This window comes from Thioclava sp. F42-5, assembly GCF_002213195.1.
Classification (GTDB): Bacteria; Pseudomonadota; Alphaproteobacteria; order Rhodobacterales; family Rhodobacteraceae; genus Thioclava; species Thioclava nitratireducens.
Map to the genome: position 1 here is coordinate 1 of NZ_NBNZ01000001.1, position 57,261 is coordinate 57,261.

General features: G+C 62.6%; 50 protein-coding genes and 1 pseudogene (1 of these 51 only partly in view). 22 read left to right on the forward strand and 29 right to left on the reverse strand.

Translation table 11 applies throughout. From position 1 onward, the window contains the following. The first annotated feature begins 736 nt into the window (after positions 1-736). The 3 genes from B6V74_RS00010 (at position 737) to B6V74_RS00020 (ending at position 3,516) form a co-directional block, all read left to right on the forward strand. Positions 737-1,606, forward strand: coding sequence for a dioxygenase (locus B6V74_RS00010; protein WP_088721595.1), 870 nt, complete (start codon positions 737-739; stop codon positions 1,604-1,606). Between the two features lie 88 nt (positions 1,607-1,694). Continuing rightward, positions 1,695-2,876 (forward strand): muconate/chloromuconate family cycloisomerase, encoded by a 1,182-nt coding sequence (locus tag B6V74_RS00015; protein ID WP_088721596.1) that lies wholly within the window; start codon positions 1,695-1,697, stop codon positions 2,874-2,876. A 4-nt stretch (positions 2,877-2,880) separates the two neighbouring features. Then, positions 2,881-3,516, forward strand: coding sequence for a glutathione S-transferase family protein (locus tag B6V74_RS00020; RefSeq protein ID WP_088721597.1), 636 nt, complete (start codon positions 2,881-2,883; stop codon positions 3,514-3,516). Between the two features lie 27 nt (positions 3,517-3,543). Here the strand turns inward: B6V74_RS00020 and B6V74_RS00025 are convergent, their stop codons facing one another. Together B6V74_RS00025 and B6V74_RS00030 are read right to left on the reverse strand one after the other, a co-directional pair. Next, positions 3,544-4,431 (reverse strand): LysR family transcriptional regulator, encoded by an 888-nt coding sequence (locus tag B6V74_RS00025; RefSeq protein ID WP_088721598.1) that lies wholly within the window; start codon positions 4,429-4,431, stop codon positions 3,544-3,546. A gap of 172 nt (positions 4,432-4,603) precedes the next feature. Continuing rightward, positions 4,604-5,551, reverse strand: coding sequence for a LysR family transcriptional regulator (locus B6V74_RS00030; RefSeq protein ID WP_088721599.1), 948 nt, complete (start codon positions 5,549-5,551; stop codon positions 4,604-4,606). Between the two features lie 284 nt (positions 5,552-5,835). On the opposite strand from B6V74_RS00030, the gene B6V74_RS00035 reads away from it, so the two are divergent. From B6V74_RS00035 to B6V74_RS00055, 5 genes are read left to right on the forward strand one after another with little or no spacing between them, the layout of a single operon-like run. Beyond that, the gene (locus B6V74_RS00035; RefSeq protein WP_088721600.1) at positions 5,836-7,188 is read left to right on the forward strand and encodes a Rieske 2Fe-2S domain-containing protein; all 1,353 of its coding nucleotides are present in this window, start codon (positions 5,836-5,838) and stop codon (positions 7,186-7,188) included. Further along, positions 7,185-7,685 carry a benzoate 1,2-dioxygenase small subunit gene (gene benB / locus B6V74_RS00040; protein ID WP_088721601.1) on the forward strand — a complete coding sequence of 167 codons (501 nt, stop codon included), beginning with the start codon at positions 7,185-7,187 and terminating at the stop codon, positions 7,683-7,685. The genes B6V74_RS00035 and benB overlap by 4 nt, the downstream gene beginning before the upstream one ends. Positions 7,686-7,695: 10 nt before the next feature. Next, positions 7,696-8,727, forward strand: a complete 1,032-nt coding sequence (gene benC / locus B6V74_RS00045; RefSeq protein WP_088721602.1) for a benzoate 1,2-dioxygenase electron transfer component BenC — start codon at positions 7,696-7,698, stop codon at positions 8,725-8,727. After that, the gene (benD, locus tag B6V74_RS00050) at positions 8,724-9,512 is read left to right on the forward strand and encodes a benzoate diol dehydrogenase BenD (RefSeq protein ID WP_088721603.1); all 789 of its coding nucleotides are present in this window, start codon (positions 8,724-8,726) and stop codon (positions 9,510-9,512) included. The genes benC and benD overlap by 4 nt, the downstream gene beginning before the upstream one ends. Continuing rightward, positions 9,490-10,539, forward strand: a complete 1,050-nt coding sequence (locus tag B6V74_RS00055) for a LysR substrate-binding domain-containing protein (RefSeq protein ID WP_240497019.1) — start codon at positions 9,490-9,492, stop codon at positions 10,537-10,539. Before benD ends, B6V74_RS00055 begins: the two co-directional genes overlap by 23 nt. Here B6V74_RS00055 and B6V74_RS00060 read toward each other — a convergent pair whose 3' ends face one another. The 5 genes from B6V74_RS00060 to B6V74_RS00080 form a co-directional block, all read right to left on the reverse strand. Beyond that, positions 10,540-11,232: an ABC transporter ATP-binding protein gene (locus tag B6V74_RS00060; RefSeq protein ID WP_088721604.1), complete on the reverse strand. Its 693-nt coding sequence runs from the start codon at positions 11,230-11,232 to the stop codon at positions 10,540-10,542. Then, positions 11,225-11,968, reverse strand: a complete 744-nt coding sequence (locus tag B6V74_RS00065) for an ABC transporter ATP-binding protein (RefSeq protein WP_088721605.1) — start codon at positions 11,966-11,968, stop codon at positions 11,225-11,227. Before B6V74_RS00065 ends, B6V74_RS00060 begins: the two co-directional genes overlap by 8 nt. After that, the gene (locus B6V74_RS00070; protein WP_088721606.1) at positions 11,961-12,962 is read right to left on the reverse strand and encodes a branched-chain amino acid ABC transporter permease; all 1,002 of its coding nucleotides are present in this window, start codon (positions 12,960-12,962) and stop codon (positions 11,961-11,963) included. Before B6V74_RS00070 ends, B6V74_RS00065 begins: the two co-directional genes overlap by 8 nt. A 3-nt stretch (positions 12,963-12,965) precedes the next feature. Then, entirely contained in the window at positions 12,966-13,835 is an 870-nt protein-coding gene (locus tag B6V74_RS00075) for a branched-chain amino acid ABC transporter permease (RefSeq protein ID WP_088721607.1), read from the reverse strand. 74 nt (positions 13,836-13,909) lie between these two features. Further along, a complete protein-coding gene (locus B6V74_RS00080; protein ID WP_088721608.1) occupies positions 13,910-15,082 on the reverse strand; it encodes an ABC transporter substrate-binding protein in 1,173 nt (390 codons plus the stop codon). 409 nt (positions 15,083-15,491) lie between these two features. On the opposite strand from B6V74_RS00080, the gene B6V74_RS00085 reads away from it, so the two are divergent. Both B6V74_RS00085 and pcaD read left to right on the forward strand, forming a co-directional pair. Next, on the forward strand, positions 15,492-16,400 hold the full coding sequence (locus B6V74_RS00085; RefSeq protein WP_088721609.1) for a LysR family transcriptional regulator: 909 nt from the start codon (positions 15,492-15,494) through the stop codon (positions 16,398-16,400). Further along, on the forward strand, positions 16,397-17,176 hold the full coding sequence (gene pcaD, locus B6V74_RS00090; protein WP_088721610.1) for a 3-oxoadipate enol-lactonase: 780 nt from the start codon (positions 16,397-16,399) through the stop codon (positions 17,174-17,176). The genes B6V74_RS00085 and pcaD overlap by 4 nt, the downstream gene beginning before the upstream one ends. Before the next feature lie 77 nt (positions 17,177-17,253). Here pcaD and B6V74_RS00095 read toward each other — a convergent pair whose 3' ends face one another. Genes B6V74_RS00095 through B6V74_RS00110 form a run of 4 tightly spaced genes read right to left on the reverse strand, consistent with a single transcriptional unit; the run spans position 17,254 to position 19,891 of the window. Next, positions 17,254-17,973, reverse strand: a complete 720-nt coding sequence (locus B6V74_RS00095) for an SDR family oxidoreductase (RefSeq protein WP_088721611.1) — start codon at positions 17,971-17,973, stop codon at positions 17,254-17,256. After that, complete coding sequence (catC, locus tag B6V74_RS00100; RefSeq protein ID WP_088721612.1) at positions 17,970-18,260, reverse strand: muconolactone Delta-isomerase; 291 nt, start codon at positions 18,258-18,260, stop codon at positions 17,970-17,972. The genes B6V74_RS00095 and catC overlap by 4 nt, the downstream gene beginning before the upstream one ends. Continuing rightward, complete coding sequence (locus B6V74_RS00105) at positions 18,261-18,566, reverse strand: YciI family protein (RefSeq protein WP_088721613.1); 306 nt, start codon at positions 18,564-18,566, stop codon at positions 18,261-18,263. Beyond that, positions 18,566-19,891 (reverse strand): TIGR00366 family protein, encoded by a 1,326-nt coding sequence (locus B6V74_RS00110; RefSeq protein WP_088721614.1) that lies wholly within the window; start codon positions 19,889-19,891, stop codon positions 18,566-18,568. Before B6V74_RS00110 ends, B6V74_RS00105 begins: the two co-directional genes overlap by 1 nt. 103 nt (positions 19,892-19,994) lie before the next feature. Here B6V74_RS00110 and B6V74_RS00115 point away from each other — a divergent pair, with 103 nt between their 5' ends. Together B6V74_RS00115 and B6V74_RS00120 are read left to right on the forward strand one after the other, a co-directional pair. Beyond that, positions 19,995-20,891, forward strand: coding sequence for an FAD-dependent oxidoreductase (locus B6V74_RS00115; protein WP_088721615.1), 897 nt, complete (start codon positions 19,995-19,997; stop codon positions 20,889-20,891). After that, positions 20,892-21,905: a cyclase family protein gene (locus tag B6V74_RS00120; protein ID WP_088721616.1), complete on the forward strand. Its 1,014-nt coding sequence runs from the start codon at positions 20,892-20,894 to the stop codon at positions 21,903-21,905. Positions 21,906-22,124: 219 nt separating this feature from the next. On the opposite strand, the gene B6V74_RS00125 is transcribed toward B6V74_RS00120, so the two are convergent. The 7 genes from B6V74_RS00125 to B6V74_RS00155 all read right to left on the reverse strand — a co-directional run bounded on the left by B6V74_RS00125 (position 22,125) and on the right by B6V74_RS00155 (position 28,114). Continuing rightward, positions 22,125-22,802, reverse strand: coding sequence for a DUF4386 domain-containing protein (locus B6V74_RS00125; RefSeq protein ID WP_088721617.1), 678 nt, complete (start codon positions 22,800-22,802; stop codon positions 22,125-22,127). 25 nt (positions 22,803-22,827) lie between these two features. After that, the gene (locus B6V74_RS00130; protein WP_088721618.1) at positions 22,828-23,727 is read right to left on the reverse strand and encodes an EamA family transporter; all 900 of its coding nucleotides are present in this window, start codon (positions 23,725-23,727) and stop codon (positions 22,828-22,830) included. A gap of 73 nt (positions 23,728-23,800) precedes the next feature. Beyond that, complete coding sequence (locus B6V74_RS00135; RefSeq protein WP_088721619.1) at positions 23,801-24,298, reverse strand: ATP-binding protein; 498 nt, start codon at positions 24,296-24,298, stop codon at positions 23,801-23,803. A gap of 185 nt (positions 24,299-24,483) precedes the next feature. Then, the gene (locus B6V74_RS00140) at positions 24,484-25,122 is read right to left on the reverse strand and encodes a DsbA family protein (RefSeq protein WP_088721620.1); all 639 of its coding nucleotides are present in this window, start codon (positions 25,120-25,122) and stop codon (positions 24,484-24,486) included. Then, positions 25,122-25,745, reverse strand: coding sequence for an NAD(P)H:quinone oxidoreductase (wrbA, locus tag B6V74_RS00145; protein WP_088721621.1), 624 nt, complete (start codon positions 25,743-25,745; stop codon positions 25,122-25,124). The genes B6V74_RS00140 and wrbA overlap by 1 nt, the downstream gene beginning before the upstream one ends. Before the next feature lie 106 nt (positions 25,746-25,851). Continuing rightward, positions 25,852-26,739 carry a LysR family transcriptional regulator gene (locus B6V74_RS00150; RefSeq protein ID WP_088721622.1) on the reverse strand — a complete coding sequence of 296 codons (888 nt, stop codon included), beginning with the start codon at positions 26,737-26,739 and terminating at the stop codon, positions 25,852-25,854. A gap of 412 nt (positions 26,740-27,151) precedes the next feature. Beyond that, positions 27,152-28,114 carry a DNA-binding protein gene (locus tag B6V74_RS00155; protein ID WP_088721623.1) on the reverse strand — a complete coding sequence of 321 codons (963 nt, stop codon included), beginning with the start codon at positions 28,112-28,114 and terminating at the stop codon, positions 27,152-27,154. Positions 28,115-28,506: 392 nt separating this feature from the next. On the opposite strand from B6V74_RS00155, the gene B6V74_RS00160 reads away from it, so the two are divergent. Both B6V74_RS00160 and B6V74_RS00165 read left to right on the forward strand, forming a co-directional pair. Further along, complete coding sequence (locus B6V74_RS00160) at positions 28,507-28,755, forward strand: CBS domain-containing protein (RefSeq protein WP_240497020.1); 249 nt, start codon at positions 28,507-28,509, stop codon at positions 28,753-28,755. A gap of 404 nt (positions 28,756-29,159) precedes the next feature. After that, positions 29,160-29,954: a helix-turn-helix domain-containing protein gene (locus tag B6V74_RS00165; protein WP_168184157.1), complete on the forward strand. Its 795-nt coding sequence runs from the start codon at positions 29,160-29,162 to the stop codon at positions 29,952-29,954. Between the two features lie 71 nt (positions 29,955-30,025). Here B6V74_RS00165 and B6V74_RS00170 read toward each other — a convergent pair whose 3' ends face one another. The 4 genes from B6V74_RS00170 to B6V74_RS00185 all read right to left on the reverse strand — a co-directional run bounded on the left by B6V74_RS00170 (position 30,026) and on the right by B6V74_RS00185 (position 32,629). Continuing rightward, positions 30,026-30,307 carry a glycine zipper 2TM domain-containing protein gene (locus tag B6V74_RS00170; RefSeq protein ID WP_088721626.1) on the reverse strand — a complete coding sequence of 94 codons (282 nt, stop codon included), beginning with the start codon at positions 30,305-30,307 and terminating at the stop codon, positions 30,026-30,028. A gap of 72 nt (positions 30,308-30,379) precedes the next feature. After that, positions 30,380-30,928, reverse strand: coding sequence for a universal stress protein (locus B6V74_RS00175; RefSeq protein ID WP_088721627.1), 549 nt, complete (start codon positions 30,926-30,928; stop codon positions 30,380-30,382). A gap of 308 nt (positions 30,929-31,236) precedes the next feature. Next, positions 31,237-31,605: a hypothetical protein gene (locus B6V74_RS00180; protein ID WP_088721628.1), complete on the reverse strand. Its 369-nt coding sequence runs from the start codon at positions 31,603-31,605 to the stop codon at positions 31,237-31,239. Between the two features lie 184 nt (positions 31,606-31,789). Continuing rightward, positions 31,790-32,629 carry a universal stress protein gene (locus B6V74_RS00185; protein ID WP_088721629.1) on the reverse strand — a complete coding sequence of 280 codons (840 nt, stop codon included), beginning with the start codon at positions 32,627-32,629 and terminating at the stop codon, positions 31,790-31,792. Positions 32,630-32,910: 281 nt separating this feature from the next. Between B6V74_RS00185 and B6V74_RS00190 the strand changes: the two genes are divergently transcribed. The 3 genes from B6V74_RS00190 to B6V74_RS00200 all read left to right on the forward strand — a co-directional run bounded on the left by B6V74_RS00190 (position 32,911) and on the right by B6V74_RS00200 (position 35,055). Beyond that, positions 32,911-33,372 (forward strand): Hsp20/alpha crystallin family protein, encoded by a 462-nt coding sequence (locus B6V74_RS00190; RefSeq protein WP_168184158.1) that lies wholly within the window; start codon positions 32,911-32,913, stop codon positions 33,370-33,372. A gap of 544 nt (positions 33,373-33,916) precedes the next feature. Continuing rightward, the gene (locus B6V74_RS00195) at positions 33,917-34,561 is read left to right on the forward strand and encodes a BON domain-containing protein (RefSeq protein ID WP_088721631.1); all 645 of its coding nucleotides are present in this window, start codon (positions 33,917-33,919) and stop codon (positions 34,559-34,561) included. Between the two features lie 68 nt (positions 34,562-34,629). Continuing rightward, positions 34,630-35,055, forward strand: a complete 426-nt coding sequence (locus tag B6V74_RS00200; protein ID WP_088721632.1) for a DUF2267 domain-containing protein — start codon at positions 34,630-34,632, stop codon at positions 35,053-35,055. 598 nt (positions 35,056-35,653) lie between these two features. Here the strand turns inward: B6V74_RS00200 and B6V74_RS00205 are convergent. Next, positions 35,654-36,718, reverse strand: coding sequence for a hypothetical protein (locus B6V74_RS00205; protein WP_088721633.1), 1,065 nt, complete (start codon positions 36,716-36,718; stop codon positions 35,654-35,656). A gap of 100 nt (positions 36,719-36,818) precedes the next feature. Here B6V74_RS00205 and prs point away from each other — a divergent pair, with 100 nt between their 5' ends. The 3 genes from prs to B6V74_RS00220 all read left to right on the forward strand — a co-directional run bounded on the left by prs (position 36,819) and on the right by B6V74_RS00220 (position 38,945). Further along, positions 36,819-37,787 (forward strand): ribose-phosphate diphosphokinase, encoded by a 969-nt coding sequence (gene prs / locus B6V74_RS00210; protein WP_088721634.1) that lies wholly within the window; start codon positions 36,819-36,821, stop codon positions 37,785-37,787. A gap of 92 nt (positions 37,788-37,879) precedes the next feature. Beyond that, positions 37,880-38,233 carry a response regulator gene (locus tag B6V74_RS00215; protein WP_088721635.1) on the forward strand — a complete coding sequence of 118 codons (354 nt, stop codon included), beginning with the start codon at positions 37,880-37,882 and terminating at the stop codon, positions 38,231-38,233. 205 nt (positions 38,234-38,438) lie between these two features. Continuing rightward, positions 38,439-38,945 (forward strand): hypothetical protein, encoded by a 507-nt coding sequence (locus B6V74_RS00220; protein WP_088721636.1) that lies wholly within the window; start codon positions 38,439-38,441, stop codon positions 38,943-38,945. On the opposite strand, the gene mgtA is transcribed toward B6V74_RS00220, so the two are convergent. From mgtA to B6V74_RS00235, 3 genes are all read right to left on the reverse strand, one after another. After that, a complete protein-coding gene (mgtA, locus tag B6V74_RS00225) occupies positions 38,921-41,476 on the reverse strand; it encodes a magnesium-translocating P-type ATPase (protein ID WP_088721637.1) in 2,556 nt (851 codons plus the stop codon). The genes B6V74_RS00220 and mgtA overlap by 25 nt on opposite strands. A 1,263-nt stretch (positions 41,477-42,739) precedes the next feature. Next, positions 42,740-51,187, reverse strand: a complete 8,448-nt coding sequence (locus B6V74_RS00230) for a glucoamylase family protein (protein WP_240497021.1) — start codon at positions 51,185-51,187, stop codon at positions 42,740-42,742. Further along, complete coding sequence (locus tag B6V74_RS00235; protein ID WP_168184159.1) at positions 51,154-52,119, reverse strand: universal stress protein; 966 nt, start codon at positions 52,117-52,119, stop codon at positions 51,154-51,156. The genes B6V74_RS00230 and B6V74_RS00235 overlap by 34 nt, the downstream gene beginning before the upstream one ends. Before the next feature lie 653 nt (positions 52,120-52,772). Here B6V74_RS00235 and B6V74_RS00240 point away from each other — a divergent pair. Then, positions 52,773-53,207, forward strand: coding sequence for a hypothetical protein (locus B6V74_RS00240; RefSeq protein ID WP_088721639.1), 435 nt, complete (start codon positions 52,773-52,775; stop codon positions 53,205-53,207). A 298-nt stretch (positions 53,208-53,505) separates the two neighbouring features. Continuing rightward, a complete protein-coding gene (locus B6V74_RS00245; protein ID WP_146694503.1) occupies positions 53,506-54,252 on the forward strand; it encodes an SEL1-like repeat protein in 747 nt (248 codons plus the stop codon). A gap of 741 nt (positions 54,253-54,993) precedes the next feature. Here the strand turns inward: B6V74_RS00245 and B6V74_RS00250 are convergent. From B6V74_RS00250 to B6V74_RS00260, 3 genes and pseudogenes are all read right to left on the reverse strand, one after another. Next, positions 54,994-55,277 (reverse strand): annotated as a pseudogene (locus B6V74_RS00250) (transposase); the annotation flags it as partial. A gap of 87 nt (positions 55,278-55,364) precedes the next feature. Beyond that, the gene (locus B6V74_RS00255; protein ID WP_088721641.1) at positions 55,365-56,495 is read right to left on the reverse strand and encodes an ATP-binding protein; all 1,131 of its coding nucleotides are present in this window, start codon (positions 56,493-56,495) and stop codon (positions 55,365-55,367) included. Continuing rightward, on the reverse strand, positions 56,474-57,261 hold the 3' portion of the coding sequence (locus B6V74_RS00260) for an ATP-binding SpoIIE family protein phosphatase (protein ID WP_088721642.1). It continues 247 nt past the right edge of the window; only the last 788 of its 1,035 coding nucleotides appear in the window; its start codon lies beyond the right edge, outside the window; the stop codon is at positions 56,474-56,476. The genes B6V74_RS00255 and B6V74_RS00260 overlap by 22 nt, the downstream gene beginning before the upstream one ends.

Sequence of the window (57,261 nt, forward strand, 5' to 3'; positions counted from 1 at the left end):
GAATTGGATGCGGACCAACCCGAAGACGCTCCCCTCCCCATGGAATTGGCGCAACAGGACCCAAGAGAATGAACTCCCTTATTTTGGCGACTATTGGCCTTGCAGGCCTGGTGGTCGGCGGCGAACTCCTTGTGCGCGGCGCAGGACCGACCGCGCGCCCTGCCCGTGCGAGCGTGGTCCTGCACGGTCTCGGAGGTGATGCGTTCGCCTTACCGCGCGGCCGCCCATGAATTGCCCGTCGGCACCCTTCTAAATCGCATCACGGCCGAGAGCACTAAGGTCGTCCCAGTGGCGGGAAGGCTGTCTAACGGGAAACCTAATCCGCTCCGACACCACCCGCCTGCTGCTCAACGCGGCCGACGACTATGCGGCCGCGCAAGCACACTTACAAAGCCGGCGCGCGGGGCAGCCTCGGGGACCGCAGCACCCGGGGACGGCTTGACGATGGAAGAAGAAAGCACGGAGGCAACGCCACCAGTTTTTCCCACCTTCTAGCCGACGGGCATCTCGTCGATCCTGAGAGCGCACGCGATGTGGCGCGGTTCATACGGCCCGAGCGCGCGCTGCTGCGGCCGGGTGTTTTAGGTATGAAATTTTCACACACGGAACCTTTTAGGTATCACAGGATACCGTCCACCCGTCTGGTCGACACCGCATTCGCCATGCAAATCTCTTCCTATCGAATTGAAGGCGCCGCCCGGAGGAGGGCCGCCCACCGCATCCGAGGAGGAGAATTATGCGCAACGTAACCGTTGATAACGTGACCGACGTGGTCATCGACTCGCTGGGGCAGCACGCCACGCTCGCGCCGCGCCAGCGCCAGATCATGGAAAGCCTGATCAAGCATCTGCACGGCTTTTGCAAAGACGTGAGCCTGACCCATGAAGAATTCCTCTATGCCTGCGACTATCTGGGCCGCGCCGGCGCGCTGTGCTCGGACAAGCGTCAGGAATTCATCCTGCTGGGCGACATCCTCGGCGTGGAAGTGCTGGTCGACATGCTCTCGAACCCGATCTCGGGCAACGAGACGGTCTCGACCGTGCTTGGGCCGTTTTTCCGCGAGAACGCGCCGGTGATGCCGAAAGGTGCCTCGACCATTCAGAAGAACTTCGAGGGTCAGGAAACCGTCTATGTCGAGGGCTATATCCGCGACAACAAGGGTAACCCGGTCCCCGGTGCGATCATCGACGTCTGGGAAGACGCGCCGAATGGTCTTTACGAGAACCACGATCCCGATCAGCCCGAATACAACCTGCGCGGCCGCTTCGAGAGCGACGAGAACGGGCACTACGCCTTCGTCGCGATCCGCCCCGTGCCCTACCCGATCCCCGGCGACGAAACCGCGGGCGAGCTCATCCGCTACATGGGGCACCACTGCATGCGCCCGGGCCATATCCACATGATGGTCACGCGCGAGGGCTACCGTCCGCTGATCTCGCAGATCTACGACGCCGAGAGCGACTATCTCGACAATGACTCGGTCTTCGCCGTGAAAGAGGACCTGATCGGCAAATTCGAGAAGGCGCCGGCAGGCTCGGACACCGATCTGGTTCTACGCTTCGACTTCACGCTGGGCAATCAGGCTCAGGCGATGGCCGCGGAATGAACCCTGCGACCTGAAGATTTCCCGGTGCCGCACCTGCGGCGCCGGGGCATTCCAGAAGACCAATGACATATTTCGAAGGACAGAGCCGATGACCACGCCCGGCGTTGCGAAACTCGCAGATCATTTTCAGGGCGCGGGCGCCTATGCGGGTCGCCAGATCGCGAAGATCGAGACGATGATCGTCGATTGCCCGACGACCCGGCGTCACAAGCTGTCCAACACGGAAATCAACTTCCAGTCCTATGTGATCGTGCGCGCCGAGCTGGCCGATGGATCGGTCGGTTGGGGCGAGGCGTCGACGCTGGGCGGCCCTCGCTGGGCCGAGGAAAGCGTCGAGGCGGTGAAAGCCAATATCGACACTTACCTGGCCCCGGCGCTAGTGGGTGCGAATGCGCTCGATTTCGAGCTGAATGCCGCCAAGATGGCCAGGGCCGCGAGCCGCAACAATGCCGCGCGCGCCGCCGTCGACGCCGCGCTTCACGATGCCGCCGGGCACTCGCTCGACCTGCCGGTCGCGGTCCTGTTAGGCGGTGCCGTGCGCGACAGGATCGAAGTGATCTGGGCGCTGGCCTCGGGCGATGCCGATCAGGAGATAGAGGAAGCCATTCGCAAGTTCGACGCGCGCGAGCATCGCCGCTTCAAGATCAAGCTGGGCTTCAACACGCCCGATCAGGACATGATCCGCCTGTGCAAGATCGTCTCGGCGCTGGAGGGCAAAGCCACCGAGATCATCGTCGACGTCAATCAGGGCTGGACCGAGGCCGTGGCAATCCGCTACCTGCCGAAGCTGGCCGAGATGGGCGTGTCGCTGATCGAACAGCCGCTGCGCCCCGGACTGATCGCCGCGACCGCGCGCGTCGCCGCCCGCGCCGCGATCCCGGTCATGGTGGATGAGGCCGCCTTCACCGGACCCGAGATCGTCGCGAACGGTATCGCCGCGGCCGGCTCGGTCTATTCACTCAAGCTGGTGAAATCGGGCGGTCTGAACGAAATCAAGCGCGCCGCCGGGATCGCACAGGCCTGCGGGATGGAGCTGTATGGCGGCTGCCTGATAGAGAGCGGCATCGGGGCTGCAGCGCATCTGGCGGTGTTCTCGACCCTACCCCGGCTCGAATGGGGCTGCGAGCATTTCGGCCCGAAAATCCTGAAGACGGACCTGACCGGCGGCGAGATCCGCTTCGCCGACTTCCATGTCCATTGCCCGACCGGTCCCGGCCTCGGGATCACGGTGAACGAGGACGTGCTGGCCTCCGTCGCGCGGAAGGGCTGAACCGATGCTGATTCTGCACTGGTCCCCGCGCTCGCCTTACGTCCGCAAAGCGATGGTCGCACTGCATGAGAAAGGTCTCGCCGATAAGGTCGAGACCGTGCGCACCCATGCCGATCCGATGATCCCGCATGAGGGGCTGATGGCGATCAACCCGCTGTCCAAGATCCCTACTTTGGAGCTGGAGGACGGCCGCGTGCTGTTCGACAGCCATGTGGTCTGCGAATGGGCAGATCTGGAAAGCGCGGACGGCCCGCAGCTTTTCCCCGCCGATCCCGCCGCGCGGCTGGAGGCCGAGCGCGACGAGGCGCTGGGAACGGGCCTGTTGGATATCGCACTGCCGTGGCTGGTGGAGTTGAAGATGCGGCCCGAAGAACAGCGGTCAGAGCAGATGCTCGACGTCTATCGCACCAAGATGCACCGGGTTGCCGACTGGCTGGAAGACCACGCTCCCCGACTGACCGAGCGCCCCTTCGACATCGGTCATCTCAGCATCGGCGTCGCGCTGTGCTACCTCGATTTCCGCTTCGATGACGAGGGCTGGCGCGAGGGGTGCCCGGCGCTGGCGGACTGGCACGCGCGCTTTACCGAACGCCGGTCGGTGCAGGCCACCACCTTTCGCGACGATCCGCGCCCGACCTAATCAAACCCCTGAAATTCCAACCGCGACCTACTGTCTACGCGCGAATTTCCGGGTGACTTCCAGGAAGTGCATCACCTGCGGCGCGCGGTTGTCGAGCCGCGCATGGACCGTCAACCCGGTCCCCGGATTGAAGCCCTTGTAGGGCCGGAAGATTACGCCCGGGCGTTGTGTGCGCGACACCGATTCCGGCACCACCGCGATCCCGACGCCGACCGACACGAGGCTGATCGCGGACTGGAAGTCCTGCGCCAGATCAACTGCCTTCGGCTTGAACCCTTCGCGCGCACAGATATCGAGCACGACGTCGGCATAGCTGGGCCGGGGCTTGCGCGGATAGAGCACGAAGGTCTTATCGGCGAGGTCGGCGAACTGGATCTCGGCCCGGTTGCCGAGGTCGGAATTGTCGGGCAGCGCGAGGATCAACGGCTCGGTGCAGAGCGGCTCGTGCCGGAATTCCTCGTCGTCGAGCAACGGTCGCGCCACCGCAATGTCGATCTCGCGGCTCACAAGCGCGGTGTGCAGTTCGGCATTATTCATCGCCGAGAGCTGCAGCTCAACCTCCGGGAAGAAGGAGCGGTAGGATTTGATCAGCGTCGGCAGCACGCCGTGCGAGGCCGAGCCAACAAAGGCGATCCGCAGTCGCCCGCCTGAACCGGAGCCGACCATCTTCGTCTCACGATAGGCCGCATCCAGCCGTTCGAGCAATTGCCGCGCGTGATCCTGCAACACCTCACCCGCCTGCGTCAGCCGGATCTGGCTGCGCGAACGGTCGAATAGCCGCACCTCCAGCTCGGCCTCCAGCGCCGCGATCTGACGCGACAGCGGCGGCTGCGCGATATCGAGCCGGTTCGCCGCGCGTCCGAAATGCAATTCCTCGGCCACCGCGAGGAAATATTTGAGCCGTTTGAAGTCCATTCCGACGCTTTCTCCCGATTCATACCATATAGGGCATAACGGCGATCGACTCACTCTTGGAAAAGGTATTGGGTGATGCCACGGTTGAAGGGGGACTTAGCGCGCGAGCCTGTCCTCTCTGCGACGCGTCTTTGGAAGACCTATAGACGCGACATCGCCTGGAACTGCTCGCTTATCCCCTTCCATCAGCCTCATCCGCTGTCGAATCCCGCAATCCCTCGGGAACCGCGTAGCCCCATCTCGGATACATGTCGCAGATGACATCCTTCATTTCGCAGATCGGGCGGGACATGTCCCCTTGCCGAACGCTCATGAATATTGGCGACGTCGCGGTTTCCTCGATTGCGCGGTAACAGATCCCGTCCATACGCAGCCGTTCGAGAGATTTCGGGACGACAGCGATCCCTTCCTCGGCCGCGACGAGGCCCATGGCTATGTGCAATTCCCGCGCTTCGTGAGCGATGGAGGGGGTCAGACCGTGATCGTGAAATACGGTCAGAACCTGATCGGCATAGCTGGGACGCGGCTTGCTGGGATAAAGAATCTGGGGCTCCTCCGCGATGCGCGACAATGGTAACGGTTCGTCCGACCCTGCCATTGGATGGGCGATCGGCATCGCCACGATCATCCGCTCTTCGCGCAGCAGCACACGCCGGATCGCCGGATCGTCGAACCTCTGGGTCCCGAAACCCGCGTCGATCCGACCCTCTTTCAAAGCATTGATCTGCTCAAGACTGCTCATTTCCAATAGCTGCAATTCGACATCCAGCGCCCGTTTGCGAAAGGCACGGATCAAGGCCGGAAAGCGTCCATACATCGTCGAGGCGACGAACCCGAACACCACGCTGCGTTTGGACGAAGTGATCGCGCGCCGCATCATCGTCTTGGTCGCCTCCGCATGGTCGAGGATTTGCTCGGCCTGCTTGAGAAATAGACGGCCTGGCGATGTCAGCTTCAACGGGCGCACCGATCTGTCGATCAGTTCAGCCCCCATCTCGGCTTCCAGCATCTGGATTTGTCGGCTCAGCGGTGGCTGAGCCATATTCAACGCTTCCGCCGCGCGCGAGAAATTTCTCTCCCGCGCAACCGCTACGAAGTAACGCAGCTGTTTCATCTCCATACTATACCTCCCGTGTATAGAAGCAGACCAACTTAATCTTGGTCAAAGCGACATCTTTTTGTCACCTTAGCCCAAGCTTGATTGAGCCGGGTAGAGGAGGACGCTGCCGGCAGGGAGGTATCAGGCGATACCGAAATCGTATCGAGGTGACAGCAAGTCGCCTGCGCTCGGCGCTATGCCGGGAAACGATATCCTGCACCCTGTCGTCCGCAACATGATTGACCGGCCATCGAGTCCAGCCGTGATCCCGTCAGATCGGGATCCGCCAGACCGGAGGAAAGACCATGACCAACGACCTGAGAGCGCGCATCGCGAATGCCGTCATCGAAGACCCGCAGACCCATATTCACCGTTGCCGCCGCGACATCTTCACCGACGCGGAGATGTTCGAACTGGAGATGAAACACATCTTCGAAGGCAACTGGGTCTATCTTGCCCACGAAAGCCAGATCCCGAACGATAACGACTATTTCACCACCTGGATCGGGCGGGTGCCGATCATCATCACCCGGGACAAGGAAGGCGAATTGCACGCTGTGGTAAACGCCTGCGCCCATCGCGGCGCGACGCTCTGCCGACGCAAGCACGGCAACAAGGCAAGCTTCACCTGCCAGTTCCACGGATGGACCTTCAACAACGCCGGCAAGCTCCTCAAAGTGAAGGACGGCAAGACCGGCGCTTATCCCGAGGGCTTCAACAAGAACGGCTCGCACAATCTGAAGAAGGTCGCAAAATTCGGTAGCTACAAAGGGTTCATCTTCGGCTCCCTGAACGCGGATGTCCCGGAGCTCGAGGACTATCTCGGCGAGACCAAGGTCATCATCGACCAGATCGTCGATCAGGCGCCGAACGGGCTCGAGGTGCTGCGCGGCAATTCCAGCTATACTTTCGACGGCAACTGGAAACTTCAGATGGAAAACGGGGCGGACGGGTATCACGTCAGCTCGGTCCACTGGAACTATTCCGCCACGATGGGCCACCGCAAGGAAGAAGGCACCAAAGCGGTCGACGCGAATGGCTGGTCGAAATCCGTGGGTGGCGTCTATGGGTTCGAACATGGGCACATCCTGCTCTGGACCCAGACGCTGAACCCAGAGGTGCGACCCGTCTGGAACCACAAGGAAGAGATCGAGGCACGGCTCGGCAAGGAAAAGACTGGCTTTATCGTGGGCCAGACCCGCAATCTCGGCCTCTATCCGAATGTCTATCTGATGGACCAGTTTTCAACGCAGATTCGGGTGGTGCGCCCGGTCTCCGTCGACAAGACCGAGATCACGATCTTCTGCTTTGCGCCCGTCGGGGAACCCGCCGAGGAGCGCGCGCTGCGCCTGCGCCAATACGAGGATTTCTTCAACGTCTCCGGCATGGGCACGCCTGACGATCTGGAAGAGTTCCGCGCCTGCCAGGAAGCCTATGCCGCCGCTGATGGCGTCTGGAACGACCTGAGCCGCGGTGCGACCCGCTGGCTCGACGGGCCGGACGAGAACGCCAAGGCGATGGGCATGAACCCGCTCCTCAGCGCCGAGCGCGCCGAAGACGAAGGGCTGTTCGTCCGCCAGCATGAATTCTGGGCCGAGACCCTGCTCAGGGCGCTCGATGCCGAACAGGCCGACACCCGCGAGGAGGAACTGGCATGAACGCGCCCATCACATCCGATCTGACTGCAATCACCCAGTTCCTCTACCGCGAGGCGCGTCTTCTGGACGACCGCGAATGGGATGCGTGGCTGGAATGCTATGCCCCCGAAGCGAGCTTCTGGATGCCGACTTGGGACGATGACGACCAGCTTGTCGAAGACCCGCAAAGCCAGGTATCGCTGATCTACTACCCGGATCGCGCGGGGCTTGAAGACCGCGTTTTCCGGATCAAGACCGAACGCTCCGGGGCGACGATGCCCGAACCCCGCACGAACCACATGATCTCGAATGTCGAGATCCTCGCGCGGCGCGGATCAGAGGTCGACCTGCGGTTCAACTGGCACACTCTGAGCCATCGCTACAAGAAGACGACGACTTTCTTCGGCACCTCTTTCTATACCATCGACCTGTCCGGAGACGCGCCCCGGATCACCGCGAAAACGGTGATCCTGAAGGACGACTACATCCACCAAGTCATCGACGTTTACCACGTCTGAGGGAGGCATCATGAGTTATCGCGTAGCATTGAACTTCGAGGATGGCGTCACGCGCGTCATCCAGGTCAACCCGATGGAAACCGTGATGGACGCGGCCTACCGGCAGAAGGTGAACCTTCCGGTGGACTGCTCGGACGGGGTGTGCGGCACCTGCAAGTGCCACTGCGCGCAGGGTGCCTTCGACCTCGGCGACGATTACCTCGAAGAGGCGCTCTCCGAGGAAGAAGCGCAGGAGGGCTACGTGCTCTCCTGCCAGATGGTCCCGAGCGGCGACTGCGTGGTCACCGTCCCGGTGCCCTCCTCCACGTGCAAACTGACCCCGGCGGAATTTTTCGCCGAGGTCACGACGCTGGACCGGCTGTCGGACACGACCATCCGGCTCGGTCTGACGCTGCCCGATCCGGCGGCGCTCGATTTCTTGCCGGGCCAATACGTGAACCTCGGCCTGCCGGAAGGGGGAACGCGGTCCTATTCGTTCAGCTCGGCACCAGGCGCGGCGGAGGCAACCTTCCTCATCCGCAACGTGCCCGGCGGAGCGATGAGCCGCCACCTGACCGAGACCGTCGAGTTGGGCGAGACAATGCGCTTCACCGGTCCCTATGGGAGCTTCTTCCTGCGCGAGGTGAAACGCCCCGTGCTGCTGCTCGCTGGCGGCACGGGGTTGGCCCCGATCCTGTCGATGCTGGAGGTGCTCGTCGCGACCGGCCAGACCGCGCAACCGATGCATCTCGTCTACGGGGTGACGACCGATGAGGACCTTGTCGAGATGGACCGGCTCGATACACTGGCCGCGCAGCTGCCGAACCTGACGATGGCCTGCTGCGTCGCCGACGAGGGCAGCCAGCATCCGCTGAAAGGATACGTCACTCATCACCTGACAGACGCCCAGCTCAACGAGGGCGATATCGACGTCTATCTCTGCGGCCCGCCGCCGATGGTCGAGGCCGTGCGCGTCTTCTTCCGGGACAAGAACCTGACCCCGGCAAGCTTCCATTACGAAAAGTTCGCGCCAGCCGAGGCCCAGACCGAGGCGGCGGCATGATCTTTTCCGAACGCTTCAAGGGTCAGGTAATGGTGGTAACGGGCGCGGCCCAAGGCATCGGCCTTGGCGTCGCCGCCCGCGCCTGCGCCGAAGGGGCCGACGTGCTTCTGGCCGACCGCGCCGAATTCGCAACCGAGATGGCATCGGAGATCGATGCAAAGGGGCCCGGGCGCGCCCGCGCGGCGATTGCGGATCTCGAAACCTACGAGGGTGCGGAGGCTGTCATGGCCGCCGCGATAGAGGCCTTCGGCGGGATCGACATTCTCGTGACCGGCGTCGGCGGGGCGATCCGCATGCGCCCCTATGCGGAATTCGAACCCGATCAGATCGAGGCGGAAATACGACGCTCGCTGATGCCGACGCTCTGGTCCTGCCACGCGGCGATCCCGCACCTGCGCAAGCGGGGCGGCGGTGTGATCGTCAACGTGTCGTCCAACGCTACGCGCGGCATCCACCGGGTGCCCTATTCGGCCGCCAAAGGGGGCGTGAACGCGATGACGGCATCGCTCGCGATGGAGCTTGCGGGCGAGAATATCCGCGTGGTGGCCTCTGCCCCCGGCGGCACATCGGCGCCGCCTCGGCGCGTTCCGCGCAATGCGGAGGGTGACAGCGAGGCCGAAAAGACATGGATGGCCGAAGCGGTCGAGCAGGTCACCGCGTCCACGATGATGGGGCGCTATGGCACGCTCGATGAACAGGTCGCCCCAATCCTGTTTCTGGCTTCTCGGGAAGCCTCCTACATCACCGGCAGCACGCTGGTCGTTGCCGGCGGCGACACCGGGTGAAACCACCGGCTTCGCTTCCGATGGCACTGGGGCCGCGGATGAGGATCTGCGGCCCGTAAACGGACTTTTTGGCGAACCGCCAAACCGCTCCCTCTTTCTCGTGGAAAGGGCCAATTCGATGCGCCTCAAGCACCTGACCTATTTCATCGCCGTCGCTGAAGAACTGCATTTCGGCCGTGCCGCAGATCGCCTGAATATCGCGCAACCGCCGCTGAGCCGGCAGATCAAGGCGCTGGAAGACGAAATCGGTGCGCTGCTGTTCGACCGCAGCCGCAGCGCGACGCGCCTGACGCCCGCGGGCGAACGCCTGCTGGAGCATGCGCGCAGCATTCTCAGGCAACTCGACGACGCGCGAACCGAGGTCCGGCGGCTCGGTCAGGGCGCCCAGGGACGGCTGCGCATCGGCTTCGTCGGCTCGGCCACCTTCGGGATCGTCCCGGCGGTCGTCAAAACCTTCCGCGCGGAATTTCCTGCGGTCGATCTCAGCCTCTTTCCGATGAACAATGCGCAGCTGCATCAAGCACTTGTCGCGCGTGAACTCGACGCGGCATTTACCCGGCCCGCATTGGAGGATTCCGAGATCGCGACACGCAAGCTGCTGGAAGAGCCGCTGATCGCAGCCATCCCCGAAAGCTTCAGCGTCGGCGGCACCGGGATCGTCGACCTCACCGCGCTGCCCAATGCGACCCATGTGCTCTACCCGGAATTTCCCCGCCCAAGCTATGCCGACACGGTGCTCGACGCCTGCGCCGCACAGGGCATCGACACCAGCCGACAGGTCTGGACGATGGACACCCACACCGCACTGAGCCTTGTCGCAATCGGCGAGGGCATCTGCATCGTGCCCGCCTCCGTTGGCAGCCAGCCGCGCAACGGCGTGCGCTTCTGCGAGGTCCGCCCGGGGCTCGGCACCAGCACGCTGGCGCTGAACTTCCGGCTGGATGAACGCGGCGCGCCGGTGCAGAACCTGCTCCGGATCGCGCAGCAAACGGCACGCAGACAGGCGATCCATCTCAGCGCGGCCTGATCAGACGCCCAGCCAACGGTGCTGGGTGTCGCTGTCGGCACGGATCTCCGCGGCGCTGCCGTTCCACACGATCTGCCCCTTGCCGACGACCACCACATCGTCGGCCAGCGAGGTCGCGAAACCGAAATTCTGCTCGACGATGATCATCGACAGGCCCTCGGCCCTGAGTTCCTGCAGCTTGTCATGAATCAGCTGCACGATGATCGGCGCGAGCCCCTCGGTCGGCTCGTCAAGGATCAGCAGGCGGGGGTTCATCAGAAGCGCGCGCGCAATCGCCAGCATCTGCTGCTCGCCACCCGACAGCTGCATCCCGCCATTGGCCATCCGCTCGCCCAGCCGGGGGAACAGATCCAGGACCCGCTCCATCGTCCAGTCGCCGCCGCCAAAGCGTTTCGCCGTCAGTTCGAGGTTCTCGCGCACGGTGAGCGAGGCAAAAATATCCCGTGTTTCCGGCACATAGGCGATACCGCGCTTGGCGATCTCGTAGGGGTGGCGGTCGATGGGCTTGCCCTCGAACCGGATCTCCCCAGCGGTGCGGGACAGAAGCCCCATGATCGTCTTCAGCGTCGTCGACTTGCCCGCGCCATTGCGCCCGAGGATCGCGAGAACCCGTCCGGCGGCTGCGGTCAGGGTCATGCCATGCAGCACCTGCGTTTCGCCGTAGCCTGAATTCACCGCTGCCAGTTCAAGCATTTTCCCAGCTCCCCAGATAGATTTCCTTCAGCAGATCGGAACCGCGTGCGGCCTCCGGTGCACCGTCGAAGACCACTTCGCCGTAGTTCAGCACCGTGATGCTGTCTGCGACCTCGAAGGCGAGGTCCATGTCGTGTTCGATGATCAGGAGGGTCAGATCGCGCGGCAGGCCCGCCAGCAGGGCATGGAACGCCCCTGCCATTTCCGGGCCGACGCCGCTGGTCGGCTCGTCCATCAGCAACACACGCGGCCGGGTGGCGAGCGCGACGCCGACCTCGAGCTGGCGGCGGACGCCATAGCTGACCTCGGAGACGCGGGCGTTGAGGTAGGCCTGCAGGTTCACCTGCGCCGCGACCTCCTCGACGATCTCGCGCACTTCGGGGCGCGCAAGGCTGTCTCCCCAGAGACGGGTGCCGAAGCCGGTGTGGATGCTGGCGGCGAGCCCGAGATTTTCCGCCACCGACAGCCCGTCGAACAGCGTGTTCTTCTGATAGCTGCGCGAGAGGCCGCGCCGCGCCCGGCGGGCCACCGGCAGCGCCGCGACATCCTCTCCGGCCAGAACCACGGCACCGCTATCGGGCGCAAGTTCGCCGGCCAGCAGGTTGAAAAGCGTCGTCTTGCCAGCGCCGTTCGGTCCGAGGATCACGCGCCGTTCGCCTTTTTCCAGCTTGAACGACACGTCACGCGTGACGTGAACAGCGCCAAAGGATTTGTCGAGATTACGGGTCTCAAGCATCGCGGGGTTCCTCCGTGGTCGTTGGGCGCGTGACATCGTTGAGACGTTTGTCGAACCGCGCCCCGATCTGCGCTTCGATCCAGCCGAAGATGCCGTTGGCGCGGCTCATCACGACGCCGATCAGCAGCAGGCCGACGACCAGATGCCAGTAAGGTGTGACGGCGCTGAGTTCATGTTTCAGCACCACGAGAGCCACCGCGCCGATCATCGGCCCGACCAATGTGCCGAGGCCGCCGAGGATCACCACCACCAGCGCCTCGCCCGAGACGGTCCAATCCAGCAGGCCGGGAGAGATATACATGACGTTCATGGCAGAGAGCGCTCCGGCCAAGCCCGCGATCATCCCCGAAAGGCCAAAGACATCCGCCTTCACCCGCCAGACCGTAAGCCCCAACGCGCGCATCCGCTGTTCGCTGTGCATGACCCCGGTCAGTGACCGCCCCAGACCCGAACGCAGGATGCCGACGCAGGCGAGGTAGACGAGCCCCAGAACGGCGAGGCAGAACAGCGCGAAGCTCCGGCTGTCCGTCAGATCGATCCCGAAGGCCGACAGGTCCAGCCGCTCGATACCGCCCATGCCGTCATCACCGCCGAAGAACGGGGTCTGGAAGATGTAGGAATAGGCCATCTGTCCGAAGGCCAGCGTGGCCATGATGAAATATATGCCATGGCTGCGCGCACAGACCGCGCCGATGACCCAGGCGATGGCGCCGGTAAGGGCGATGGCGCCGACCAGCGACACCACCGGCGTAAGGCCAAGCACCCCGGCGGAGGTCGCGAAGGCATAGGCCCCCACCCCCATCAGCGCACCATGGCACAGCGACACCATGCCGCCAAAGCCCGCCACCATGTCCAGAGCCAGCACCAGCATGGCGAGAATGAGGATCTCGATCAGGACTTCGAGGCCGAAATAGCCCGCCGTGATCGCCTGGAACAGCGCGCCGGCCGCAAGCAGCGCCAGAACGGTATAGCGCAATGGCGTGTGTCGGAACATCTCTTATCCTTTCGCCGGGAACAGGCCCATCGGACGGATCACGAGGACCGCAGCCAGCAGGGCGTAGATGAGAACGGAGGCGAGTTGCGGCGCAAGCACCGCGCCGAAGGTCTGGACGAAGCCGTAGATCAGCGACCCCGCGATCGCGCCTCTCAGTGACCCGAGGCCTCCTATGACGATCACGATCAGCGTCGGGATCAGGATCTGCAGCCCCATATCCGGCGTCACGCTCAGCAATGGCGCGGCGACGACGCCCGCCAGCCCCGCCAGCGCGCATCCCACGCAGAAGACGGTGAAGAAAAGGCGCTCCACGTTGATCCCGAGGCAGGCCGCCATGGCGTCATTGTCGACGCCCGCACGGATCATCGCGCCCACCTGTGTCCGCGCCAGCACCCATGCGAGCCCGGCGAAGATCACGAACCCCAGCACGATCACGAACAGCCGATAGGTCGGGTATTCGATGCCCAGAAGCATCACCCGCCCGTCCAGAAACCCCGGCTTTTCGATGGCCATCGGCAAATCGCCCCAGACGATCCGCGTCAGATCCAGTAGCACGAAGATGAGGCCGAAGGTCACCAGAACCTGCGCCATCGGACCGGAGCGGCGCATCCGCTTGATCAGTCCGGAATAAAGCAGCACGCCCATCCCCGCCACGGCAACTGGCGCCACGAACAGGCCGATCCAGAAGCCCCCCACGGCCGCCGCAGCCGCGCCGACATAGGCACCGAGGGCATAGAGCGATCCATGGGCGAGGTTGACGAAATGCATCAGGCCGAAGATCACGGTCAGGCCGATAGAGAGCAGGAAAAGCAGCATGGAAAGTTGCAACGCGTTGAGTGCTTGCAGCATCCAGAAACCAAGGTCGGTTGTCATTGGGTGGCTCCTCAGATGCGCCTGCCCGAGCCGGGTCCGGCAGGCGCGACGGGTTCAGATCAACTCAGGACAAATCAGTTCGAGACCTGCGCCAGATCGCAGCCATTCGCGGGATCAGCGGATGCAGGAAGCTCTGCCAGAACGTTCTGGGTGAGCCCGTCAGGGCCTGCGACCGTCTGATACACGTAGATCGGCTGAACGAGGTTGTTCGTGGCGGGATCGATCGACAACATCCCCCGTGGCCCCTCAAAGCTGACCTTGCGCAGTGCCGCGCCCAGCGACGCCCGGTCGCTCGCGCCGGATTTCACCGCCTCGACCAATGCCCGCGCGGAATCGTAGCCCTGCACGGCGAATTCCGAAGGCAGGTGCCCGGTTTTCGCCTTGAAAGCCGAGGTGAAGGCCGCGTTGGCCTCGTTCTCGATGGTCGGCACGTAATGCAGCGCGGCTGTAACACCTTCCGCCGCCGGACCTTCGGCGTTGACGTAAAGCGGCGATGTCAGGAAGCCCGCGCCGTAAAGCGGCAGATCGGCTTTTAGACCGAAGCTGTCATATTGCTTGACGAAGGAAATCGCTTCGCCGCCAGCGTAGAACACATAGACCGCTTCCGCGCCGCTGGATTGCGCCTTCGCGAGGTAGGGGCCGAAATCCTGCGTCTTGCCGAACGGGGTGTATTGCTGGCCAACGATTTCGCCACCGGCCTCGGTGAAGCTCGCGGCGAAGGCGTCGATCATCTGGTGACCGGCGGCATAGTCCGGTGCCAGCGTGTAGACCTTTTTCACGCCCTGATCGTGCAGCCAGGTCCCCATCGGCCGGTTCACTTGCGCATTCGAGAAGGACAGACGGGTAATCCACGGGGAACAGGCTTCGCCGGTCGCTTCGTCATTGCCTGCATTGGCGACGATCAACGGCACTTTTGACCCGTCGATCAGGTCGCGCATGGCCCCCAGCACCCCCGAACTTACGATACCGGAGAGCACATCAACCTTGTCCTGCAGGATCAGCTTTTTCGCCTTTCCGAGCGCGACCGGCGGTTTGGCTTCAGTGTCTTCGGTCAAGACCTCGAAAGTCGCCCCGGACGCCCCGCCATAGGTTTCAAGCCCGAGACGGAAGCCCGCCTCGATCTCATTGCCGAGCGACGCGTAGGTGCCCGAATAGGGTAGCATGAGGCCGACCTTGATGTCCTCCGCGACAGCGGGCAAAGCGAAGCCTGTGGCGAGCCCTGCGGCCGCCATGACGATATGTTTCATAATGATCCTCCCTTTCGATCCGGCCTACATCTCGGCAGTCAGTCAGATCGCCAAGCCGTGCTGGGCGCCCTGTCTGCCACCGACCGCTGTTGCGGCTTCCTCCCGGCGGACCGTTCCACGTTTCCGTGAGGGTCAGATTGCCGGTTTCGCGACCGGCAAGCCATGACGCGCTTGGTAAGAGCTGATACTTGTTCTTGGAAGCGGGGCGCTGTGGAACGCGCATCAGATAGGCGAAATCACCGCAACCCTGCAGCATCAGACGCCCGCAAATCCGGGCATCGATGCGATTTTGCCATGTGAGGGCACGGGTCGACCGAAGCGGCCCGAGCACAGCTGCAGAAAATATCGCTAGCGTTGCAGCCTACGCCCACTTATAATAAATTTGGATCAAAGAGGCCCAGTAATACATATGTTAAATCTGCGACATTACGAGCTGCTCGTGGCCCTTGCCGATGAACTGCATTTCGGGCGCGCAGCAGAGCGCATGGGGATTTCGCAACCGCAACTCACCGTATTGCTCAAACAAATGGAAGACCAGATCGGAACGCTTCTGTTCGAGCGCAACCGCCGCAAGGTGTCGCTTGCGCCAGCAGGTGAACGGCTCCTGCCCGAAGCGCGCGCCGTCGTGCGCCATGCGCAGCGCGCTCAGGATGTGGCGCTGCGGGTCGGCAAGGGGATGATCGGGGAGCTCCGGCTGGGCTATATCGGGGCCGCAGCCTATAATGGCGTGCTGACGAAGCTGGTGCGCGGCTTTCGCAGCAACGCGCCCGAGACCCAGCTGCAACTTACGCTGATGGATCTCGACCGGCAGATCCCCGAAGTCTCGGCGGGCAATCTCGATGCCGGGATCATCCGCCTCCCCTTTCCCGAGATGCCCGACAATCTCGTGACGCGGACATTGTGCCACGAAAGGCTCTGGATCGCCCTGCCCACCGATCACAGGCTTGCCGAAAGCGACGCCGCGGTCGATCTGCGCGATCTGCGCGACGAGGCGTTCATCGCCACGCATCTGCGTCCGACGAGCGGCTTTTCGGCGGCTATGTATCGCGCCTGCGCCAAAGCGGGCATCAGCCCCAACATCGTGCAGCGCTCGCCTCAATTCGCCTCCATCGCGAGCCTCGTCGCCGCCCGGCTGGGCGTGGCGATCGTGCCCGAGGCGATCCGCAACGTGCATATTCCTGACGTGACCTACCGGCCGCTGGCCGATCAGGAGGTCACGGCGAATATCTCGCTGGTCCATCAGGCGGAGCGGGAGAACCCCGCACTCGACCTGCTGCTGGCCTGTCTGGATGATCTGAACTTCGAGGACCTATCATGACGCTTGAGACTTTTACCGCGATCCGGGGCATCTACCATGGATACCGCGCTCCCGCACCGGGCGCGCCGACGCTGGTTTTCGCCAACTCGCTCGGCACCGATCTGCGGGTCTGGGACCGGGTCGTGCAGCTGTTGCCGACCGAATGGGGCATCCTGCGGCAAGACAAGCGCGGCCACGGCCTCAGCATCGCGGCTGATACGCTCGACATCGAGACGATGGCTGGCGATGTCGAGACGCTTCTCGACCACTACGGCATCACCGCCTTCATTGGCATCGGGCTGTCGGTGGGCGGGCTGATCATGCAGCGCCTCGCGCTGCGCCACCCGCAAGCGATGCGCAAGCTCGTGCTCGCCGACACCGCCGCCAAGATCGGCACGCCGGACATATGGAACCCGCGGATCGACGCCGTGCACGCGAACGGCATCGCCTCGATCTCGGACGCGATCCTCGCGCGCTGGTTCGCGCCGGGCTACGAGACGACCGAAGATTTCGCGATGTGGCGCGCGATGCTCGAGCGCACGCCCGACGCGGGTTATGCGCAGGTCTGCGCCGCGATCCGCGACGCGGATTACACCGATGATCTCGCCCGGATCGCCCAGCCCACGCTGGTCATCGCCGGGGCGCAGGACGCCTCCACCCCGCCGGATCTGGTCCGCGCGACCGCCGAGAAAATCCCGGGGTCGCGTTTCGTCGAGATCGACGCCGCGGGGCACCTGCCCTGCGTCGAGCAACCCGCCCGTTTCGTCGAGCTGCTGCGCGCCCACATCGCCGCCTGATCCCGTCACCGTCCGATCCCTACGAAACGGGCCGCCCCATCGGAGCGGCCCGTTTCAATTCGAGGCGGGGCGCGGTTTCAGCCGACCGTGACGCCGCCACATACGAACAGCGTCTGCCCAGTGACGAAGCTCGCCTCTGGCGCCGCGAAGAACGAGACTGCATTGGCGACATCTTCGCCCGTGCCGACGCGGCGGACCGGGACATTATCGATGATCTCTTTGGTCGCCGGAGCGTCGGGCGGGTTGTTGCGCCAGAACGCCTCGGTGCCGATCGGACCGGGAGCCACGCAGTTCACCGTGATGCCGTGCTGACCCAGCTCGAGCGCCCAAGTCCGCGCCATCGCCTGCGCGGCGCCCTTGGTTGCAGAGTAAAGCGTGCGAAGCTCTTTGCCCTTCGTCACGCGGCTCGTGTTCATGACGATCCGTCCGCCGCCCTTCGCTTTCATGCCCGGAAGTAGGGATTGCGCGCAGATGAGCGAAGGCCGCAGGTTGAGGTGCATCATCCGGTCGAAATCGTCGAGCCCGACCTCTTCGAGCGGTGCGGGCATAACGATGCCCACATTGTTCACGAGGCAGGTAATCTCCTCCTCCCGCGCGAGGGTCGCGCAGATCGCGGACGTCTCTGCGGCATCCGTCAGATCCACTTCGTGGCTGCGGTCCGCGATTGTCGGATCAGCCGGCGCTTTATCCAGCACGATCGTGCGAAACCCGTCGGCCTTGAGCCGCGCGGTGATCGCGCGACCGATGCCGCCCGCCCCGCCGGTGATCAGCGCCGCGCGCCTGTCATAGCCGCTCATGTGTCGTCTCCGCGCACCGAGGAAGGGTGACGGCAGAGCGGCATGATCTCCATCTCCATCCACGTATAGAGCGGGAGCCCCATCAGCACCTCGTGCAGATGCGCATGATCGCGGCAATCGAAGATCGAGACATTCTCGTAGCGCCCCGCGATGCGCCAGATGTGACGCCAGATGCCCTGCTGCTGAAGATCCTGCGAATAGGCCTTTTCGCGGGCCTTGATCTCGGCGGCCTCCTGCGGGTTCATATCGGCGGGCAGGTTCACCGTCATCTTCACATGATAGAGCATTCAGTCCTCGTTGAGTGTATTGCGGCCATCGAGATAGGCCTTGCGCCAGCGCGTGATGAATACGCGCTCGAAGAGGTCGCCCTTGAAGAAGGGATCAGCCTCGATGAAGGCCTGTGCCTCGGCGCGGCTTTCGACATCGAGCAGGTAGAGGCCGCCGCTCGCGCCCTCCCCGTCGTCTCCGATCTTGGCCCCGCAGGCCAACAGCGTCTTGCTGTTGGCCTCGAGGTAGTCGAGATGCTCGGCCCGCATGCGCAGCCGAAGCGCGCCGTGGTCGGGCTTGTCATAGGTTTCGACCATCCAGGGCATCAGGCGCCCACCATGCCCCAGATCGTCACCGTCGCGAGGAAGACGATCCCGAGATAGAAGGTGATCACCACCATGTAGCCCATCAGGTCCTTCAGCTTCAGGCCCGAGATCGCCATCGCCGGCAGCAGCCAGAAGGGTTGCACCATGTTGGTCCACTGGTCGCCGATCTGCACCGCGAGCGCGGTGGCGGGCACCGAAGCGCCAAGCTGACGCGCGGCTTCCATCATTACCGGGCCCTGAATGACCCACTGGCCCCCGCCCGACGGCACGAAGAGGTTGATCAGTGCAGCCGACAGGAAGGACGAGATCGGCAGGGTGCCCGCACTCGAGATCGACACGAACCAGTTGGCCAGCGTCACGATCAGCCCCGATCCCGAGAGGATCGCGAGGATACCTGCGTAGAACGGATACTGGATGATGATGCCGCTCACGACCTTGATGCCGTCCTGCAGCGCCGCAAGGAAGCGGTTGGGAGTGACGAAAAGAGTGATGCCGAGGAACAGGAACAGCGAGTTCACGAAGTTCAGCGTCACGCTGCCGCCATTGATCAGATACATCGCCACGTAAAGCAGCCCGAAGAGGCCCATGCCCACGCCGAGGATGCGCGAATTGTTGAGCCGGTCCGCAACGGTGGGCTCGGACGTCTCGACCGTCGCGCGCGGCGCTTCGGGTTCGGGCGGTGCCTCGACCACGTCCTCGGGGCGCTTGGGATGCAGCATCGCGTTGAACAGCGGCAGCGTCACCAGCAGGATCAGGTTCATGATGATCAGGTAGGGCGAGAAGATCGTCTCACCGAGCGGCACCAGACCGATCACATCCTCCATGAAATGGCCGGGCGTGTTGATCAGAAGCGGCACCGAACCCGAAAGGCCGACCCCGTAGACAGCGAAGCCCGAATAGGCGGCCGCGATCACCAGCGGATAGTGCAGCCCCTTCACCTGACGGCCGAGCTTTTGCGCGATCAGCGTGCCCAGCACGAGACCGAAGCCCCAGTTCAACCAGCTGCCGACACCGCCGCACAGCGTGGCGACGATGATCGCGGCGCGCGGTGAATGGATGCCGCCCACGACCTTGTTCATCAATTTATCGACCAGCGGCGTGCGCGCGAGGATGTAGCCCGCCAGCAAGATGATCGTCATCTGCATCGTGAAGGACAACAAGTTCCAGAAGCCGTCGCCCCAGTATTGCGAGGCTTCCAAGAAGCCGGTGTCCTGCGCAATCATCGCGAAAATCACCGTCAGCGCCGTGAGAATGATTGCCACGACCAGCGGGTCGGGCATGTAGCGGTTCACGATCCGCGTGAAAAAGTTGGCTATCGAGTTCATATGCGTCTCCCTTGGCGGGCCCCTCCGCCCGCCTTCTGATATGATTTGCAAATCATCAGCATTTACTTATAACGTCAATATATAATTCACGACGAGGTGCGAGATGGAGAAGGTGATCGTGATCGGAGCAGGAATTATGGGAGCTGCGCTGGCCCGCCAATTCCTGAACGCCGGGCATCCGGTCGCGCTCATTGACCCGGCTGATGGCGCGCGCGCCGCTGCAACCGAGGCAATCGACGACGCGCCCGGCTTCGTCTCGAGCCCTTCCGTGGATGCCTTGGGACCGGACTGGCAGAGCTGCGGCTTCGTGATTGAGGCCGTGCCCGAACGGCTGGATCTCAAGCGCGACGTGCTGGGCGAATTGTCCCGGCATTTCGGGCCCGAAACCGCGATCGCCTCGAACACCTCGGGCCTGCGCGCGGCCGATCTCGCCCGTGACCTCGCGCATCCCGAACGCTTTGCCATCGCGCATTTCTTCAACCCGGCGGACATTGTGCCCGCAGTGGAGCTGGTCCCTGCCCCGCAGACCTCGCATGAGACGCTCGATCGCTGGCAGGCGCTTCTGGAGGGTTCGGGCAAGAAAGTCGCGCGGCTCGGTGCCGACATTCCGGGCTTCGTCGCGAACCGTTTGCAACACGCGATGGCGCGGGAATGTTTCCACCTGATCGAAGCCGGGGTCATCGACGCCGAAGGGCTCGACACGATCACCCGCTACGCGCTCGGCGTAAGGCTGGCGCTGAGCGGACCGCTCATGCAGCGCGATCTCAACGGGATCGATACCCATCACGCGATCGCATCCTATCTCTACCCCGATCTCGCGGCGGACCAGACGCCGCCGAAACTGCTCGACGACAAACTTGCAGCAGGAGAGCTTGGCCGGAAGAGTGGAAGAGGCTTTTACACGTGGGACGAGCGACAGGAGCGCAAAGCGAAGCGCATACAAGCGCTGCTGCCCGAGATCATCGCGCTGGCACGACGGATCGATATGGAGGAGGACTGAATGCCTGAATGGGTGAACCGGCCGGAAGGCTCGAACTGGGGCGATTTCGGCGCAGACGATCAGCTGGGCACGCTCAACCTGATCGGCGCGCCCGAACGGCAGGCCGCCGCGCAGGAGATTCGCGAGGGCCGCGCCTTCTGCCTCTCGCTGCCGCTCGATCTGCCCGGCAAGCTGAAGCTCAACCCGCGACGCAAGCCGCCGGTGCTGCAGCCAACCTTCCTCGAGGACACGCCCTATATCAACTACGCCCTGGCAAACGTCGACCCGAGCCTGCGCGACGTGCTCAGCGACGATCAGGTGCTACTGTCGACCCAATATTCCACGCAATGGGATTCGCTCGCGCATGTCGGCGCGCTGTTCGACGCGGATGGCGACGGCGTGGCGGAGCGGGTTTATTACAACGGTCACCGCGCGGACGAGGATGTGCTGGGTGCGGATGGTCCGGGGGAGCACGGCTCCTATGCGCGCCGCCTGTCGGTCTGCGAGATGGCCAAGTCGCCCGTGCAGGGGCGCGGCGTGCTCGTCGATTTCGTGCGTCATTTCGGGATGGCACGCACCCTCGTCGGTCTCGACAAGCTGCAGGAGGTGATCGCCGCCCAAAACGTCGAACTGCGCCGTGGGGACATCCTGATGCTGCGCACCGGCTATGCGGAGGCCCTGCGCGACATGCAGGACGCGCCCGACCCCGAGGGGCTCGACGCGACAGGCGCGGTGCTCGACGGGACAGATCAGGCGCTCAAGGACTGGCTGGGCGCGAGCGGAATCTCGGCGATTGCCGCTGACAACTACGCGGTCGAGAACCCGCATACCGACCCCACTGCCTGTTGCCTCCGGCTGCCGCTGCATCACCATTGCCTGTTCAAATTGGGGATGCCGTTGGCGGAGCTGTGGTATTTCCGCGATCTGGCGCAGGCGCTCGAGGCAAGTGGACGGAATGCGGTCTTCCTGACTGCTCCGCCGCTCTACCTTCCGGGGGCCATCGGCTCGCCCGTCACTCCCGTAGCCACAATCTGATTGAGGGGGAAACCGGCCTCTTCAGCAGGCTCGCGGAGGTATATGTGGAGCGTCCTCAGTTTGCGCTCTTCGTGCGTCCTTGACGCCGGATGCTGCGCCTCGATGCGAAAGACAGCTTTGGGGCCGAGTTCTTGAACTGATTTGAGCGGAGAGTCTGCGTGTAGCTTCTGCGGAAGTTGCGATGCGAACCACTGCAGATCTGGAGGGCAAGAACGAAGCTCACCGCCGTGATGGCTGAAATAGGAGTCTAAGGCAAAACGCAGTCTCTGCGAGGATTGTCACCGCATACGCCGGAGCGAAAGCTGCCGCAAGGTGAGGCGCGAAGAACCGCAAACCGCTACCGATCAGATAGACCAAACCTGCAAGTGCGAGCCCTGCACCGAAGGCTTTTGCGAAGACGCCCGAACGCCAGACCAACGCGCCCATCATCAGGCTGTTCACGCCGAAGAAGACCAGCCCGAGATCATAGCCGTGGCCATGCAGGTCGAGAAACACCAGTGCCAGTGACTGCGTGTTGCCCGCGTCGCCTGCGTTCGAAAGGAGCAGCCAGGCAGCCTGCAACGCCATCAGATTTGCCGCGATGAGGACAGCCTGGATCAGCCGGAACACCATCGCCGACAGGGCAAGTCCGTGGGCTACCTTTCGAAAAATCAGGTATAGCAGGATCGCAAGGCCAGTGTCGCTCAGCGCCATAATCAGATCGGCTGTGATCGCCAATCGGAATTGCCCCGGGGCCGCGAGGATTGCCTCGGCCGTGCCCGTGGCATCCGACAGATCGATCAGGGGCGAGCGGAGGCCAAGCTCCGCGCCGAGCCCCATGACTATGATGACAAGATACAGCATCCCCGCGATGCGGGACTTCCGGACCAGGTCGTCGGTCAGAGAAAGTTGGCTCATGCGGACGCTCCTTCGATGGTGACTTTCAGGCTGCGCTAGACTTTATCACGACAGAGCGCCCGTGGTTTCCGAACCCGCATGGACGGTTCGCACGCTGCCCAGCCCAGACCGAGATGAGAACGATAGCTGCGCCGCCAATTTGGAGCAACGACAAGCCCTGCCTCAGCCAGAGCCATCCCAAAACAACCGCCGTGACCGGGCTCATCATCCCCAGCATCGAGACTGCGCCGGGCTCGAGGCGAGCGATGCCGCGGAACCAGATCGCGTAAGTCGCGGCCGCTCCGATCAGGCCGAGCCAAACCAGCCCAGCGAGGTTTAGCGCGGTCAGCGGCGGCAACGAGGGCTCGACCATCAAAGCCATCGGCAGCAGGATCAGCCCGCCTGCCGTCAATTGCCAACCGGTGAAACTGAGCGGAGAGACGGGCGGCTGCCACTTACGGCTCAGCACCGTGCCTGCCGCCATCGACGCCGCCCCGCCGATACCGGCGGCTATACCGACAGGATCGAGCGCAGCCTCAGGCCCCAGCAAAAGGAGCGCGACCCCCAGAGCGCCCGCCGCTGCAGCGGCAACCGCCCCTGCGCGCACCGGGGTGCCAAGCCAACCCCACGCCATTAGAATGACCATCATCGCCTGAAGCGAGCCGAGCGTGGCTGCGACCCCACCGGGCAGCCGATAGGCTGCCACGAACAGAAGGCTCCAGAACACGGTGAAGTTGAGACAACCAAGCAGGAAGGTGCGGCCAAGCCATGCGCGCGACGGCAGCGATCGCGTGAGCATGATCAGCACGAGCCCCGCAGGTAAGGCACGCAGAGCCGCAAGCGTGATCGGATAGCCAGCGGGCAGCGCCTCGGTGGTGACGAGATAGGTGCTCCCCCAGAAAGCCGGGGCGAGCGCCGTGAGAAGAATATCGGTAGTGCGTGACATCGGGTGACTCGTATTCAAGGACAGACGAGAGAGAGGGAAGACGAAGGTTGCGGGTCCATATCGGCGGACCGCGTTAAGACCTTTCCGAATGCCTCACCTCGTGGAAACCCTCCGTCGGCGTGGGTGCGACGAAGTGGCGAGTGAACTGGCGAAACTGGGCTTCGGACACCGCGAAGGGGTGATCCCCGCGTTGATTGCGCGCCTGCAACCGCGCCAGGCACATAGCGTCGGACACGTCGAGCACATGAAGCTGATGCGCCGCATCGGTCTGGTCGAGGATACCGCGCAGCCAGTCCCGTTGCGCGACGGTATTCGCTGGAAAATCGAGCACAACCGAAAGGCCCGCATCCAGCAGTTTCACGACATGCGGCGCGATGACCCGCCGGAGCCTCGAAGAATAGTCGACGTAGTCGGACGGTGACCGCAACGCACCGGCAAAGAGCGCGTGGAGCCACTCGTCCTCGGCGATGAGCACCGTTCCGGGCGCGCGCGCCAAGCGTGCTGCCAGGGTGGATTTGCCAGAGGCGACCTTGCCGCACATCATGTGAAGGGTTGGTGATCGATGGGTCATTTTGGCACCTTCGGTCGGGTCGCTTAGCGGAAGTGGCGAGGGGAAAGACAGGGACGCTCAGGCCAAGGCTCGAGCCCGATATCGCGCATCAGATGGGGTGAGAGATCGCGCGGCACGCGGTGCGGTCTGTAGCGGCGATGCCGGAGACCACGGAACAAAAAACGGAACTTCATTTGGCTCACTCCTCACGCGATGAGTTTCAGCGAGCTGCGCAGCTGTGCCGCAAGGTCTTCACGCGTTCCGTTTACGAGCCGCGCCCCCGTTTCCCGCACGATCAGCGCGGGAATGGAGCGGACCTGCAGGGCGCGGGCGCGTCGCCGATCGGCTTCGACAGCCTCGGCCGTGGCCGGATCTTCCAAACCGTCTGCGAAGGCCGCCGCCTCGAAACCGAGGCTTTGCGCGACGTCACGCACCACGCCCGGATCGGCGATATTTCGTGCCTCGGTGAGATGCGCGCGTTGCAGCCGATCGAACATCTCCCAATGGGCACCCTGCCCGCCCAGCATCTCGACGGCCTTGCATCCGAGCGCGGCGGTCATCCCGTGGGGATAGTCGAACGGCGCGGCCCGCATGGCCTCGATATCGACAAGCTCGGGCCGGTCGCTGACCTCACGGCAGACCATCCAATGTCCGAGGATGGTCTCGCGCGCGGCTTCGGGTGCCCCCCAGCGCGCGGCCATTTCTTCGCGATCGGCTTGCAGCACGAAAGTGCGATGCCGGATGTCGAGATCGAACTCGGAGGCGAGGCTGCGCATCCGAGACGAGATGTTGAAACACCAGCAGCAGACGACATCGTGAAAGAAGTCGATGGTGAGATTGGGCATCACGCGGCCTCCTCGTTCAGAGCAGCCCCCACCAGCCGCGCCGCGATGCGCGCGACATGGGTGCCTTGGAAGCGGGCACCCGCGAGATCGGTCTCGGTCGGTGCCCGCGACCCGTCCGCTCCGGCGATCGTGCCGGCGCCGTAGGGCGCACCGCCAACGATACCGTCAGCGCGCGTCTGATTGGCGAAAGTGTAGGGCATCCCGGCGATGAGCATCCCGAAATGCTGCAGCGGGATCTGCGTGGACAGCAGCGTCGCCTCGTGCCCGCCATGCTGCGAGCCGGTCGAGGTGAACACAGCCGCGACCTTGCCGACCAGCGCATTGCGCGCCCAGAGCCCACCTGCCTGATCGAGGAAGGACTTCACCTGCCCCGCCATCATCCCGAACAGCGTGGGCGTGCCAAAGATGATCGCGTCATAGGCTTCGAGATCGGCAGGACTGGCGACCGGCGTATCGTCGGCGGCGAAGCCAGCCTTCTGCCGGATGTCATCAGGCAGAGTTTCGGGAACGCGGCGCAGATCGACATGCGTGCCAGGCACGCTGCGCGCGCCCTCCGCCTCGGCTTGGGCGAGCGCACGGACATGGCCGTAGCTGGAGTAATAGAGAACAAGAACGCGGGTCATTGGATCCTCTCAGGGCATGGGTTTCATTGCCTGAAAAGATCGGGGATCAGCCGCGTCGGAATAAGCAGTGGAGGCTCACTTCATTCTTTACGCCGGTTGAAGAATGTCAGGCCTCCATCGCCGCCCGCAGATGATCGAGAAACGCCCTCACTTTCGCATCCATTCCCAGCCGCGAGGCCGTCACAGCGAATATCTCCGGCGCGGGCAGCTCCCACTCAGGCAGGACACGCACCAGATCGCCGCGCGCCTCGGCCTCGTTCGAGACGAAATCCGGCAAGGTGCCGATGCCTTGGCCCGCGATCAGCAGATCACGCAGCACGAGGCTGTTGCCTACGCGAATGGCAGGATCGAGATCGAGGCTGAGCGTGCCTTCTGGCCCGTGCAGCGCCCATTTCGTCAGATGGTCGGCCAGCAGGAAGCCGATCACCCTATGCCCTGCGATATCCTCCGGTCGCTCGGGCAAACCGGCCCCGGCAAGATAGGCGGGGGACGCGAAAATGCGCTGCCGCATCGTGCCGATCTTGCGCGCGACCAGAGCGGAATCCGGCATCGTCGGCCGTATGCGGATCGAGACATCGAATCCGCCTTCAACCATGTCGACAACTCGGTCATCGAGCGAGAGCGACAACCGCAGATCGGGATGCGCCTCCAGAAACTCCGGCAGGATCGGGCAAATCACCGTCTGCCCGAAGGAGCTCGAGGCGTTCACTTTCAGATGCCCGCGCACCGCCCCTGCCCCATCGCGGATACGCGTCTCGACTGAGCTCACCGTGTCGAGAATGCCGCTCGCCTCGTCGTAGTATAGCCGCCCGGCATCGGTCAGAGACATCGCGCGCGTCGTGCGTGTCAGCAGCGAGCTCCCGAGGCTTTCTTCCAGCAGTTTGATCTCTCGGCTCAGAAGTGCAGGCGAAACCCCGAGGTCCTCCGCGGCACGGACGAAACTGCCGCGTTCTACGATGCGGCGAAAGGCTTGCATGACGGAGAGTTTGTCCATTTCGGTAGAACCTCATGGCGGTCGACAGGCGCTCCGAATAGCATGAATTTCGCATGACGCGAATGCAGAGACGCCCCTCGGCTTCGCTGACAGTCAGCAGCGAGAGAAACGGAGCCGTAGGCCGAGCCACATTTCGATGCGGAGCGCACTTCTTAAAACGCACTCCTTAATAACCCGATTAAAACGCACTCCTTAATAACCCGAAGCAAAGCAAACTATCTGTCGCAACATCGGCGGCGGAACGCGCACGCGTCGGTCAGTAGACCTGATAGCTGCAGCGTTTTGCCACCCGCTCGAAGCGACCTCCGCGGCTCTCATCCCATTAGCTCAATTCACGCCTGCGCATGCCGCGACGCGTCTCGGCATCGACGGGATTTCGCCGATCTGGACGCGGATACGGACCAACCCGGGCTTAGTTGGACCGTGTGCCGGCATCGCTCGTAGGCGCGCCCCTTCCGACCGGGTCGCGCGGCGCCGACTTCGGTGCGGAGACTACTGCAGAAGGCGTATTCTGCCCGTAATGGCGCGCGCTTTCCGCTTCTCGGCCGCGCACGACCCGCAGCCCGCGCAAGGGCCCGGTAGTCTCGGTGACAACGGTGCTTTGTCGCTCCGGCGCGGTGTCATGGTGATGAAAAATCACAACCCAATCACGTTCGCGCCGCAGTGCATGGGCGCGCGCGCTGTTCGAATAGAGCAATGTCAGATGCCAGTCGCCACGCCGCAAATGCAGGATCGGCAAGGTTGCCTCGCCCGTGGTATTAAATCTGCGCGGCGCGATCTTGCGCAGCGTGCCTGCCTCCGCACGGGCTCGATAGAGCGCATCCGCCTCCAGCAGTAGAGCTACTGGCGGCACGTCGGGACCGGAGCCCGTCCGCGCGCGTCGGATCGGCGCAAGGCGTGCCTCGAGGGCGGCCAGAATACCCGCACGGCGGCGCGCCCCAAGTCCTGAGACGTGCATTTTCGGATCCCGTAGTGCGACCTCCAGGTCTTCAAGGCTCTGAGCGTCGAAACTGGTCGCGAACCGTTCGGCTAGCACGCTCCCGACGCCCGGCAGAGTCCGAAACGTTCGCTCGGGCGTGAGATCGCCGCGCAGACGATCCAACTGTGCCCAATGTCCGGTCTGCACCATCTCAAGAAGCGCGGCCGCGATCCCCCGCCCGATGGTGGGCAATGCCACCAGCGCGGGCAGACCGCCACGCAACGCGATAACGCGCACCGGTTCGGACAAGGACCTAAGAGTCGTGGCGGCGGCGCGATAGGCGCGCACGCGAAACCCGTCTTCGCCTTGGATCTCCAGCAGGTCGGCGTAACTGTCGAGCCGCGTCGCGAGTGCTGCATTCTCCTGCAATCCCTGTGACGGTATCGCGACCTGCATCCGTGTTCCCTTCCTCGCGAATATTGATCAATTTTGATATTTCGCTACTCAAGAGCGCCAACCGTCTTATCCAAGCTGAAGATGACGAAGGGCAAGCTCCTAAAGCGCACCACCTGCGCTTGCGCGCCTGATTTTGCACCGCAGAGATGGCCCTTCGATCGACAGATCACCTTGTGTCCACGGCTCGACCATGTGCGGTTTGCATCTCTCGATGCGTCTCCCGGATGGCGTTCCGTTTCCACTCCTCCCATCGATGTCTTCACTCTCGCGGATTCGCGGCATCCCGGCATTGACGCTCGACAAGGCGCGGGGCTGTGAAGTGCTGATCGCGGTCAATGCGCGCCGCCCCAGGTGGGGCAAGCTGCGGGCCTGACTCGGTTCAGGAGGATGCCATGAAAAGGCTCGACCCGGCGAAGACCCGCGCCGAAGAGGTGATGACGCCCGGGGTCGTCTATTGCCGCACCGACGAGACGATCGAGGACGCGGTGCACCTGATGGATCAGCGCAAGATCCGCAGGCTGCCGGTGCTGGACGGCAAGAAGCGGCTGGTCGGGATGTTGAGCCTTGAAGACGTGGCGCACGGGACGTCGTTGCAGATCGTGGGCGAGATGACCCGCGCCGTCTCCAATCACCACAAGTGAGTGCGAAGGGGACGAACTGAACGACGCGCTCCGGCCCCACCTCGCCGTTGCTGGGAGCGCTGCCAGTCCCTCTCCGCAACCGTTTGGCATACTTTTCGAGGGCGAACGCACGGCCCGTTATTACCGCCGCAGCTCTGAATCTTCTCGTATCACGGCGGCCACTGTCCAAGCGACCGCGGAAATTTCACAATTCTTCATAATTTGAAAGGTGACAGGCGCCTTTTCGGGAGAGCATAATTATTTCATTTTCATGAGTTCGTATCCGCCCGGCCGCTGCCGCCGGAACGGGCGTCGCTGGGGGAAGCATGTTCAATTTACACGCTATTCGGCCACAATTCGACGCAAACTGCGACGACTTTCTTGCTCGTCGCACCGGCTTCTGCAGCGCCTTTGACGACAAGGCGATGCTTGACTTCTCAAGACGGAGCTACCGCGAGATCTACCGGCAAGGATCCGAGATCGCGGCCCAAGGCGAGGTCGCGGAACGAGTGGGGATAATTGCCTCGGGGCTCGTAAAAAACGTCGTTCTCACCGAGGGCGGTGACGAATACGTTCTGCAAATCCTGCGCTCAGGTCATCTGATTGGCAATCCCGAGAACGAGTTGAGCGGATTTTCTTGCCAAGCGGTCACCGACACCGCGATCTGCTGGATGCCACGCGCATCGTGGCACGCCTTTCTGCAATCGCATCCGCAGATTTTCCTCGGCTGTCTGGCAGCGTTGAACCGGCAATTCGAAGAGTTGCAGCTCAGCCTCGTCAAGATGCGCGGACGCACCGCGGTGCAGCGGCTCGCCTTCTGGCTTCTGGAACAGGCGTCGGGAGCGACCGGGAACAGCATGCCGCAAATCCGCATCCTGCTTTCACGGCGCGATCTGGCATCGCTTCTGAACATGACAACCGAGACCTTGTGCCGCGCGCTTCATCAGATCGAGGAGCGTGGCGCGATCCACCTTCTCGCGCCCGACCGGCTGAATATCATCGATCCAGAACGGTTGCGGCGGCTCGCGAAATACCACGATGAGCGGATCGGCGCAGCACTGGCCGAACCCGCGCACGCGCCGCGCCTCTCTCAGCATGCAACTTGTTCAGAGGGAAGAAAGGTCTCGGTGGCGCGCCCCACTCGCTTGAAAATCGCCGGTCCCGGAAAACGGTCGCGCGGCGCGCGGGACGCGACGACCGCGCCACCGGAACGGCTCTAAACGCGAGCAGCGTGCTGCGCGCCATCCGAACGCGCGACGCGTCTCGCCCCGAGCCTTCTTTGCGGCAGCTCTCAGCGCGGGCAATCGGCAACATAATAAGTGCCGTCCCCGTTCGAATAGGCGCAGCGATCAGTAACGCTGTTCTGCGCCACGAGCACCCCAGCCGCTGCCCCCGCGAGCGCGGCGATAACTCGCCAGTCCCGGTTCGCTTCCAGCGCGTCGGCGGTGATGAGCCCCGCTGCTGCCCCTGCGGTCAGTCCAACCGCAGTGCGCTGCTGCGATGTCAAACTCTCGCAGCCCGGCAAAAGGGTCAGAACGACCAGCGTGGCGGGCAGAACTCTACAGCATATCATCGGACAGGTCCTCTCTTTGCGAATAGCTCCGCTAACGATTGCGCGCTACGGACCGCCGGTCATTGTCGAGCGTCAAGCCTTCCCCGGCTGCGGCGCAGGCGAGATCACGACCGCGCATGGCGCATGATGCAGCACCTTTTGCGAGACGCTGCCCAGCACCGCCCCGCGCAGCCGCCCGAGCCCGCGACTGCCCATCACGAGCATCTGCGGCCTCTCCGAGGCAGCGAGTTCGAGGATCGCATCAGCCGTGTCGCCCCAAAGAAGCCGGGTCTTGATCCGCCGTGCGCCCATCTTGTGTGCCCGCTCCGACGCACGCTCCAAAACCTGCTCTCCCAGCGTGGTCAGGGCTTGGGCCGCCTGCGCATCGCTGCGCCCGCGCTCCAGCAGATCGGCGAGCACCCTGCCAGCTTCCAAGCCTTCCAAGCGCGGCCCCGGCGTAACGTCGTCCACCAGATGTTCGATCTCGGCCATGCGCAGCCATTCCTCCGCCGGGCGGTCATGCATCCGAACATGCGCAATCTTCAAATCCAGCCCGAGTGCCAGGGCCAAACGCGCTGCAAGCGTCACCGCATTGTCGCCGCTGACCGATCCGTCCGTCGCTACGAGGATATGTTCCGCCATCGCCCTCAACCTCCCGATGTCTATTCGTTACCGCTCCCGGACAGCAGCATCTTCCGCTAGAGCGCGCGCGGCATTGTTACCCGTCAACGCTTCCGCGCCCGCTTGGGCTCGGCGCATTAAACGGCACCAGTTTCCTTTGCTCCGCCAAGCGTTCCACACCCATTTTTGCGTTCATTGCTTCGCAAAGCGGCGGGCGCGTTGTCTTCCAATAGAAGAACGCGTGCTGCCCATGAAGGCGCCGCAGGCGGCGCGCCTTTTCTCGTATCTCGGCGGCGCGCACATCCAGCGTGCGCGATTCTCGTTCGGGCTCAATCCCGGCGACCAATCGACGAGGTGACAAGCACTCCCAGTCCAAACATGCCCAAAAGCGCGCCGGTCCACAGCGCGGGATGGCTACGCAGGTTGTGGCGCAACTCACTCTCGGCCTCGACCAGCGTGTGGCGCATATCCGAAATGGCCTCGCAAGTGTCGTCTGCGAAATTATGGCCCATCCGTGTCGCCTGTTCGCTGAAATCGGCGGCGCGAAGGCTTCCGTAGCGTCGCAAGGCACGCGTCAGCGCCTTCACCTCGTAGCGCAGCTCATTGAGGTCCGAACGGATATCCTCCGCAGCCAGGCGTTCACGCTCCCCGATATCGTCAGAGAGCTGCGGCGTAGCTTGGTTCGAAGCGATACCCATTGTCTTTCTCCCGTATTGCCTCTGTGAATTGATTGTGATGGTGGCGAGCACGCCGGGCGATAGAAGCGCATGGGTGCCTCAAGCTCGAAAGCAGCCCCTCCGGATTGACACGCACAGGCGCGCGACTTGCGCTCAATTTCCCGGATTCATTCGGGCCTTTTCGATCGCCAGATCGTCACGCCAGCTATTTCGAGAACAGCACCGGCAAATGGGCCTTTTCCAACAGCAGTGACGTCACCGCGCCAATCACAAAATCATAAAGCCGCGAATGCCCGAACGCGCCGACAGCGATCACCTCGGCCCCGCGTTCGCGCGCTGTGCGCAGCATCTCGTCGCCAGGCTCAGATGTGGTCTTAGTCCGGTCGAGCAGCGTCACATCGAAACCTCGCCGATCCAGCGCCGCGGCGAGATCTTCGCGCAAATCGCTCACAGCGCGCCGCTCGCCCTCGGGTGAAGACACGGAGAGGAGATCGATCCGCGCACCCTTGTCGGCGAGATAGAGCATGTCATTGACCGCACGCATAGCCTCGCGCGTGCAGGAGACGCCAACCAGAACATGGCGCGCAGGCCTTGTGAGAGCCGCTTTCTCATCGAGAACGAGAACCGGACGTCCCGCCTCTCGGATCAATCGCTCCTGCAGACGAACGTCCGCCGCGCGCCCCGCATGGCGCGGCACCCTTGCGGACAAAACAAGATCAGCGGCGCGGCAGCTATCAATGAAAAAATCAGCGACTATGCCGCCAGTTTCGGTCGGGGTCCGGAACTCGGCGCGGATATCTTCTGCCTTCACCGCGAGTTCGAAGCGCTCGCGGATCGCGGCGCCCTCTTTTCGCTCCCATTCGAGAAATTCCGGCAGGATCACCGGATCGCTGACCAGATCGCCGCCCATCGGAGGCAGCGGCTCTACCCCGTGGGCGCCGATTAGATGCGCATCGAAACTTCGACATAGCGCCGCGGCCATCGGAGCAAGCCAGTTGGCCTCGCTGGTGTCGAGAAAAGTTGCGGCAATCGTGCGCGGAATCATGGGCGGGCTCCTCTGTCAGGTTTCACTCCAAGACTGCAGACCGCCGCGTTGAATAGCATTGATTACGCGCAATGCGCGTGGGGCACGACCAGTGACACGGTTTAGCTCTCTTCAACCGTCTAACTTTTCACAGGAGGTCCGCAATGACACCTCAAGCCAAAGAGATCGAAGTCAAACAAGAGAAAGCCAGCTCCGCCAGCACACCTCCCTCTGCGACAGCAACCGCCGAGTCGAGCCAGCCGACGGTCCAAAACACTTCCCCAGCAGCACGCGAACCCCACATGTTCGGGATGCTTCGCTCCGAGATCGACCGCTTGTTCGACGATTTCGCAAGCCCCGGCCTCAGCTGGCCACGCGCTTTCGGGCTGGGCCAACGCGCCGCTGGCATGCCCGCCCAGTTGTTCGATCTCTCCTTACCCGCAATGGATTTCGTGGCGAAGGACGATAGCTATGAACTGCGCGTCGATATGCCGGGGCTCAAGCCCGAGGAGATCGAAATTCGCCTCGATGACGGACGGCTCGACATTCGTGGCGAAAGCAGCAGCAAGCGCGAGGAACGTGAGGGTGACTACTTCCTACAAGAGCGCCGCTCTGGCCGGATGGAACGCTCGATCGCCCTTCCGCGCGGCATCGACCCGGACGGCATCGACGCAGTTCTCAGCGACGGCGTGTTGACCGTGACGTTGCCGAAGACCGCCGAGGCACGCGAGAAGGCTCGGCGCATCGATGTAAAGGCGCAGTGAATACAATGCCGTGGGCGCGCAATCGCACCTTTTGAAACCACGCCCCCTCCGCCCGCGGAGCACACCGCCGCGCAGGGGGCACTCCGGCTCAGAGGGTAGATGATGACCAAAGGAATGCTCGCAATTCTCTCGGCGTCGGCATGGATTCAGCCCGCCCATGCGCAAAGCAACATGAACGCAGAGACGATCGCTGCACAGCAAGGTGCCGGTCTCTCCCAAATTTGCTATTCTGAGTGACATCCGGAGACTGCGTAGGGTGATGAGCCGTGGCGTGGGTCCGAACGGCTGCGTTTTTTTTACGCCATAATGTCAGTCATTGGTCTGGCATGATGGACGAAACAACCAAATGCTCGCCCCCATCCGCGTAAAGGTCGGCAGGCGTGGACGGCTCCTTCTGATCGCGGAATATCTCAAGACGCCCAACGCTGATCTCGTGGCAATAGGCTGTCCTGATTGCGCGTTGTCAATGCCCGCCTTCGCCCAGATGGGAAGCTGGAGCGGCCCAAGCGGCGTAGCTGCAATCAAAAAGCCCAAGGAGGCTATCATGACGGAAAATCTCAAGACGCGGGTGATCGAAGCCTTGGCTTTCGACCCATCTCTCCATGCCGACGACATCGCCGTATCTGAAAAGGACGGGATAGTCTCGCTACACGGCCATGTGCCCACCTATGCCGAGAAACTCGCGACCGAGCGGATCGTTGGCCGTATACGCGGCGTGCGCGGCCTCGCGCAGGAACTGGAGGTGCGCCCCGCGGGCCAGCATGTCACAGCCGATGACGAGATCGCCAAACGCGCGGTGCAGATCCTGCGCTGGAACACCGCGATCCCGGACGAGGCGCTGCGGGTGAAGGTGCAAAAGGGCTTTCTCACGCTCGAGGGCGATGTCGAATGGGATTACCAGCGTAAGGCGGCGGAGAGCGCGCTGCACGGGATCGCAGGTGTGACCGGCATCGCCAATCACATCGTGATCGCTCGTCGCCCCTCGCCGGACGACGTGCGCGAACGCATCGAGAAGGCGCTCAAGCGAGACGCCGAGCTCGACGCGCTGTCAATCACGGTCCGGGTCGAGGACGGGGTGGTGACGCTGGACGGCAAGGTCGATTGCCTCGCCGATCGTCGCGTGGTTGAACGCGCCGCTTGGGCCGCCCCGGGCGTTCATATGGTCGAAGATCACCTGCGAGTCTCGTGAGGCGCCTATGCCTTTGGCGCGCGGCGGGCAATCCGCCGGCACGCTTTCAACAAAGGGGAGATAACGTCATGAAGAAGACCGGCCTGAGCACTTTGGACCACGCCCCGCAAGTTGTGGCGGAATGGCTCAATGATCTGGAATCCCGGCTGGGTAGCGAAGACCGTGCTCATTCCTACCTGCTATTACGCACCAGCCTGCATACGATCCGAGATTTCCTGACGCCGGACGAAGCTGCCGATCTGGCGGCCCAACTCCCGGTTCTGCTGCGGGGCGTCTATTTCGAAGGGTTCGTGCCCTCGCACCAACCAGCCCATCCGCGTAACCGAGCCGCGTTTCTGGATCGGATCAACAAAGCTTTCCGCGATCACCCGCTGAAAGACCCGGAAGCGGCGGTGCAGGCGGTGTTCGATCTGCTTCACGAGCGGATATCCGAGGGGGAATACCAGCAAGTCACCCAAGCGATGCGCCACTCGCTGCGCACCCTGCTGGACTAAGCCCGCATTCAGACGCGTAAGCTGCGGGCACGCTACTATCCGACAGTCACGCACGCGCGGTGGCGAGAATCTGAAGCACCTCCGCATCATAGAGTTTATCGAGATAGGCGAAGAAGACCTCAACTGCCCCAGGGCGCGGGGGGCAACAGTCGGAAAAATGATCGCCCTCGCCGCGCACCGCTCTCCTCTGCCGGATCTCCGGCGCGCAGCGCGGTCCCGGTCGCCATCCCGTCATCGACCACAACCGCGCCTCCAGCCGGTCGGTCACCTCCCCCCGACCGGTGCCGCGCCTTACCGCAAAACCGGCGCCACAGCTTTGAGTCCGCCAAAAGCCTCGACCTCGCGGACGAGGATGATCACCGTCTCGGTCAGACAGGTATCGCTGTCGCGATTTGTCACAGACCTTCCCGTTGCATCTCGGGCTCTCGATGATCAGATTGCGGGCCGCGCGCACCAGTGGAAGCGCAAACAGCGCTATCCCGCCCGCCAGCTGGCGCACCACCATTCATCGCCAGCCTGCCGTTTCGCAGCTTTTCGCGCAGCGGGAAATTGGGGCACGCAGGTCGAGCAACGAAATTTCCTTTTTGATCGGGGAACCCTAATCACCCGCCTCGCCCAGCATTCGCCGGGCCAACGCGAGGTAACGTTCGGCCTGCACCGGCCAATGTTCGGGGCGGCGCGGCACCGGATCGCGCAGGTGGTCCAGACAGAGCCGCGCGCGGGTCAGACAGCGAAACCCGCCCAAAGCGGCATGCACATGTCGTGACAAACGCGGGAAACCATAGCCTTCCATCGCACGCTCCAAAGCAGGGCCGAGAGCCGGCGCACCGAGCAACTCGCATTCGAGCCCCAGATAGCCAAGCTCATCCCCGATATCGACGATGCGCGCGGCGGACGACGTCTCGACCCGGTCGAAGATTACCGGCGGCGTGGTGAGACAGACATGTTCGGGGCGCAGGTCGCCATGCCCCTCGATCACCATACGCGCCGCCGCGCGCTGGACGATCTCCGGCGCGATCGCATCAATCGAGGTCAACTGCGCCCGTGTCAGCGCATCGAGATCACGGCTTTTCAGATGAATGCGCATCTCGCGCAGATGACTCCGATTCACCCTCGCCTCGTGCCGGAGATGGCGGAGATAGCTTTCGGCGGCCACCGGTGCGCGCTGGCGCTGGCGGTAGAACGGGGCAAGCACCCTTGCGATGGCGTCGATCTTGGTCGATGCGGGAATTCGACCAGCCTCAATCCGGAGATCGAGCATCGCCGCCTCCGGTAGTCGCCGCATCCGCACGAGCCAATCAATTGCAGACAATCCGGGAATAGTTTCATCGACATCCTCCCGCACCAGGCGCAACCCCTCGGGCCCGAAGCAGAGCGCCTCAAGCCCCAGGTAGACCCGTGGTCCCGCGAGTTCGCGGTTCAGGCGTAGTTCTTCGCGGCAGGCATGTTCGCGCGCGGCCAATGTCCGGTGATCGAAGCCCGCAAGTGCTACGGGGCGCTTGATCTTCCATACCCGGTTCGCGGTCAGGAATAGATGCGCCGCATGGGTTTCGATCTCGGTCTCGGGCTGCAGTCGCGCGCGCAAAAAGGCGAGCTTCTCCGTGAAGCTCGGATCAGGCGGGCAAGGCGCCGCCCGCGGCACAGGGATCGAAGCATCCGTCACCCAATCGCCCTCCTACCAGCCCGGTATCGCCTCGACGCGCTTTTCCTCTCATTGACCACCGACAATGCACCTCCGAGCCTGCAAGACGACGCTGCGAGCCATGCGCTTCTTCGCTCTCAATTCCAGCCGCTCCCTCGGGACCACTCTCGCCGAGGCCGGAGGGTTTTCGCTCGATCCGCTCGAGGAACGAGATTTTGGCGGCGGCCAGCACAAGAGTCGCCCACTGGTGGATGTGCAGGGCCACGACGTCTTCGTCCTTGCGGGCAGCCACGCAGAAGCAGGCCTGTCAGCAAATGACCGGCTGATCAGGCTGATGTTCTTCCTTGCCACTTGCCGCGATCACGGTGCCGCGCGGGTCACGGCGATTGTGCCGTCCCTGCCCTATGCACGCAAGGATCGGCGGACTCAGCCGCATGACCCATTGGGCACGCGCTATGTCGCACAGGCAATCGAAGCGATGGGGACGGATGCAATCGTCACGATCGAAGCGCATAACCGGCAGGCCTTCGAAAACGCCTTCCGCATTCCGGCGTTGCATCTCGACGCGCGTGCGGAGATGGTCGCAGCGATTGCGGCGCTGCATTCCAAGCGCGGTGGGATAGCGCCGGTGATAGTTTCACCCGATACTGGAGGCATCAAACGCGCCCAGCTCCTGCGCGAGGCGCTGGACGCGGCGGGGATCGATGCGGGACTCGCATTTCACGAAAAGCGCCGCGTGGGCGATGTCGTCTCGGGCGCGCTCTTCGCGGGCGACGTTGACGGTAGCGAGTGCTGGATCCTCGACGACATGATCGTGAGTGGCGAGACAATGCTCCGCGCGGCCAGCGCCTGCCGCGCGCGCGGCGCCTCCGCTGTGCATTTGATCGCCACCCATGCGTTGATGGATTCTGCGGCGCTGGATCGGCTCGCGACCGCGGAATTGGCGGGATTGCATGTCACCGACGCCTCGGGTCTCCCAAAGGGAGCGAGCGAGAGTCTGGGGCCGAAATTGAATATTTTGCCCATGGCGCCCTTGCTGGCGCAGACCATCCTTGCTCTGCGCGGAAATCTCGAGTGCGCGGAACCCTAAGGGAACGGTTCCATGACTTGGGAGTTCTCAGTAGCGTCTTTCTCCTTGTGTCTTCGAAAGCGCATGTTCTTCTCGGGCAACAAGGTAAACCTATGCGCAACGATGGGACCAGAGTTCTCCTCGTCGAAGACGAGGCAATTATCAGAATGGACTTCGTAGTTGGGCTTGAGAACTTAGGGTTTGACGTCATTGAGGCGAACGCCGCCGCAACTGCCCTCGGCCTGCTCGACGCTGGTTTGGTGATCGACGTGCTGGTCACAGACATCGACATGCCGGGGGATATGAATGGCCTCGCGCTCGCCCGAGAAGTGCGCCGAAGATGCGCCTCTTGCCGCATTATCGTCATGTCAGGACATTCAACGCCGGAGAGCGACGAAATGCCGGAGCGCAGCGTCTTTCTCCCCAAGCCTTTAAGCCCCCACGATTTAGCGGCGGCGTTTACATGACCGAAGATCAAGAGATTGGTTTCTTTGCTTGACTGCGCATCCGTATCTCGCAGCGGAGACCCATCAATTGGCTCGTGGCTCACCGCGTAATAATGCTACCAACGCCGGAAAGAGTGCCGCCTCCTTACATGGCGAACCTATGAACGCGAGCCTCAACGGAAGCAGACCAGTCCCGATATAAAGTGCCGATCGTTGATCGGCAGCAATGCAAGAGAGCTATCGAGCGAATAAGGTTCACATCGCCCTGCGACGAACCGGGGGCAACACCCAGACCTCGCAGCCTCGCGCGGGAGCTCAAAAAATCAGGACGCTGGCGATGAGACACTCAATCGTCCTTACCTTTTACGACGGGTCGCAGCAGAGCATGGCGCAGTTGAACTCCGCCATAGAGGTCGCGCGATGGTTCGACGCGGAAATGAGCGTCGCGGCAGTCGCCTACTTGCCCGAATACGACAGTTCTACGCCTCTTTGCTCTGATGTTGCTGCGATCCGAAGACAGGCGACGACAACCGCTCTCGAACGGTCGCGAGAGATATTTTCTGTTCTTGCAGCACAGAAGGTCAGCGGAGGAGCGTTTCCGTTCCTAACGACCCGAGAAAGCTTCGAACGTCAATTTGCTTGCCTCGCAACCTACGCCGACTTGGTTGTCAGGTCGGATCGTGAAGGCGCGGATCTAAAGCAACAAAATCAAGTTGCCGAGAAAGTTGCGTGACGCCTGACCTTAGGCTTACCAATCCAAAGGCGTTTTGCGCTTTCCGTGAATATTCCATAGGCCGCGACAATTCCGCAGACAAACCAAACGTAATCCGTCGGTAGCGGTAGAAAGCCGAGAACACCTGCGCCGGGCAACCAGGGCATCGCAAAAGCCAAGCCACCGACGCCGAGCGTCAATCCCCACAACGGAGCGGAGGGGCAACTCGCCCAGACTGCATTCTGTGTCCGGATGACGAGCGTGAAGACCAGCTCGGTGAGGAGCGACTCCAGGAACCAAGTCGTTCGGAACAACTCGGGCGGAGCATGAAAAAGCACGACCATTGCGAAGAAAAACGCCGCATCGAAAAGAGAGGAAATCAAGCCGAAAATCGCCATAAACCGCAGTAAATCTCGCAGAGCCCAGCGATGAGGACGCTCTCGGAGCACCGCGTCGACCCGATCACTCGCAAGCGCAAGCATTGGAAGATCGGTGAGTAGGTTTGCAAGCAGGATCTGCCCGGCTGTCATTGGCAGGAAAGGGAGGACCATCGAAGCGAGCGCCATCGATACCATGTTACCAAAGCTGGCCGCGGTGGCGATCCGGAGATATTTCTGCGTATTGGCGAAGGCGCGGCGCCCCTTCTCGACCGCGGCGAGCACGGTTGATAGCTCGGCAGAGGTCAAAACCATGTCAGCCGCCTCGCGCGCGACATCCGTCGCCCCCTCTACTGAAAGCCCTATGTCAGCCAGTCGCAAGGCGGTCGCATCGTTGATCCCGTCACCGAGAAACCCCGTGACATGTCCTGCCTTACGCAATGCCGTGACAATGCGCTCTTTGCTTGCGGGATCTACCTCGGCAAAGACCTCGGCTTCCGACACAATCCGGGAGAGTGCATCAGCACCGAGCATTGCGACCTGCTCCCCCGTGACGGGCTCCGGCCTCTGAAGCCCAACTGCCTGAGCGACCGACTTAGCGACGAAGCGGTTATCTCCAGTTACGATGCGCAGCCCGATTCCGTGTGCGCGCAAGGTGTCAATCATGTCGGCGGCATCGTCGCGCAATGGATCACGAAGGAGCACGAAGCCCTGGAGATCCATCGCCGTTTCGTCCTCCGGCCCAAATCCGGTCCGTCGATCATACACGCGCGTCGCGATCGCGAGAACCCGAAGCCCCTCCTCGCTCCAGCCTCGCAACGTGTCTGTCAGACTCTCGCGAGTCGCCGCATCGAGGGGCGCCCCTGCATTATGGGTGCAGATTTCGAGGACAGGCAGCGCCGCACCTTTCGTGATCATCAGGGCGTGATGGTCTTGTGCCACGACGACAGACAGCCTGCGACGTGCGAAATCGAACGGCACCTCCGCCAGTTTGACCGGAAGTTTGTCGGTCCACGATGTCCTTGCCTGCATCGAAAGCGCCGTGTCGAGCGGGTTGTCGAGACCTGACTGCAACTCAGCGTTGATAAAGGCGAGAGAGCGCACCCTTTCACTGCTTGTCCCGTCGGGAGTTACGACATCATAAAGTTCCACTACCCCGCGCGTGAGCGTGCCTGTCTTGTCCACACAAAGCACATTCATACTTCCGAGAACCTCGATTGTATCGAGTTTGCGGACGATCACGCCGCGTTGGGCGAGCCCTCGCGCTCCAGACGCCAGCGTCACCGCAAGGATTGCCGGCAGCATTTGCGGCGTCATCCCGACCGCGAGCGCAAGCGCGAAAGTCAGACTGTCGAAGAAGGGACGACCCAGCGCAAGGTTCACAGCCTCGACAATCAGAGCAATCACCAGAACGAGCTCCGAAATCATCACGCCAAAGCGCCGTAAACCGCGAGAGAATGCAGTTTCCGGCTCACGACGGCTGAGCTTCGCGGCGATGGCCCCGAAAACCGTATTCAGGCCGGTCTCCATCACAATTGCCTCGGCCGTCCCACTTCGCACGGAGGTTCCGGCCCAGACTGCGCTCGCCCTTGCCGCGATCGGGAAATCGGGATCGACTGAATCCACTGCCTTTTCCACGGGAAATGGCTCCCCGGTGAGGGGAGCCTCGATCGTGAAAAGATGCTCGCACGTGACAAGCCGCGCATCCGCCGGGATCAGATCGCCTGCGCGCAACAACAAGATATCACCGGGCACGACCTCGCTCGAGGGAACGATCAACGGTGCGCCGTCACGCCGGACCCGGCTGCTTGCCTGCAATCTTGAGAGGAGTGCCTCGACGTCCCGTGCCGCTCGATATTCCTGCCAGAACCCGAGGAACCCGCTGAGCGCGAGGATCACAAGGATGATGCCGGCATCGGAGAAGCTTCCGACCAGGCTGGCGATAAGCGTGGCACTCAAAAGGAGCAGGACCAAAGGGTTGCGCAGCTGAGACAGCGCGACCGCTAAGGCCCGACGCTGATCCCCGGACGAAGCGACAGGTGCAGGTTTCCGCCGCCGTTCGGCATCTTCCGAGCTCAGACCGTCGAGACTTGATTGCATCCAATTGATGAGCAAGTGCGGTTCATGCGCCCACCACGCGTCCCCGAAACCTCTTGTGTCGCCGTCGTCGGGCATCGCGCTCCTCGCTGATCAGGCTACTTTTTTACTCGCCAGCGGCCAGACACCATGCTCGGTATCCTTATTCGCAAGGGTTCGATCATTCCGAGATTTACGCATTGTCACCGGTCAATCTCTCGGGATTGCGCAAAATGCAGCGTTGGCCCGTTGACGGTTCGCAATGACGCGAGAGTCGCACAGGCAGATGATCCGTTTGCGCAGTTTTCATGTGAAGCAGCGTCAAGAGCGGCCCGGTCATCCGAAACGCCATGTGAGTTCATGAAGATCTCTGATCGGTCGCCAGTCACAATTTTGGAGAGAATACCGTGGATCCTAAATCCAAACCGAAGCCAAAATCGTCGACAAAATCTGGCTCGAAACCAGCGCCTGCCCCGCAAACGCCCTCTGGGACGAAGAGTTCTGGCAAATGAGTATCGCCCCGCCGTGCTGACTACGCGGCGGGGCTTTGAGACGCGGGGAATGGATACAATCGTAATGATCGAAGCGCATAACTGACAGGCTTCAAAATTTCCTTCCGCATCCCCGTGTTGAATCTCGACACTCGTGCGGAAATGGTCGCAGCGATTGCGGCGAGGCATCTCGCGGGCGGTGGGATCGCGCCGTGGTTTCACCCGATACCGGAGGCATCAAACGCGCGCAGCTACTACACGAGGCGCTGGACGCGGCGGGGATCGATGCGCGACGAGCATTTCATGAAAAGCGCCGCGTGGGCAACGTCGTCTCGGACGCGCTCTTCGCTGGCGACGTTACCAGTCGTGGGTGCTGGATTTTCAACGACAAGATAGCCATGTGGCGAGACCATGCTTCTGACGGCCAGCGCCTACCGCGCGCGCGGCGCCTCCGCCTTGCATCTGAATGCGACCCATACACTGAGGGACACCGCGGCGCTGGACTGGCTGGCGGCGGCAGGTTTGGCGGGACTGCATGTCACCGACGCCTCGGGTCTCCCAAAAGGAGCAAGAGAGACTTTGGGTTCGAAATTGAACGTTTTTCCAATGGCACCGCTACTGCCTCGGACGATCCTTGCTTTGACCGGTGGCCCAGCTGTTGCTGCTCCGGGCAGATCATTAAATTCACACGTCATCACGGTTAGACAATCAAACTAAAACGAGCAGAAACAAATCCGTGCAATAACAACGCATCATTGCTCCCCTGATCAACGACGACACAGGAGCGATTTCTGTGGCGCGCAGCGCTCGCCACGTCACTTGATGTTCGTCTTAACGCGTCAACCTGTCGTTCTGAATGCGCCGCTCGCGTTCAGATTTCACCCGCTGGGATCCCCTCGTCGGACTGTCGTCCCAGCCGGACCGCGACTTCGACGGTTTTTCCGTTAGTCGGAAACTCAACCGTCGCGCTGGAATGCATGCGGCCATCCACAGTGACCTCGACGGCGCCGCTGCCGAGGCCCTCCGGGTCATCGACCCGAAGCGAGATGGCCCCGGCTGGACCGCGGAGGCGAGCGCGGAAACCGCCCCAGCCCTTCGGCAGACACGGGGCGATGTGCAAAGCGCCCCCGACAAGCTCCAACCCGAGAATTGCCTCGATCCCCAGTCGCCAGGACCAGGCCGCGGCACCGGTATACCAGGTCCAACCCGCACGCCCCTCCAAAGGCCCCGCGCCTCCGATATCGGCAGGCATCACATAAGGCTCCGCGCGGTAGCGCTCGGCATCTTCCCGACAGGCACTGCGACGGATCGGATTGATCAGGTCGAAAATACGGTAGGCTTCCTCTCCATTCCCGAGCTTCGCATGTGCCATGCCGAGCCAAGTGGCGGCGTGGGTATATTGGCCGCCGTTCTCGCGCATGCCAGGTGGATAGGCCCGGATGTAGCCCGGATCGCGGGGCGTGCGGTCGAAGGGTGGCGTGAGGAGACGCACGAGGCGCAACTCTCGATCGACCAACCAATCCGACGTTGCGTTCATCGCCTGCAGGCTGCGATCCCTCGCGAGCCCGTCGGCCAGGACCGACCACGATTGGGCGATGCTGTCGATGCGGCATTCGTCGCAGTCCTGCGAGCCCCAGGGTCGACCGTCATCGTCAAAGGCACGCATATACCATGCGCCATCCCAGGCCGCATCGTCGACTGCCCGTTTCAGTTCTCTTGCTCGGCGTTGCCAATGCTCAACCTGGTCGTCGTGCCCGCCCAACCGGCCCAGGTCGGCGAAACCTTCCGCGCAATGGGAGGCAAACCAAGCCAGCCAAACGCTTTCTCCCCTTCCGTGATTGCCGACACGATCCATTCCGTCGTTCCAATCCCCAGCCCCGATCAGTGGCAGGCCGTGCCGCCCTGAGGTGACACCACGGATCAGCGCCCGACGGCAATGTTCGAAGAGAGGCGAGGCGTGTGCGCTGCGCGGGAAGGCTGCGTATCGATCGTCTTCGTCCTCAGTAAGTGGTGGTGCCGTGAGAAACGGAATCTCCTCGTCGAGAATGCCGACATCTCCGGTGGAGCGCACGTAGCGATGGGTGGCGTAGACCAGCCACAGCATGTCATCCGAGCAGCGCGTTCGCACGCCGCGGCCTTCCGGCGGATGCCACCAGTGCAGCACATCGCCCTCCTCGAACTGATGTCCGGCGCAGTCGAGAATATGGGCTCGGACGCGAGCGGGTTCCGAGAAGAGGAAGGCCATCATGTCCTGCAATTGATCGCGAAAGCCGATGCCACCGCCAGCCTGGTTGAACCCGGCGCGTGCCATAATCCTGGAAGAGAGCGCCTGATAAGGTAGCCAACGGTTCACCATCAGATCGAAGGCGGGATCGGGCGTCTCGACCGTCACCGCCCCTAACCGCTGGTGCCAAGCCGTGAGGGTCGCCTCCAAGGCTTGGGCTGCACGCCCGACATCGGACCATTCTATCGCGAGCGCTTCCGCATCCTCGATATTCGCGCCATCGCCGAGCAGGAAAACTACCTCCTCGCTGGCCCCCGGGGCGAGATCGAGATGGACCTGATATGCCGCGCAGGCATCGCGAATTGCATCGCATTTACCTCCGAGTGACCAACGTCGTAGCCCTTCGGGATGTTCGGCATCGTTGTCCGAGCCGTAGAACGCAGTCCGATCGCAGGTCAGGCTGTGCGCTGGATGGCTGGCGGCGAGAAACGCGACACGCGCAGCGAATTCCGGTTGCCAGCCGTTTCGGGCGATCAGCGCCCGGCTGGCCGCGTGATATGCACAGGTCACATGTGGCCGCGAGGCACTGGGCAACCCGCCGAGTTGCCATTCGGCGATATAGGTTGCGGTGATGCGGCGCGGACGGTCGGTGGTGTTGCGCAGCCGAAGGTAGGCGAGTTTCACTGACGCTTCGGGAGGCACGAAAACGGTGAGTTTCTGCTCGAGCCCTTGGCTTTTCCGCGTCCATTCGGTGCTACCGGTGCGGTGGACTGCTTCGCAAGGAGCTTCGTCTCCCGCGGGCAATGGCGTCGGTGTCCAGATTCTCGCTGTTTCCTCGTCTCGCAAATAAAGGGCTTCGCCCTGAGCATCAGTTACCGGATCGTTCGACCACGGCGTCAGTCGGTGCTCTCCGGCATTGAGGCTCCAGGTAAACCCGAGGCCTGCCTCCGAGACGATGGTGCCAAAGTGGTCATTCGCGAGCACGTTGCACCAGGGGGTCGGCGGAACGCGGCTGGCATCGAGGTGAATGACATAAGCGTCGCCATCATTTGAAAACCCGCCGTAACCATTTTCGAAGCGTAGCCCCTGCGCAGGGACTCGCGGTGGTTGGTTCTCTCTCTCTGGTTGGCCATCAGGCGTGAAAAGAGGCGACTTGTCGTGCAGTTCCTCCACCGATTGCAGCGCCTCTGTCAGCGTCTCGGCCGCTCCGTCGAGCACAAGCTGCGCCAATTCCTCGAGTGCGCGGCGCTGGGTCTTGGCAATGCGGTCGGCGCTATGCAGATGCACGCCTCCATCACCGCCTAGCCCCTCTGCCAGCCCCGCATCGCGCAGCGCGTCGCGTAATCGTGCATTGATCGGCTCCTCATAGCTGGATGCCCCTGTGCTCAGGATCACCAAATCTGCCCTCAACCCATGCCGATGCCACCATCGATGCGCGCGCACCGCAGCGGGTAAGAGCACCGCATGGTCGGCATCAGCAACCCGCACGAGCACGATTGGCAGATCGCCTGACAGCCCCAGCCCCCAGAGGTCCTGCTGACCTGGCAGGAAACCGGTCAGAGACTCGGCACGCTTGACAGGCGGTCGAACGAGTTCTGCGGCGGCCGCTTGAGCCGCGCGCAGCTCCGCACCGGATGCCCCGAGTTGATCCGCCTCGATCGCAATGCTGCGCTTGGCGTCCTCGAATGCCCAATCGAGCGTCTCGCCGCCGGAATAGCGGCTGGCAATTTCGATCGCGGTTTCGCGCGAACCAGCGGCGACAGTCATGAATGCCAGTTGCGCCCGTGCCCCCGGTGCGAGCCGAACCTTAGCCCGCAGCGCCGACGCCGGGTCAAGCGTCCAGCCCGCGGTCGCCTCCGGTGGGCGCTGCAGCCAGTCCAGTGGTTCGCTGCTACCGTAGCGACCAAGGATCGCACGGCGGTCGCTGTCGAAGCCGCCGAACTGCACCGCATTAGACCCACCTAGCAGCCGTTGGAGCATGACCGGCGGTCGGTCGGAGGGGCGGCGCGGGCGCCGGGTAAAGAGCAACGCATCGAGCCCGACCAGCGGCTCGCTCTGCACGAATAGCTTGCTGAAAGCAGGGTGCCGCTCATGGGAGGCGAACGAAGCTAGGGCAACTTCGGCATAACTCGACACCTCGATCTCGCGCGTGGTCTGACTCTCATTGACTAAGGTGACGCGGCGAAGCTCGACATCGTCTGCTTGGACGGTAACGATTTCCTGCGTTGCGGCGATCTCGTTCTTATGCAGGTGGAAGCTGGCTCGGTCAGGATAGAAGGTGATATCCACCGCTTGGGTGGACCTGCGGCGGAAATCCCAAATCATGCCGTTCTCGGCATCACGCAGGAACAGTCCAGCCCGGGCGGCGCGGCCGAGGTCGCCGGACCAGAGCGTTAAAGACTGCCCCTGCCACCACAGAGTGCTGTCTCCACCATCGCTGATCCAGGACGACAGGCGACCGTTGCCGATGACATGAAGCTGCGGCGCCCCGGTATCGGGCGCTGGCCAGCCATCCAGAGGGGGCACGGCCCGGCGCTCGAGTTCTGGAAGTGGCGGTGGGCCGGCATCGGGTAGCGGCTCTGGGACATATTCCCACGGCACCCTTTCCTGCAGCAGCATCTCCATCGCCGCGATCCGCGGGTCGCGGTTAAAGCGCCGCACGAGACTATCGCCTGTGAGCGCATTGTCGATAGCGGACAGCAACATCCCCTGATGATGAGCCATGAAGGTCTGCACCGGGGTGAAACGCGCGCCGGGGCTGCGTTCGGCGGTAAAATCGGCAGCGTCATAGAAGCCGTATCGCCCCTGCATCCCCATGGCATCCAGACGGCGCAGGTTGGCCACGGCGGTTGCCGGCGCCACGGCAAGCGCGAGCGCGCTGGCATAAGGCGAAACCACGTAGTCTTCATCGAGCCCGCGCTTCAGGCCCAGCCCGGGGACGCCGAAGGCGCGATACTGGTAACGATGCGAAGCATCGCGCGTGGCGAAGGCGGCTTCAGACACCCCCCAGGGCAGCCCCAACCGTTCGCCGTAGCGCTTCTGCACCGCGACGGCGGCCGCCTCGCTTTGCCCCAGGAGCCGCCCCGGACCGCTGCGCAATAGCAGCGCGGGCATGAGATATTCGAACATTGAGCCGTTCCAGGACAGCACGGTCAGGTCGCGACCGGGATGCGCCAGTGGTCGTCCAAGGTGGAACCAGTGCTCGACGGGGACATCTCCCTTGGCGATCGCAAAGTAGCTTGCCAGCCGCGCCTCAGAAGCCAGCAGGTCATAGCGGTGCTGGTCCATCTGGTCCTGGCTCAGGTTGTAGCCAATGAAGAACGTTCGGGTCTCGCGGTCGTAGAGCAGACCGAATTCCATCGCCAGAGCTAAGCGATGGGCATGCTCGGCGCTGACCGTGAGGCTGTCGCGAAGGGCGTTTCGCGCAGCCAGTCCGTCCTTCAACGCGGCACGAAGGGTGTCGTGCCATGGATCGGCCTCCCTCTTTCTAATCAGACCCCTTGCGGTCTCAATTGCGGTCTCGGTGTCCTCGAGGCGAAGATCGGGCGGCAGGACCTCGGCAAGCTGAGCGGCGAGTGCCTCCTGCCCGGATGGCGGCGCTGCGACAAGGGGCGTCCACGGGCAAAGCGTCTCGAGATCTCGAATGAAGCTGATCACATGGTGGATGCTGCGTTCGAGCCAGAGATGGATCTCTCGGGGATCCGTCGCCGGAGCGGCTTCGAGCGCGGCGGGAAGCTCCGCTGAGAGCGCGGGCAGCCCCGTGTCCCGCATGGCGCGGGCGCTCGCGACCCAGTCCTCCGGCCGGTCGCGAACCCGCGCCGCATCGGCGATCAGGTCGTCGAGAAGAGCGAGCAGCGGGGCGGAAGGTTGCGACGGCATTGCAGCGAGGGCATCGCGCAGCAGTCCGAAGCTGTCCGCAAGACCATCCCACGAAACAGATGACACCGGCGGACCTTGGGCCGCCTCCCGGCATCCCTCCGCGAGCGTCACCAAGGCCACTGCAAGGTTGCCGCTGTCGACGGTGGAGACATAGCGCGGCTCCAACGGTTCGAGGGTGCGGGTATCGAACCAGTTCAGGATATGACCGTGATAGCGCTCGAGCCGCTCAAGCGTGGCCAGCACATTGGCGGCTCGCGCGACGAGGGCGGGCAACCCGGAATGACCAAGGTCGAACGCAGAGAGCGTTGAAAGCAGCAGCATGCCGACATTGGTGGGTGAAGAGCGGTGAGCTATCTCTTCATGCGGCTCGGTTTGATAGTTGTCGGGCGGTAGCCAGTTGTCCTCCGGCCCTGCATAGGTCTCGAAATACAACCAGGTGCGACGCGCGAGGTGACGCAGGAAACGCTGGTCGTCACAACTCAGAGCTTCTTCAGGGCGATGCAGGGGGCGGGCGATCAGCTGCGCGATCTCGGGAGAGATCAGCCATAGGAGCAGAAGCGGCGCTGCACCGGGCAACGCTTCCGGGGCAAAAGCCGTCAGCGTGGCCGCCATAGCCACGGCCAATATCGGTGCGCCAGCCATCTCCTCCCAGGCACGCCTGCGATCCGCGCTGTCAGCGGTGGCGACATGGGCAGAGGATATCCATTCGAGCATCCGCCTGCGTGAGATCATCATTCTCCACAGCGCACGACAAATTGCGTCGAGCGAGACGAACGCTTCATGAGCCATGAAAACGACGGCAAGCGTCCAGCGCCGGGCGTGATCGAGGAACTGGCGCGTCCGCTCGCGCACTACGCCACGTCTGCGCCCGCGGATAAAGCCCGCAATGGCGTCTGTTATCAGGTAGACTCCCGGAGCGACTACGGTGAGCACAGACCACACAAACGCATCCGACGGCACGAGAAGCCAGCCGATCAGAGCGAGTAGCACCAGAACTGGCGGGATCAGGCTGCGGCGCAGGTTGTCGATGATTTTCCAGCGGTCGAGAGGCGAAAGCGGATTCTTGAATTGCTTTTCGCCGCGCCCGGGCACAGTGCGCTGGAGCCAGGGTAACAATTGCCAGTCGCCGCGTATCCAGCGGTGCCAGCGGCGGGTGAATTCTGGGTAGTTGCCCGGGAAATTCTCATAGAAAACGATGTCTGACGCGAGCGCGGCTCGCCCGTGCAGGCCTTCGAACAGGTCATGGCTGAGTATCGCGTTCTCCGGCACCCGCCCGCGCAGGCTCTGGCTGAATGCTGCGGCGTCATAGGCCCCCTTTCCCGTGAAAACGCCCTCGCCAAAAAGGTCCTGATAGACGTCCGACACCGCCCGGCTATAGATGTCGATCGCCGTGTCGCCAGTATAGAGCCGGGCGAAAAGCGAGGCCGAACCCGCCTCTGGCGAGATCTCGATCCGCGGCTGGATGAAGGTATAGCCCGAGATCACGCGCTCGCCTGTCGGATCGAATTCCACCCGGTTGAGCGGATGGGCAAGCGTGCCGATCAACCGGTGGATCGTGCCCGGCGGGGCGATGGTGTCTGCATCCAGCGTGACCACGAAGCGCACGACTCCAAGGGCGCCGGTATCGCCCTCGGTCAGGGGAAAGGCCGATATTACATCGCCATGAAGGAACGCATTGAATTCTTCGAGCTTGCCGCGCTTACGCTCCCATCCCATCCACACGCCTTCTGCCGGATTCCAGCGCCGCCGCCGGTGCATCAGAACGAAGGGGTGACCGGGGCCGTATCGCCCATTCAGCTTCCGGATGCCCTCGGTGAGAGCGTCTTCAACGTCCGCGTCTGATGACAGTGTTTCGTTAGCAGCGTCTGCCAGGTCGCTCAGGATCACGTAGTGCAGGCGCGGGTCGGGGTTGGTAAGCCAGTGCCGCTCGAGTTGGGAGATGAGCCTCGAAACCTCGTCTCGCGCGGCTATGATCACCGGCAGGACGACAGCCGTCTCGCAACCTTTCGGCAGGCCGTCACGGAAGTCGAGCTTGGGAAGAGTCCGGGGCGGGATCGTCTGAGTTACAAGCCAATTGACAACGGTGACGGCGATTATCGAGGCCGGCATGAGCGACAGGAGCGCGGTAACGATCGACGCGGTGACCGACGCGTTGTTCACAGCAAGCAACACCAGCGGCACGGTCATCGCCACCGCTCCCACCGCGATCAACGCGATGGCATAGGAGGCGCCCGCATGAGCCAGGACCCAGCGTCGCCACGCCGCCGCGGTATGTGCGCGAAAGCCCACCTGACGCTCCAATTGGCTGCGCCCGTCGCCGACAAGCCACCAGCCGACATGGTTGGCGCGGGACGCCCCGGTATGTGCGGCAGCCAGCAAGATGGCCTCATCCGCGACCCGTGTTTCGGACCAGTCCGAGCCCTCGGAAAGCTCCTCGGCCGCCTTCCGATAGCTATCGCGCGTATCGAAATCCATCGCGTCGTAGATACCTGCCGGATCCTTCCGAAGGATCGCCTCGACTCGGCTCGTCGCCTCGAAGACCTCCTCCCAAGGCACGCGCGAGATGGCCGAAAGCGCCATGATGGCACGCGAGACCGCCTCGGTCGGGTCGTGGGCCTCTCCGTAAGCGGCTCCGGGCGTCGCTCTGAAAGGAGGATCGATCTCCTCGATCAATTCAGAGAAAGCCACGACGATGGTCTCGAGGCAGGCGAGCCGCAACATCGCCGGAAAGGCCCAGAGTTCTGCGATCGTCAGGACCGCGCCGCGTTGAAAGGCGGTCAGGAACCTCTCTGCGGCCCCGAAATTTACCTGCATATGCGCAGCTTCGAGAAAGCCATGCGCAGCCAGAAATATCCGCGGCAGACCGCGGCATTCGGGCGTAGAGAGGCTGGGCAGGCGGCGATAGAAATCCGGCGGCATATCCGCCTGAACCTGGCGAACGGCGCGGCGAACATGATACTCGTTGTCGAGCAACCATTCGGCCGCCTTCGTCGCTGCCGGCGGCGGATGGATTGAACTGCGCTGGGCCCTGACAAGCCATTTCGGAATCGCATCAAGCTCGCCCCAGACCGGTGCGGGGCGCGGAGCGCCCGTGCAGATCAGGAGGTGCTGGCTTAGGCTCTCGGCAGCGTGGTCGAGCAGTTCCTCCGGCCCGCTTCCAGCTGTCCGATCCGCCGTCTCGGTCACACCGCTGCCCTTACCATACGTGATCGCCACGGCGCGGCCCGTGTCGCCCGCCGCGTCCCGGCTTCGGGGCGGCGCACCAGAAGCACGGGAACAGTTGCCGCCGAGATCAGGTATTCCGCCGTGCTGCCGATCGGCAGGTCAGGATGCGCCCCTTGGCCACGCGCACTGAGCACCACCAGACTGGCGGCTTCTTCGTTCACCGCGCGGGCGAGAGCCCGACGCGGGTCTTCGCCACTGAGCAGACGCACGCGCGTGCGCAACGAGTCGGCGGGCAACAGTCCCCGGATTCTGTCGAGATAGGCTTGGGCCACGCGTTCGTTTCGGTGGCACAGATCGGCACGCAAAGCCTCGTCATGGGCGTCGGGGGGGCTGTTTCCCGTAAGGCTGATGTCCGGCACCGCGTGCAACAGGACCAACTCGGCGCCCCGGCTCTGGGCGACGCGCAGGGCAATGGGTAACACGGCTTCCGCCCAGGTCGAGCTGTCGAGGGGCACCAGAACGCGCTCCCTGGACTTCTGTCGCGTCACGTCGTTGGCGGGAGTCTCGGGGACGATCAAGACAGAGCCTGCGGCGTGTTCGGCCACTTGGCGCACCGTGCTGCCGAGGCCCCATTCGGCCCAGGGGCCGCGTCCACCGACGCCCAGCACCGTCAGATCCACTCCGGATTCATGCGCCTTGCGGCAGATGCAGTCCGCAGTGGCTCCGCTCATCACTTCCGTGTGGATATCGGGCAGGGTGCCGATTTCACCGACAAGCCGACTAAGTTCGGCCTCCTCCTCTCGGCGACCGAGGTCCCAATCAACGGGATCGACCGGACGTCGCATAGGTTGCGTTCCGGCCTCCATCACCCGAAGCACCGTCAACTCGGCTCCCATGACTTCGGCAATGGACGCAGCCTCCGCGAGAACCTGACGCGACTGCGGCGAATGGTCGAGACAGGCCATCACGTGACGAAAATGCAAATACGAGTCTCTGGGGTGATCCATCGCACCCAACAAGTCGCGCGCCGAATTTGGGTGCAATTCTGGCATCGAAACCTCCTTGGCGAGATATCTTGTGTTAAGACGGTCCTTTACTGGCTTGCGACTTCCTTTTTACCAGATACGGAATGTGGGAACATTGACACAACGCAACGCGACGGAGGGGGCGCAGAGCGTGATCTGTCACTCGAATGGCGTCTCGTCTCTGTGATTGTCCGTCTCGGGTCCTGCTGGAAGGAGTGCCTGTCGTCATCGAACGATACTCCGATCTGGGGCCGATCGAGTTCGCGACACATTCGAAGGTAACGCATGATGCACGGCCTCGGATTTTTCGGCTGAGGCACGGACGATGTAGTAAAGCCTCTCGTTTCAGTGGAGTTGCCCGAAAATGCAATTTGCGTAGCGCTCAGTTTTCAACCACCGTCAGCACCGGACGCGGAGGCTACGTTTCTTAGGTTAGCCGGCCGCCTGCTCCGCCTACTACGAAGTGCGCTGAACCTATTATTGTTGGACCGCTCATCTCCCGACGGTCGCATCGATCGATTTGCTTACACAAAGTGAGCAATTGCCACGGCGAGCCCTGATTGGAACAATAATCAATATACTCTGAGTTCAACAGATAAGAGGGTATTGCCGTGACCAAGCTTATTTTGTGCGTCTTGATCCTCGTCGCAGGCACTATTGCGCATGCAGAGACAATACCCTCTCATCCAGGCAAATTGCCCAAACTCGACACCTCCAAATTGTCTCCGATCGAGGCCTGTGCGTGGTTCAAGAAACCCGGATACGACTATTGGTCAGTTCGCCTCGACCGGATCGAGGCTGCCAACCAAGTGCTGGCCAACACGGTGGCGCAAGAGGATGGTGCATCTATTCGAAATAGCATCCACTCGAGTTACACGAAATGGCTAGTCGGATCGCAAAACGACGAAACGGATATCCGCATAGCAAAGTTGAGCGCTTGCAAATGGGCCTTTGAACAAGCCGCAAAGGCCCGGGAAGACCAAATCCTGCCGATGGAGGCCACGGAAACCGAACGATTTCTCGCTGTTCATTACGACAAGGGTTAGTCGGGGAAATGACATATCTCTACGCGGGCAATGCCAAGCAGCTGCCGCCGCCCAAGACGGCACACATGACGCCTGAAGAATTGAGGCGCTTAGCATCACGGAGCGGTCCTCGAACTTCGAACACTCCAAACATGAAACCTCCGAAGCTCACCGGGTTCGACTCCACGCTCTCAGTGGTAAAATATTGGAGCCATTGTCTCGAAGATGATCTTGAAGGCGATGTTTTGGCCAGTCGCGCCAACAGCCTCAGGAAAGCTAAATTCCAAACCTTCGCTGAACATTGTTGGGCTCTGATAAAATGACGGTCTCTCGCCTTCTTGCAACCCTCCTTTTTGCACCAGCCTTAGGCATCTTGGTCCCCTCGCCCAGCTATTCCGCTGATATGATGCTAGGCCGCGCGGCCTTCATCAAGGAACGCTACGATCGCGCGGTGCCGGCATTTGAGGAGCTCTCTGAAGAGGGAAACGGCGAGGCCAGTTTCCTTCTCGGTCACATGTATCTTGAAGGCCTCGGAGTCCCGCCCGACGAAAAGCGAGGTGTGGAATATATGCGACTCGGAGCAAAGCAAGGATATGCCGAGGCTGCTTCCGCCGTCTGCAAGCACGAGTTCGAAACGGCTCTCAAAACTGGGAACTATCAACCGCTCATCGCCCCCTGCAGTCAGGCCTCTACATATATAGGGCCGACGCGTTCAATTGCCCCACTGGATCCGAGCTATCCCATCAGGTTCAACTCTGTTTTCCCCTTTATCTCGCGTTATCGGCTCGGCGTAGCCTACGACATGATGGGCGAAGAGAATTATGCCTTCATATGCTTTGCTTCGGCCTACGTCGTGCTTCAGGACACAGGCTACACCAACGAGAAACGGCACATGGAAAAGCGCGCGGCGTATTGGAATATCCTCGGTCATGCGGACAAGGCACTACCAGGCCGCCTCCCTGAATTTGATGAGACTGCGCCCGGCTGCGTCAACACAAGGCGTTGGCTTTTGTTTGATCAGCTCGATACGATAATGAAAATGGCTGCGCGCGGAACTTTTCAATAGACTGTCGCGAAAAGAGAGCGAGCTTCGGGAAGCGGTCAATGCCAGTGATCTGAATTGGCCCGCAGGGCATGGACGTTTCTTGCCCCAAATTTCAAGTCGAAGATTTCTCGCTGAGCCGCGCGCGGAGCAAACAGGAAGATGGCCTCGGCGAACTGAGACACTCATAGCTTCTACGGATCAGAACTCGATCTTCGAGGCGACACCGCATCTCGGAACTAAGCTGCTCGACACGTGCTGCCGAGCGTCTCCTGAAACCGGGCTATGGTGTTCTCGATAGCGTTCAGGTCGGTTGGCTCACTCCAAATATCCCAGATCAAAAAATCCTGGAGAAGGCGAGGCTGCGTCCGGTCAACTTATAACGCCCCAAGCCCACATTCGTGAGACCCCGCGATAGCTCGATCCGGCAAGAGCCCAGTCGCACTGTGACCCACTCTACAGGCTGGACGACGGCAGGATCCCCCCTGAGGCGTTCGCTCTATCTGAGGCGTGGTATTTCTCGATGGGTTTGCCGCTATTGCCTTCGGGGCACCTCCGTGGCACAAAACGGACACGAACGGAGCACCGCGCCGCAATACGGACCGGAAAATTCCCTTTGAAATCAAGGCTTAGCGGGGCGAACTTCAAGCCCTACCGCCGGAGCCAAATCTCTCGCAAGAGACTGATTTCAAAGAGAAAAGCCCAGAGCTCGCTCTGGGCTTTCTTTTTTCCGGCTTCCCAAAGGCACAAACGCGGCACGGACCGACGAAGGCCGCGGCACATGGCTCTGACGACGAACTGCCCGCGATGCTCGGCCGCGAACGCGTATCTCACTTTGCATCCCTGGCGAAATAAGCGGTAACCATTTCTAGGATGTCGCGCTCCTCCGAGACCCGTGCCAGTTCCTTCTTCAGCCGACAGATCTCGGCATCCGTCTCCGCGTCGCTAGCCGACGCTTTCGAGAACTTCTTCCTCCAGGGGCAGAGGGAGCATTGGCTCACACCCAAGCGCTCGGCCACCTCTCTGACCGGGTAGACCCTCTCCGTGATCTGCGCGACGGCATCTTGCTTGAAATCGTCGCACGATCCTGATCATCGGGAAGCAGGCGTATTCCTGAAGACGATCAGAGCCGAAATTTAGCTTTGTGCCGGAAACTTGATACAGACGCGCAGCCCGTCGGAGCCGTCCACGGTCAGCGTCGCGTCATGCTGGAACGTCAGGGTCCGGATCAGGCGCCAGCCGAGTGAATTCGACCGTTCCGGGCGCTCCGCATCCGACGGCAAGCCGATGCCGTTGTCAGAGACGACCAAGGCGATCCCGCTTTGCAGGTCGCCGGAGACGTCGACGCGAATGGTTCCGCTCTCCCTGCCGGTAAAGGCATATTTGAACGCATTGGTGATGAGCTCTCCGATGATGAGCCCAATGTCGATAGCGAGCTTGCTGTCGAGCATCAGCTCCGCGCAGGTCACCTCGATATTGGCGTCGAGGCTTTCGCCGCTGAACGCACGCTCCGAAGTTCTCGCGACTTCGGCAGCCATCTGCGCGAGATCCACCTTTCCGGTCTCCTTCCCGCGCTGCATCAATTCGTGGGCCTTGGAGAGCGCCCCGACACGGACTTCGAGTTCGGTCAGAACCTGCTGGGTCTCCGGGTGTTGGGCCCGCGACTTGCTCATACGAATGAGCGCGGCGATGAGCGCGAGGTTATTGCCGGTCCGGTGGTGTAGCTCCTGCATCAGCAGGTCGCGTTCGGTGATCCCCTCCGAGAGTTCGCGGTTCTGTTCGCTGAGGGCCGCTGTCGGGTCCTTCATGCTGAGATCGTTTAGCGCTTCTGTCGCCTGTTCGATGAGCCGGGCATCCGCCGACAGATTTGCCGACGAGCGGAAAACCGCCTCGATCCGAGTTCCTTCGTGACCGGTCTCGACATCGAAACGCGTTGCGATGCGCTGCACGCCGCGCAGTCCCAGCCCCATCCCCGTCGAGGAGGAAGGCGCCCCATCCGGCTGAAGTTTCTCCTTCGGGATGCCGCGCCCCTGGTCGGTCACGAGAAGCCCGAGTGCCGGTTTGCCTTCCACCTCGGTGAGCGAGAAGGTCGCGCGTCCCTTCTGCCCATGTTCGATTGCATTGCGACCGAGTTCGACGACGGCGGTGACGGCCCGTGTGCGCTCGAACGCGCCGAATTGCAGGACGTTGGTGAGCGTCATGGCGACATCGCGCAGCCGGGCCACGTCGGCGCTCTTCTCAAGGGTCACGGTGGTGAGTTTTGCCATGGTAACTGGTCGCCTCCCCGGTTTATGCGCATGACGACGATGCTCGCATCATCGCGCCCGCGGAACGCGCGATCCAGAAGAAATCCGGCGATCAACAGCGGGCTTTTCTTCAGCAATCCGGGCGGAAAATGCGCCTCCCGCAAGGTTTTCAAACCGTCGCTATGCAGGATCACCATGTCCCCCGCCTCCAGCTGCACGGCTTCCTCGTAGCCATGAGACGCCGCGCCACCGATGCGACCGTCGCGTACCGCCAGCCGCCTGATACCTTTCGCGCCGATCAGCAAGGTCGAGATATTGCCAAGCGCCGCGTAACGTAGCTCCATCTGCGGCTGTGCGACATGCATCAGAGCTACCACCGCCCCGCGTCGACCGACCAGCCGCTCGGTAATCTGGCGCATCAGCTTACCTGGCTCCGACGAAAGCCCGCCCGCGGCGCCTGCAGCTGCGATCACCTCGCTGGCGGCTTCGGCGGCGGCGGGGCCATGCCCAAGGCCGTCGCAGAGCAACACATCGGTCGCCCGCGGGGTCTGCCGGATCTGAAAGTCGTCGCCGCAGGTGTCTTCGTTCGGGTGGCAAACACGCAGCCCCACCGCTTCGACGCCGCAATCAGCACCGCTGCTTTTCCCGCCGAAGGTGCATACGATCGTCGTTCCGGTGTCCGGCGAACTGAAAATGTCGAACGTATCCGAGAGGCGCACGATCGCCCCGAGCCCGAGACCGGCGGAGTCAGTCGAGCTTTCGCCATCTTGGAACATCCGGTCGATAT

Excerpts from the sequence above, each read along its gene's own strand:
- B6V74_RS00075 (WP_088721607.1), bottom strand. The coding sequence starts at position 13,835 with ATGACAACCGACCTTGGTTTCTGGATGCTGCAAGCACTCAACGCGTTG.
- B6V74_RS00245 (WP_146694503.1), top strand. The coding sequence starts at position 53,506 with ATGACGGTCTCTCGCCTTCTTGCAACCCTCCTTTTTGCACCAGCCTTA.
- B6V74_RS00015 (WP_088721596.1), top strand. The coding sequence starts at position 1,695 with ATGACCACGCCCGGCGTTGCGAAACTCGCAGATCATTTTCAGGGCGCG.
- B6V74_RS00165 (WP_168184157.1), top strand. The coding sequence starts at position 29,160 with ATGCTTGACTTCTCAAGACGGAGCTACCGCGAGATCTACCGGCAAGGA.
- B6V74_RS00105 (WP_088721613.1), bottom strand. The coding sequence starts at position 18,566 with ATGCCCTGGATGGTCGAAACCTATGACAAGCCCGACCACGGCGCGCTT.
- B6V74_RS00085 (WP_088721609.1), top strand. The coding sequence starts at position 15,492 with ATGTTAAATCTGCGACATTACGAGCTGCTCGTGGCCCTTGCCGATGAA.
- wrbA (WP_088721621.1), bottom strand. The coding sequence starts at position 25,745 with ATGACCCGCGTTCTTGTTCTCTATTACTCCAGCTACGGCCATGTCCGT.
- benD (WP_088721603.1), top strand. The coding sequence starts at position 8,724 with ATGATCTTTTCCGAACGCTTCAAGGGTCAGGTAATGGTGGTAACGGGC.
- B6V74_RS00175 (WP_088721627.1), bottom strand. The coding sequence starts at position 30,928 with ATGGCGGAACATATCCTCGTAGCGACGGACGGATCGGTCAGCGGCGAC.
- B6V74_RS00215 (WP_088721635.1), top strand. The coding sequence starts at position 37,880 with ATGCGCAACGATGGGACCAGAGTTCTCCTCGTCGAAGACGAGGCAATT.
- B6V74_RS00150 (WP_088721622.1), bottom strand. The coding sequence starts at position 26,739 with ATGGACAAACTCTCCGTCATGCAAGCCTTTCGCCGCATCGTAGAACGC.
- B6V74_RS00060 (WP_088721604.1), bottom strand. The coding sequence starts at position 11,232 with ATGCTTGAACTGGCAGCGGTGAATTCAGGCTACGGCGAAACGCAGGTG.
- B6V74_RS00180 (WP_088721628.1), bottom strand. The coding sequence starts at position 31,605 with ATGGGTATCGCTTCGAACCAAGCTACGCCGCAGCTCTCTGACGATATC.
- B6V74_RS00220 (WP_088721636.1), top strand. The coding sequence starts at position 38,439 with ATGCAAGAGAGCTATCGAGCGAATAAGGTTCACATCGCCCTGCGACGA.
- B6V74_RS00125 (WP_088721617.1), bottom strand. The coding sequence starts at position 22,802 with ATGAGCCAACTTTCTCTGACCGACGACCTGGTCCGGAAGTCCCGCATC.
- mgtA (WP_088721637.1), bottom strand. The coding sequence starts at position 41,476 with ATGCCCGACGACGGCGACACAAGAGGTTTCGGGGACGCGTGGTGGGCG.
- B6V74_RS00190 (WP_168184158.1), top strand. The coding sequence starts at position 32,911 with ATGTTCGGGATGCTTCGCTCCGAGATCGACCGCTTGTTCGACGATTTC.
- B6V74_RS00035 (WP_088721600.1), top strand. The coding sequence starts at position 5,836 with ATGACCAACGACCTGAGAGCGCGCATCGCGAATGCCGTCATCGAAGAC.
- B6V74_RS00080 (WP_088721608.1), bottom strand. The coding sequence starts at position 15,082 with ATGAAACATATCGTCATGGCGGCCGCAGGGCTCGCCACAGGCTTCGCT.
- B6V74_RS00135 (WP_088721619.1), bottom strand. The coding sequence starts at position 24,298 with ATGACCCATCGATCACCAACCCTTCACATGATGTGCGGCAAGGTCGCC.
- B6V74_RS00155 (WP_088721623.1), bottom strand. The coding sequence starts at position 28,114 with ATGCAGGTCGCGATACCGTCACAGGGATTGCAGGAGAATGCAGCACTC.
- B6V74_RS00185 (WP_088721629.1), bottom strand. The coding sequence starts at position 32,629 with ATGATTCCGCGCACGATTGCCGCAACTTTTCTCGACACCAGCGAGGCC.
- B6V74_RS00160 (WP_240497020.1), top strand. The coding sequence starts at position 28,507 with ATGAAAAGGCTCGACCCGGCGAAGACCCGCGCCGAAGAGGTGATGACG.
- B6V74_RS00025 (WP_088721598.1), bottom strand. The coding sequence starts at position 4,431 with ATGGACTTCAAACGGCTCAAATATTTCCTCGCGGTGGCCGAGGAATTG.
- benB (WP_088721601.1), top strand. The coding sequence starts at position 7,185 with ATGAACGCGCCCATCACATCCGATCTGACTGCAATCACCCAGTTCCTC.
- B6V74_RS00170 (WP_088721626.1), bottom strand. The coding sequence starts at position 30,307 with ATGATATGCTGTAGAGTTCTGCCCGCCACGCTGGTCGTTCTGACCCTT.
- B6V74_RS00010 (WP_088721595.1), top strand. The coding sequence starts at position 737 with ATGCGCAACGTAACCGTTGATAACGTGACCGACGTGGTCATCGACTCG.
- B6V74_RS00065 (WP_088721605.1), bottom strand. The coding sequence starts at position 11,968 with ATGCTTGAGACCCGTAATCTCGACAAATCCTTTGGCGCTGTTCACGTC.
- B6V74_RS00130 (WP_088721618.1), bottom strand. The coding sequence starts at position 23,727 with ATGTCACGCACTACCGATATTCTTCTCACGGCGCTCGCCCCGGCTTTC.
- prs (WP_088721634.1), top strand. The coding sequence starts at position 36,819 with ATGCGCTTCTTCGCTCTCAATTCCAGCCGCTCCCTCGGGACCACTCTC.
- catC (WP_088721612.1), bottom strand. The coding sequence starts at position 18,260 with ATGCTCTATCATGTGAAGATGACGGTGAACCTGCCCGCCGATATGAAC.
- B6V74_RS00095 (WP_088721611.1), bottom strand. The coding sequence starts at position 17,973 with ATGAGCGGCTATGACAGGCGCGCGGCGCTGATCACCGGCGGGGCGGGC.
- B6V74_RS00020 (WP_088721597.1), top strand. The coding sequence starts at position 2,881 with ATGCTGATTCTGCACTGGTCCCCGCGCTCGCCTTACGTCCGCAAAGCG.
- B6V74_RS00200 (WP_088721632.1), top strand. The coding sequence starts at position 34,630 with ATGAAGAAGACCGGCCTGAGCACTTTGGACCACGCCCCGCAAGTTGTG.
- B6V74_RS00115 (WP_088721615.1), top strand. The coding sequence starts at position 19,995 with ATGGAGAAGGTGATCGTGATCGGAGCAGGAATTATGGGAGCTGCGCTG.
- B6V74_RS00030 (WP_088721599.1), bottom strand. The coding sequence starts at position 5,551 with ATGGAGATGAAACAGCTGCGTTACTTCGTAGCGGTTGCGCGGGAGAGA.
- benC (WP_088721602.1), top strand. The coding sequence starts at position 7,696 with ATGAGTTATCGCGTAGCATTGAACTTCGAGGATGGCGTCACGCGCGTC.
- B6V74_RS00140 (WP_088721620.1), bottom strand. The coding sequence starts at position 25,122 with ATGCCCAATCTCACCATCGACTTCTTTCACGATGTCGTCTGCTGCTGG.
- B6V74_RS00110 (WP_088721614.1), bottom strand. The coding sequence starts at position 19,891 with ATGAACTCGATAGCCAACTTTTTCACGCGGATCGTGAACCGCTACATG.
- pcaD (WP_088721610.1), top strand. The coding sequence starts at position 16,397 with ATGACGCTTGAGACTTTTACCGCGATCCGGGGCATCTACCATGGATAC.
- B6V74_RS00195 (WP_088721631.1), top strand. The coding sequence starts at position 33,917 with ATGACGGAAAATCTCAAGACGCGGGTGATCGAAGCCTTGGCTTTCGAC.
- B6V74_RS00255 (WP_088721641.1), bottom strand. The coding sequence starts at position 56,495 with ATGGCAAAACTCACCACCGTGACCCTTGAGAAGAGCGCCGACGTGGCC.
- B6V74_RS00120 (WP_088721616.1), top strand. The coding sequence starts at position 20,892 with ATGCCTGAATGGGTGAACCGGCCGGAAGGCTCGAACTGGGGCGATTTC.
- B6V74_RS00070 (WP_088721606.1), bottom strand. The coding sequence starts at position 12,962 with ATGTTCCGACACACGCCATTGCGCTATACCGTTCTGGCGCTGCTTGCG.